The sequence below is a fragment of the Cellulomonas pakistanensis genome (genome assembly GCF_016862755.1).
Classification (GTDB): domain Bacteria; phylum Actinomycetota; class Actinomycetes; order Actinomycetales; family Cellulomonadaceae; genus Cellulomonas; species Cellulomonas pakistanensis.
In genome coordinates, this window is record NZ_BONO01000005.1 from 113,743 (window position 1) to 160,275 (window position 46,533).

49 protein-coding genes and 1 pseudogene (1 of these 50 only partly in view) are annotated in these 46,533 nt (G+C 76.1%); 21 read left to right on the forward strand and 29 right to left on the reverse strand.

The window, feature by feature from the left end; all coding sequences use genetic code 11:
- On the reverse strand, window positions 1–495 hold the 5' portion of the coding sequence (locus tag Cpa01nite_RS05070; protein ID WP_203667657.1) for an ABC transporter ATP-binding protein. 291 nt of this gene lie to the left of the window's left edge; the window shows 495 of its 786 coding nt (coding positions 1–495); the start codon lies at window positions 493–495; its stop codon lies beyond the left edge, outside the window.
- Window positions 496–550: 55 nt separating this feature from the next.
- On the opposite strand from Cpa01nite_RS05070, the gene Cpa01nite_RS05075 reads away from it, so the two are divergent.
- Window positions 551–1,375, forward strand: a complete 825-nt coding sequence (locus Cpa01nite_RS05075) for an Rv1486c family protein (protein ID WP_203667658.1) — start codon at window positions 551–553, stop codon at window positions 1,373–1,375.
- A gap of 35 nt (window positions 1,376–1,410) precedes the next feature.
- On the opposite strand, the gene glgA is transcribed toward Cpa01nite_RS05075, so the two are convergent.
- Window positions 1,411–2,640: a glycogen synthase gene (glgA, locus tag Cpa01nite_RS05080; protein WP_203667659.1), complete on the reverse strand. Its 1,230-nt coding sequence runs from the start codon at window positions 2,638–2,640 to the stop codon at window positions 1,411–1,413.
- Between the two features lie 70 nt (window positions 2,641–2,710).
- Here glgA and Cpa01nite_RS05085 point away from each other — a divergent pair, with 70 nt between their 5' ends.
- A complete protein-coding gene (locus Cpa01nite_RS05085) occupies window positions 2,711–3,952 on the forward strand; it encodes a glucose-1-phosphate adenylyltransferase (RefSeq protein ID WP_203667660.1) in 1,242 nt (413 codons plus the stop codon).
- A gap of 49 nt (window positions 3,953–4,001) precedes the next feature.
- Window positions 4,002–4,646: a phosphoserine phosphatase SerB gene (serB, locus tag Cpa01nite_RS05090; RefSeq protein ID WP_373307327.1), complete on the forward strand. Its 645-nt coding sequence runs from the start codon at window positions 4,002–4,004 to the stop codon at window positions 4,644–4,646.
- A 111-nt stretch (window positions 4,647–4,757) separates the two neighbouring features.
- Here serB and Cpa01nite_RS05095 read toward each other — a convergent pair whose 3' ends face one another.
- The 4 genes from Cpa01nite_RS05095 to Cpa01nite_RS05110 form a co-directional block, all read right to left on the reverse strand.
- Entirely contained in the window at window positions 4,758–5,279 is a 522-nt protein-coding gene (locus Cpa01nite_RS05095) for a SixA phosphatase family protein (RefSeq protein WP_203667661.1), read from the reverse strand.
- 19 nt (window positions 5,280–5,298) lie between these two features.
- Entirely contained in the window at window positions 5,299–6,066 is a 768-nt protein-coding gene (gene fabI, locus Cpa01nite_RS05100) for an enoyl-ACP reductase FabI (RefSeq protein WP_203667662.1), read from the reverse strand.
- A 35-nt stretch (window positions 6,067–6,101) separates the two neighbouring features.
- Window positions 6,102–6,836: a beta-ketoacyl-ACP reductase gene (locus Cpa01nite_RS05105; protein WP_203667663.1), complete on the reverse strand. Its 735-nt coding sequence runs from the start codon at window positions 6,834–6,836 to the stop codon at window positions 6,102–6,104.
- Window positions 6,837–7,005: 169 nt separating this feature from the next.
- Window positions 7,006–7,467 carry a GNAT family N-acetyltransferase gene (locus tag Cpa01nite_RS05110; protein WP_203667664.1) on the reverse strand — a complete coding sequence of 154 codons (462 nt, stop codon included), beginning with the start codon at window positions 7,465–7,467 and terminating at the stop codon, window positions 7,006–7,008.
- Between the two features lie 98 nt (window positions 7,468–7,565).
- On the opposite strand from Cpa01nite_RS05110, the gene Cpa01nite_RS05115 reads away from it, so the two are divergent.
- The 3 genes from Cpa01nite_RS05115 to Cpa01nite_RS05125 are packed head-to-tail and all read left to right on the forward strand — an operon-like array spanning window position 7,566 to window position 9,177.
- A complete protein-coding gene (locus tag Cpa01nite_RS05115; RefSeq protein ID WP_203667665.1) occupies window positions 7,566–8,033 on the forward strand; it encodes a DUF3099 domain-containing protein in 468 nt (155 codons plus the stop codon).
- Window positions 8,030–8,314, forward strand: coding sequence for a hypothetical protein (locus Cpa01nite_RS05120; protein WP_203667666.1), 285 nt, complete (start codon window positions 8,030–8,032; stop codon window positions 8,312–8,314). Before Cpa01nite_RS05115 ends, Cpa01nite_RS05120 begins: the two co-directional genes overlap by 4 nt.
- Complete coding sequence (locus Cpa01nite_RS05125) at window positions 8,311–9,177, forward strand: SURF1 family cytochrome oxidase biogenesis protein (RefSeq protein WP_239068537.1); 867 nt, start codon at window positions 8,311–8,313, stop codon at window positions 9,175–9,177. The genes Cpa01nite_RS05120 and Cpa01nite_RS05125 overlap by 4 nt, the downstream gene beginning before the upstream one ends.
- A gap of 101 nt (window positions 9,178–9,278) precedes the next feature.
- Here Cpa01nite_RS05125 and abc-f read toward each other — a convergent pair whose 3' ends face one another.
- On the reverse strand, window positions 9,279–10,877 hold the full coding sequence (gene abc-f / locus Cpa01nite_RS05130) for a ribosomal protection-like ABC-F family protein (RefSeq protein ID WP_203667667.1): 1,599 nt from the start codon (window positions 10,875–10,877) through the stop codon (window positions 9,279–9,281).
- A 397-nt stretch (window positions 10,878–11,274) separates the two neighbouring features.
- Here abc-f and Cpa01nite_RS05135 point away from each other — a divergent pair, with 397 nt between their 5' ends.
- The 4 genes from Cpa01nite_RS05135 (at window position 11,275) to ypfJ (ending at window position 14,458) form a co-directional block, all read left to right on the forward strand.
- The gene (locus tag Cpa01nite_RS05135) at window positions 11,275–11,943 is read left to right on the forward strand and encodes a biotin transporter BioY (RefSeq protein ID WP_203667668.1); all 669 of its coding nucleotides are present in this window, start codon (window positions 11,275–11,277) and stop codon (window positions 11,941–11,943) included.
- The gene (locus tag Cpa01nite_RS05140) at window positions 11,940–12,731 is read left to right on the forward strand and encodes an energy-coupling factor ABC transporter ATP-binding protein (protein WP_203667669.1); all 792 of its coding nucleotides are present in this window, start codon (window positions 11,940–11,942) and stop codon (window positions 12,729–12,731) included. The genes Cpa01nite_RS05135 and Cpa01nite_RS05140 overlap by 4 nt, the downstream gene beginning before the upstream one ends.
- Window positions 12,728–13,330: an energy-coupling factor transporter transmembrane component T family protein gene (locus tag Cpa01nite_RS05145; RefSeq protein ID WP_239068538.1), complete on the forward strand. Its 603-nt coding sequence runs from the start codon at window positions 12,728–12,730 to the stop codon at window positions 13,328–13,330. Before Cpa01nite_RS05140 ends, Cpa01nite_RS05145 begins: the two co-directional genes overlap by 4 nt.
- Before the next feature lie 234 nt (window positions 13,331–13,564).
- Entirely contained in the window at window positions 13,565–14,458 is an 894-nt protein-coding gene (ypfJ, locus tag Cpa01nite_RS05150) for a KPN_02809 family neutral zinc metallopeptidase (RefSeq protein WP_203667670.1), read from the forward strand.
- 61 nt (window positions 14,459–14,519) lie between these two features.
- Here ypfJ and Cpa01nite_RS05155 read toward each other — a convergent pair whose 3' ends face one another.
- The 8 genes from Cpa01nite_RS05155 to Cpa01nite_RS05190 form a co-directional block, all read right to left on the reverse strand.
- On the reverse strand, window positions 14,520–14,876 hold the full coding sequence (locus tag Cpa01nite_RS05155; RefSeq protein ID WP_203667671.1) for a metal-sulfur cluster assembly factor: 357 nt from the start codon (window positions 14,874–14,876) through the stop codon (window positions 14,520–14,522).
- Window positions 14,873–15,373, reverse strand: a complete 501-nt coding sequence (sufU, locus tag Cpa01nite_RS05160) for a Fe-S cluster assembly sulfur transfer protein SufU (protein ID WP_203667672.1) — start codon at window positions 15,371–15,373, stop codon at window positions 14,873–14,875. The genes Cpa01nite_RS05155 and sufU overlap by 4 nt, the downstream gene beginning before the upstream one ends.
- 44 nt (window positions 15,374–15,417) lie before the next feature.
- Window positions 15,418–16,740 carry a SufS family cysteine desulfurase gene (locus Cpa01nite_RS05165; RefSeq protein WP_203667673.1) on the reverse strand — a complete coding sequence of 441 codons (1,323 nt, stop codon included), beginning with the start codon at window positions 16,738–16,740 and terminating at the stop codon, window positions 15,418–15,420.
- Between the two features lie 110 nt (window positions 16,741–16,850).
- The gene (gene sufC, locus Cpa01nite_RS05170) at window positions 16,851–17,615 is read right to left on the reverse strand and encodes a Fe-S cluster assembly ATPase SufC (RefSeq protein ID WP_203667674.1); all 765 of its coding nucleotides are present in this window, start codon (window positions 17,613–17,615) and stop codon (window positions 16,851–16,853) included.
- A 21-nt stretch (window positions 17,616–17,636) separates the two neighbouring features.
- The gene (locus Cpa01nite_RS05175; protein ID WP_203667675.1) at window positions 17,637–17,969 is read right to left on the reverse strand and encodes a non-heme iron oxygenase ferredoxin subunit; all 333 of its coding nucleotides are present in this window, start codon (window positions 17,967–17,969) and stop codon (window positions 17,637–17,639) included.
- Window positions 17,966–19,309, reverse strand: a complete 1,344-nt coding sequence (sufD, locus tag Cpa01nite_RS05180) for a Fe-S cluster assembly protein SufD (protein ID WP_203667676.1) — start codon at window positions 19,307–19,309, stop codon at window positions 17,966–17,968. The genes Cpa01nite_RS05175 and sufD overlap by 4 nt, the downstream gene beginning before the upstream one ends.
- A complete protein-coding gene (sufB, locus tag Cpa01nite_RS05185) occupies window positions 19,309–20,757 on the reverse strand; it encodes a Fe-S cluster assembly protein SufB (protein WP_203667677.1) in 1,449 nt (482 codons plus the stop codon). Before sufB ends, sufD begins: the two co-directional genes overlap by 1 nt.
- Window positions 20,758–20,805: 48 nt before the next feature.
- Window positions 20,806–21,579, reverse strand: coding sequence for a helix-turn-helix transcriptional regulator (locus Cpa01nite_RS05190; protein ID WP_203667678.1), 774 nt, complete (start codon window positions 21,577–21,579; stop codon window positions 20,806–20,808).
- 191 nt (window positions 21,580–21,770) lie between these two features.
- On the opposite strand from Cpa01nite_RS05190, the gene Cpa01nite_RS05195 reads away from it, so the two are divergent.
- The 4 genes from Cpa01nite_RS05195 to Cpa01nite_RS05210 all read left to right on the forward strand — a co-directional run bounded on the left by Cpa01nite_RS05195 (window position 21,771) and on the right by Cpa01nite_RS05210 (window position 25,430).
- Window positions 21,771–22,721, forward strand: a complete 951-nt coding sequence (locus Cpa01nite_RS05195) for an ABC transporter ATP-binding protein (RefSeq protein ID WP_203667679.1) — start codon at window positions 21,771–21,773, stop codon at window positions 22,719–22,721.
- Entirely contained in the window at window positions 22,718–23,497 is a 780-nt protein-coding gene (locus tag Cpa01nite_RS05200; RefSeq protein WP_203667680.1) for an ABC transporter permease, read from the forward strand. The genes Cpa01nite_RS05195 and Cpa01nite_RS05200 overlap by 4 nt, the downstream gene beginning before the upstream one ends.
- An 86-nt stretch (window positions 23,498–23,583) precedes the next feature.
- The gene (locus Cpa01nite_RS05205; protein WP_203667681.1) at window positions 23,584–24,510 is read left to right on the forward strand and encodes a COX15/CtaA family protein; all 927 of its coding nucleotides are present in this window, start codon (window positions 23,584–23,586) and stop codon (window positions 24,508–24,510) included.
- An 80-nt stretch (window positions 24,511–24,590) separates the two neighbouring features.
- The gene (locus tag Cpa01nite_RS05210; RefSeq protein WP_203667682.1) at window positions 24,591–25,430 is read left to right on the forward strand and encodes an alpha/beta fold hydrolase; all 840 of its coding nucleotides are present in this window, start codon (window positions 24,591–24,593) and stop codon (window positions 25,428–25,430) included.
- A 4-nt stretch (window positions 25,431–25,434) separates the two neighbouring features.
- On the opposite strand, the gene Cpa01nite_RS05215 is transcribed toward Cpa01nite_RS05210, so the two are convergent.
- Window positions 25,435–26,256, reverse strand: coding sequence for a DeoR/GlpR family DNA-binding transcription regulator (locus Cpa01nite_RS05215; RefSeq protein ID WP_308439348.1), 822 nt, complete (start codon window positions 26,254–26,256; stop codon window positions 25,435–25,437).
- Between the two features lie 15 nt (window positions 26,257–26,271).
- Between Cpa01nite_RS05215 and Cpa01nite_RS05220 the strand changes: the two genes are divergently transcribed.
- The 6 genes from Cpa01nite_RS05220 (at window position 26,272) to Cpa01nite_RS05245 (ending at window position 31,002) form a co-directional block, all read left to right on the forward strand.
- Window positions 26,272–26,637 (forward strand): DUF4406 domain-containing protein, encoded by a 366-nt coding sequence (locus Cpa01nite_RS05220; protein ID WP_203667683.1) that lies wholly within the window; start codon window positions 26,272–26,274, stop codon window positions 26,635–26,637.
- Window positions 26,638–26,897: 260 nt separating this feature from the next.
- On the forward strand, window positions 26,898–27,776 hold the full coding sequence (locus tag Cpa01nite_RS05225) for an EamA family transporter (protein ID WP_203667684.1): 879 nt from the start codon (window positions 26,898–26,900) through the stop codon (window positions 27,774–27,776).
- 354 nt (window positions 27,777–28,130) lie between these two features.
- Complete coding sequence (locus tag Cpa01nite_RS05230; protein ID WP_203667685.1) at window positions 28,131–28,370, forward strand: helix-turn-helix domain-containing protein; 240 nt, start codon at window positions 28,131–28,133, stop codon at window positions 28,368–28,370.
- 120 nt (window positions 28,371–28,490) lie between these two features.
- Window positions 28,491–29,465: an ATP-binding cassette domain-containing protein gene (locus tag Cpa01nite_RS05235; RefSeq protein ID WP_203667686.1), complete on the forward strand. Its 975-nt coding sequence runs from the start codon at window positions 28,491–28,493 to the stop codon at window positions 29,463–29,465.
- Window positions 29,465–30,271, forward strand: a complete 807-nt coding sequence (locus Cpa01nite_RS05240; RefSeq protein ID WP_203667687.1) for an ABC transporter permease — start codon at window positions 29,465–29,467, stop codon at window positions 30,269–30,271. Before Cpa01nite_RS05235 ends, Cpa01nite_RS05240 begins: the two co-directional genes overlap by 1 nt.
- A 131-nt stretch (window positions 30,272–30,402) precedes the next feature.
- Entirely contained in the window at window positions 30,403–31,002 is a 600-nt protein-coding gene (locus Cpa01nite_RS05245) for a VanZ family protein (protein ID WP_203667688.1), read from the forward strand.
- 92 nt (window positions 31,003–31,094) lie between these two features.
- On the opposite strand, the gene Cpa01nite_RS05250 is transcribed toward Cpa01nite_RS05245, so the two are convergent.
- From Cpa01nite_RS05250 to Cpa01nite_RS05310, 13 genes are all read right to left on the reverse strand, one after another.
- Window positions 31,095–31,706 (reverse strand): NUDIX domain-containing protein, encoded by a 612-nt coding sequence (locus tag Cpa01nite_RS05250; RefSeq protein WP_203667689.1) that lies wholly within the window; start codon window positions 31,704–31,706, stop codon window positions 31,095–31,097.
- On the reverse strand, window positions 31,703–33,391 hold the full coding sequence (pyrG, locus tag Cpa01nite_RS05255; protein WP_203667690.1) for a CTP synthase: 1,689 nt from the start codon (window positions 33,389–33,391) through the stop codon (window positions 31,703–31,705). The genes Cpa01nite_RS05250 and pyrG overlap by 4 nt, the downstream gene beginning before the upstream one ends.
- Before the next feature lie 161 nt (window positions 33,392–33,552).
- The gene (locus tag Cpa01nite_RS05260; RefSeq protein WP_203667691.1) at window positions 33,553–34,638 is read right to left on the reverse strand and encodes a glycosyltransferase family 4 protein; all 1,086 of its coding nucleotides are present in this window, start codon (window positions 34,636–34,638) and stop codon (window positions 33,553–33,555) included.
- Complete coding sequence (gene murJ, locus Cpa01nite_RS05265; protein WP_203667692.1) at window positions 34,635–36,506, reverse strand: murein biosynthesis integral membrane protein MurJ; 1,872 nt, start codon at window positions 36,504–36,506, stop codon at window positions 34,635–34,637. The genes Cpa01nite_RS05260 and murJ overlap by 4 nt, the downstream gene beginning before the upstream one ends.
- Window positions 36,503–37,483, reverse strand: coding sequence for a hypothetical protein (locus Cpa01nite_RS05270; protein WP_239068539.1), 981 nt, complete (start codon window positions 37,481–37,483; stop codon window positions 36,503–36,505). The genes murJ and Cpa01nite_RS05270 overlap by 4 nt, the downstream gene beginning before the upstream one ends.
- Window positions 37,480–38,535 (reverse strand): copper transporter, encoded by a 1,056-nt coding sequence (locus Cpa01nite_RS05275; RefSeq protein ID WP_203667693.1) that lies wholly within the window; start codon window positions 38,533–38,535, stop codon window positions 37,480–37,482. Before Cpa01nite_RS05275 ends, Cpa01nite_RS05270 begins: the two co-directional genes overlap by 4 nt.
- Window positions 38,536–38,608: 73 nt before the next feature.
- Window positions 38,609–39,799 carry a putative cytokinetic ring protein SteA gene (steA, locus tag Cpa01nite_RS05280; RefSeq protein ID WP_203667694.1) on the reverse strand — a complete coding sequence of 397 codons (1,191 nt, stop codon included), beginning with the start codon at window positions 39,797–39,799 and terminating at the stop codon, window positions 38,609–38,611.
- A gap of 6 nt (window positions 39,800–39,805) precedes the next feature.
- Window positions 39,806–41,536, reverse strand: a complete 1,731-nt coding sequence (gene recN, locus Cpa01nite_RS05285) for a DNA repair protein RecN (protein ID WP_203667695.1) — start codon at window positions 41,534–41,536, stop codon at window positions 39,806–39,808.
- A gap of 16 nt (window positions 41,537–41,552) precedes the next feature.
- Window positions 41,553–42,467, reverse strand: coding sequence for an NAD kinase (locus Cpa01nite_RS05290; protein ID WP_203667696.1), 915 nt, complete (start codon window positions 42,465–42,467; stop codon window positions 41,553–41,555).
- Window positions 42,464–43,297: a TlyA family RNA methyltransferase gene (locus Cpa01nite_RS05295; protein WP_203667697.1), complete on the reverse strand. Its 834-nt coding sequence runs from the start codon at window positions 43,295–43,297 to the stop codon at window positions 42,464–42,466. Before Cpa01nite_RS05295 ends, Cpa01nite_RS05290 begins: the two co-directional genes overlap by 4 nt.
- 3 nt (window positions 43,298–43,300) lie before the next feature.
- Complete coding sequence (locus Cpa01nite_RS05300) at window positions 43,301–43,444, reverse strand: hypothetical protein (RefSeq protein ID WP_203667722.1); 144 nt, start codon at window positions 43,442–43,444, stop codon at window positions 43,301–43,303.
- A 126-nt stretch (window positions 43,445–43,570) separates the two neighbouring features.
- Window positions 43,571–44,623, reverse strand: coding sequence for an HAD-IIA family hydrolase (locus Cpa01nite_RS05305; protein ID WP_203667698.1), 1,053 nt, complete (start codon window positions 44,621–44,623; stop codon window positions 43,571–43,573).
- The gene (locus Cpa01nite_RS05310; protein ID WP_203667699.1) at window positions 44,620–45,516 is read right to left on the reverse strand and encodes a hypothetical protein; all 897 of its coding nucleotides are present in this window, start codon (window positions 45,514–45,516) and stop codon (window positions 44,620–44,622) included. The genes Cpa01nite_RS05305 and Cpa01nite_RS05310 overlap by 4 nt, the downstream gene beginning before the upstream one ends.
- On the opposite strand from Cpa01nite_RS05310, the pseudogene Cpa01nite_RS05315 reads away from it, so the two are divergent.
- Window positions 45,445–46,533: pseudogene (locus Cpa01nite_RS05315) on the forward strand (hypothetical protein); the annotation flags it as partial. The gene Cpa01nite_RS05310 and the pseudogene Cpa01nite_RS05315 sit on opposite strands and share 72 nt — an antisense overlap.

Below are 46,533 nucleotides of genomic sequence, written 5' to 3' on the forward strand. Positions count from 1 at the left end.
CAGCAGCTCCGGGTCGCTCATCAGCGCGCGGGCGATCTGCACCCGCTTCCGCTCGCCCTCGCTCAGCGTGCCGTACCGCCGGTCCGCGAACCGCTCGACGCCGAACGCCGCCATGAGGTCCGCGGCCCGCGCCTCGTCGACCGACTCGTAGGCCTCGCGCCAGCGCCCGGTCACCCCGTACGCCGCCGTCAGCACCACGTCCTTGACGATCTCGCCGCCCGGGATCCGCTCCGCGAGCGCCGCGCTGGCCAGGCCGATCCGCGGGCGCAGCTCGAACACGTCGACCCGCCCGAGGCGCGAGCCCAGCAGGTCCGCCGTGCCGGACGTCGGGTGCATGCGGCCGGAGGCCACCTGGAGCACCGTCGTCTTGCCCGCGCCGTTGCGGCCCAGCACCACCCAGCGCTCGCCCTCGCGGACCGTCCAGGACAGCCCGTCGAGGATCGTCGTGGTGCCGCGGCGGATGGTCACGTCCTGCAGGTCGAGCACGTCGGTCATGGACACCAGACCCTAGCCGCCCGGAGCGCCCCCGACGTGGACGTACGTTGGTGGCGTGGACCGCACCGCCCTCGCCCTCCCCCGCTCCGTCCGCCTCGCCCTGTGGCTCGACCGGGCGGGCGCGGGCGCCGACCCCGTCCAGCGCACCCTGGCGGCCGTGCAGGGCGACGACGAGCCGCACCGCGTCGCCGTGCCGGACGCCGACGTGCCCGGGCTGGACGACGGCGCGCGCGGCTCGGTCACGCTCGCCGACCTGGTCGCCGCCTGGGCCAGCGGGCCGCGGGTCGTCGCCGCCGTGCTCCCGGCACCCGGCGACCCCGCGGGCGCGCCGGCCCGGGTGGCAGGGGCCGCGCAGGCCGCCGGCGAGGCCGTGCTGGTCAGCACGCCCGACGGCGACTACGCCGCGGTGCCGCGCGTCGAGGTGTTCGGCAGCGTGTACGAGGCCGGCCACCTGGTGACGTGGGAGGTGCGCGCGGTCGCCCCGTGGCGGACCGCCCTGGTCGGGCACGTCGGCACGCTCGCGGAGGCGGAGCGCGAGCTCACCACCGCGCTGACCCGGGCCACCGAGGCGCTGACCGCGCTGGACGTCGCGCGCTGGCGCCCGGACGCGGCCGAGCGGATCGCCGCGCTGCGGGACACCCCGGACGCCCGCGGGGTCCTCCCGCCGGGGCTCGACCCGCGCCGGGTGCGGGTCATCGGGTCGGCGCTTCGGCTGCGCGCGATCGTCGACCTCGCGACCGCCGACGACGGCGCCGCGGTCAACCTGTGGCAGGCCGACCAGCGCACGACGGCGCTGCGGGACGTCGACCGGGCCGCGCGCCGCGCGCTGGCGGTCGCGACGCACCCGGCCCACGACGCGCCGGACCCCCGCCGGGCCTGACGGCCCCCGGCCCTGCCCGCCCCGCGGGCGCCCCGTCAGCGCAGGACGGAGCGGTACACCTCGAGCGTGCGGTCGGCGATCGCGTCCCAGGAGAAGTGGTCCTCGACCCGCCGCCGCGCCGCGACGCCCCAGGCGCGGGCGCGCTCGGCGTCGGACACGGCCTCCGCGAGCGCCGCCCCCAGGTCGGCGACGAACCGGTCCGGGTCGACGGGCGTCCCGGTGCCGTCCTGCACCTGCTCGATCGGCACCAGCCAGCCGGTCGTCCCCGCGTCGACGACCTCGGGGATCCCGCCGGTCGCGGTGCCGACGACGGGCAGCCCGACGGCCATCGCCTCGAGGTTGACGATGCCCAGCGGCTCGTACACCGACGGGCAGGCGAATACGGTGCCGGTCGCGAGCACAGCCACGAGCTCGTCGCGCGGCAGCATCCGGTCGATCCACACCACGCCGTCGCGCCTCGCGCGCAGCTGCTCGACCAGGCCGGTCACCTCGGCGAGGATCTCGGGGGTGTCCGGCGCGCCGGCGCAGAGCACGAGCTGCACCTCGGGGGGCAGCTGCTCGGCGGCGCGCAGCAGGTACGGCAGGCCCTTCTGCCGGGTGATCCGCCCGACGAACACGACCGCCGGCCGGTCCGGGTCGATCCCAATGACCCGCGCGACGTCGCGCGCCGCGGCCCACTCGTCGTCCGTCTCCGGGCGGCGCCAGCCCGCGAGGTCGATGCCGTTGTGCACGACCCGGACCTTCTCCGGGTCGATGCCCGGGTAGCAGCGCAGGATGTCCGCGCGCATGCCCGCGCTCACGGCGATCACCGCGGCGGCCGACTCGAACGCGGTCTTCTCCGCCCAGGACGACAGCGCGTAGCCGCCGCCGAGCTGCTCCGCCTTCCAGGGGCGCAGCGGCTCGAGGCTGTGCGCGGACACCACGTGCGGGACGCCGTGCAGCAGCGACGCCAGGTGGCCGGCGAGGTTCGCGTACCAGGTGTGCGAGTGCACGAGGTCGGTCGCCGGGCCGTCGCCGTGCCCGTGCCGGCCCACGCCGTCGACGATCGCCAGGTCGACCCCGAAGGTGGCCAGCGCGGGGTTCGCGTCCCCGAGCGCGCCGGGCACGTCGTAACCGGTGACGCCGGGCTCGTCGCGGGGCCCGTCGAAGCAGTGCACGCGCACGTCGACGCTGCGCTGCAGCACCGCGGCGAGCTCCGCCACGTGGACCCCCGCGCCTCCGTAGACGTGCGGCGGGTACTCCCGGGTCAGCAGGTCGACTCTCACGCGCGACACGCTAGCGCGTGCCGGGCAGTTCGCCTCGCCGAGTGGCAGGTCGTGGCACTACGGTCGGGGCATGGCAGCGCCGCGCATCCTGGCAATCGTCCTCGCAGGTGGAGAGGGCAAGCGGCTCATGCCGCTGACCGCCGCCCGCGCCAAGCCGGCCGTGCCGTTCGGGGGCATCTACCGCCTCGTCGACTTCGCCCTGTCGAACCTCGTCAACTCGCGGTACCTGCACATCATCGTGCTGACCCAGTACAAGTCGCACAGCCTCGACCGGCACGTCTCGAAGACCTGGCGCATGTCCACCCTGCTGGGCAACTACGTCTCCCCCGTCCCCGCGCAGCAGCGGGTCGGCAAGCACTGGTACCTCGGCAGCGCCGACGCGATCTACCAGTGCCTCAACATCCTGGACGACGAGCGGCCCGACATCGTCGTCGTGGTCGGCGCCGACCACGTGTACCGCATGGACTTCTCGCAGATGGTCGACCAGCACATCGCGACCGGCGCCGAGATGACCGTGGCCGGCATCCGGCAGCCGATCGCGATGGCCGACCAGTTCGGCGTCATCGAGACCGCGCCGGACGACCCGACGAAGATCACCGCGTTCCGGGAGAAGCCGTCCGACCCGGTCGGGCTGCCCGACTCCCCCGGCGAGATCCTCGCGTCGATGGGCAACTACGTCGTCAACACCGACGCGCTCATCCGCGCGGTCACCGAGGACGCCGAGAACCCGAACAGCCGGCACGACATGGGCGGCGACCTGGTCCCCGCGTTCGTCGAGCGCGGCACGGCGTCGGTCTACGACTTCATCCACAACGACGTGCCGGGGTCGACCGACCGGGACCGCCAGTACTGGCGCGACGTCGGGACGCTCGACTCGTACTACGACGCGAACCAGGACCTCATCTCGATCGAGCCGGTGTTCAACCTCTACAACGACGCCTGGCCGCTCTACACCGGGTACACCGGGCTGCCGCCGGCCAAGTTCGTGCACGCCGGCGCGGGGCGCCTGGGCCACGCGGCCGACTCCATCGTGTCGCCCGGCGTGATCGTGTCCGGCGCGACGGTGTCGGGGTCCGTGCTGTCGCCGGGCGTCTACCTGCACTCCTGGGCACAGGTGACCGACTCGGTGCTGATGGACGGCGTCATCGTCAACCGGTACGCCCAGGTGCACCGCGCGATCCTCGACAAGAACGTCGTCGTGCACGAGCGGGCCCGGGTCGGCATCGACCGGGAGCAGGACCTCGAGCGCGGGTTCACCGTGACGGAGTCCGGTATCACGGTCGTGCCGAAGGGCGCCGTCGTCGAGCTGTGAGCGTGGACACGCCCCGCACCGCCGGGGCGCGTCCCGCTAGCCTGCCCGGGTGAGCCAGCCGCGACCGACCCGCCTCGTCGTCATGGACGTCGACTCCACGCTCATCACCCAGGAGGTGGTCGAGCTGCTGGCCGACCACGCCGGGTCGCGGGCCGAGGTCGCCGAGATCACCGAGCGCGCGATGCGCGGCGAGCTCGACTTCACGGAGTCGCTGCGCGCGCGGGTCGCGACGCTGGCCGGGCTGCCGGTGTCGGTGTTCGACACGGTGCTCGCCGAGGTCGTCGTCACGCCCGGTGCGGCCGAGCTGCTGGCCGAGCTGGACCGGCGCGGGTGGCCGGTCGGGCTGGTGTCGGGCGGGTTCGTCGAGGTCGTCGGGCCGCTCGCCGCCCGGCTCGGCATCCCGCGGTTCCACGCGAACGCGCTCGAGGTCGAGCACGGGGCGCTGACCGGGCGCGTCGCCGGCGAGGTGGTGGACCGCGCCGTGAAGGCCCGCACGCTGCGCGAGTACGCCGCCGAGTCCGGGGTGCCGCTGGAGCGCACGATCGCGATCGGCGACGGGGCGAACGACCTCGACATGCTGGCGACCGCGGGCTTCGGCATCGCGTTCAACGCGAAGCCGGTGGTGTGCGAGCAGGCCGACGCGGTCGTGCGCGACCGGCTGGACGCGGTGCTGGACCTGCCGCCGTTCGCCTGAGGCGACCCGGCCCCGGGGCGCGAGGTCGTCAGAAGACGACGAGGTCGTCAGTCACGAATGACGACCTCGCGCGGATGTGACGACCTCGCCGAGCCGAGACCCGGTCACGGGTCAGGCCGGGTCGACGACCCGGAGCAGGCGGGCGCCGTCCGGCTCCAGGTCCGCCCACGCCGTCGGCACCTCGAGCACCGAGTACGACGCGGTCGACACCCCGACCCGCACCCGCGCGAGCGCCGCGTCGTCCGACCCCGGGCCGGCGAGCGCGGCGGCAGTCTGCGAGACGGTCGGCTCGTGGCCGACGACCAGGACGGTGCCGGCAGACTCGTCGAGCGCGCGCAGCAGGCCGAGCAGCTGCCGGATGCCGGCGGCGTACAGCTCGTCGGACAGGCGCGCGGTCTCGGCCGGCAGCTCGAGGCCGGCGCGCACCAGGTCCCAGGTCTGCCGGGTGCGCAGCGCCGACGACACCAGCGCGAGGTCCGGGACCAGGCCCGCCGCCCGCAGCCCGACGCCGACCTCGGCCGCCTGCTTCCGCCCGGTCAGGGCGAGGGGGCGGAGCTGGTCGTCGAGGGAGCCCGGGTGCTCCGCCTTCGCGTGGCGGAGCAGGACGAGCTGGTGCGCGGAGCCGTGGGTCACGCGCACCAGCGTCCCACGACTACTGGCCCATGGCGTGCACGCCGCCGTCGACGTGCACCATCTCCCCGGTCGTCTTCGGGAACCAGTCCGACAGCAGCGCCGCGACCGCGCGGGCGGTCGGCTCCGGGTCGTGCACGTCCCAGCCGAGCGGCGCGCGGCCGTCCCAGCCGCCCTCCATCGACTCGAAGCCCGGGATCGACTTCGCGGCCGTGGTGCGGATCGGGCCGGCGGACACCACGTTGACGCGGATGCCCTGCGGGCCGAGGTCGCGGGCCAGGTAGCGGGAGGTCGACTCGAAGGCCGCCTTGGCGACGCCCATCCAGTCGTAGACCGGCCAGGCGAACCGCGCGTCGAAGGTGAGGCCGACGATCGAGCCGCCGTTCGTGAGCAGTGGCTGCGTCGCGGTGGCCAGCGACTTCAGCGAGAAGGCGGACACCTCGAGCGCGGTGGCCACGTCGGCCCACTCGGCGGCGAGGAAGTTGCCGCCCATGACGGACTGCGGCGCGAAGCCGATCGAGTGCACGACGCCGTCGAGGTGGTCGACGTGCTCGCGCACGCGCTCCGGCAGGGCGGCCAGGTCGTCGGCGTCGGTGACGTCGAGCTGCACGACCGGCGCCTCCTTCGGCAGCCGGCGGGCGATCGCCTGGGTCAGGCGGAACTGGCGGCCGAACGAGCTCAGCACGACCTCCGCACCCTCCTCCTGCGCGAGGCGGGCGACGTGGAAGGCGATGGAGCCGTCGGTGAGGACGCCGGTGACGAGGAGCTTCTTGCCGTCGAGCAGGCCCATGGTGTGTCCGATCGTTCGTTGCGGAAGGAGGGAGGTCAGTGGCCCATGCCGAGGCCGCCGTCGACCGGCAGCACGGCGCCGGAGATGTACCCGGCGGCGGGCGAGGCGAGGAACTCGACGGCGGCGGCGATCTCGTCGACCGCGCCGAACCGGCCCGCGGGGATGGACGACAGGTAGGCGTCCTGGCGGTCCTGCGGCAGCTCCGCGGTCATCTGGGTCTCGATGAACCCGGGGGCGACGACGTTCGCGGTGATGCCGCGGCCGCCGAGCTCGCGGGTGACGGAGCGGGCCATGCCGACCAGGCCGGCCTTCGTCGCGGTGTAGTTGACCTGGCCGGCGTTGCCGTACAGGCCGACGACCGAGCCGATCATGACGATGCGCCCGCGGCGCAGCCGGATCATGCCCTTGGAGGCGCGGCGCACGCAGCGGAACACGCCCGTCAGGTTCACGTCGAGCACCTGCTGGAAGTCGTCGTCGCTCATCCGCATGAGCAGGCCGTCGCGGGTCACGCCGGCGTTCGCCACCAGGACCTCGACCGGGCCGTGCTGGGCCTCGACCTCGGCGAACGCGGCGTCGACCGACGCGGTGTCCGTGACGTCGCCGGTCAGCGCCAGCACGCCGTCCGGGGCGCCGCCGCTGCGGACGATCGTCGCGACCTTGTCGCCGTTGGCGACGAACCGCTCGGCGATGGCGCGGCCGATGCCGCGGTTGGCCCCGGTCACGAGCACGCTGCGCGGCTCCGGGCTGGTGGGCTGGGGGTTCTCCGACACGGGAGTCGACGCTAGCCGACGCCCCGCGGGCCGCGGGGCACCGCCGCGGCACAGGATGGCGGGCCGGTGTTGTCCGGTTCGCACAATCGCCGGCGGCCCGGGTGGAGCGTCCTGCCCGACACACCGGTGCGTGTCGGGCAGGACGCTCCACCCCGCCCCAGGCGGGCGGTCAGAGGGGCCGGCGCATCCGGTAGTTCGTCAGCTCGACCCCGCGGCGCACGGGGTGCTGCTCGGCGACGACCTCGAAGCCGTGGGCCTCGAAGAACGGGCGGGCGGTGACGCTCGCGTGCGTGGTGAGCTCGGCCGCCCCGTCGGCGACGGCGGTCTCCACGGCCCAGGCCAGCAGGGCCCGGGCGACCCCCTGCCGGGCCGCGTCCGGGTCGACGAACAGCATGTCGACGTACCCGGCCGGGTCGACGTCGGTGAAGCCGACGACCGCGCCGTCCCGCTCGGCGACGCGGGTGCGGGCGGCGGCGCGGCGGGCCGCCCACGCGGCGGCGTCGAGGTCGTCGGGCGCCCAGGCCTCGACCTGCTCGGGGGTGTAGTCACGCGCTGCCGTCACGCGGACCGCGCGGCGGAACACGTCGAGGGTCGGGCCGGCGTCGTCGGGGCGGTAGGGGCGCAGGTGCATCGCCCGACGGTAGCGGGCGGCCCGCCGGGTGCTCGGCGTCACGGCCGCACCGCGCCCCCGGACGGGACCGAAGTCCCCCGCGGCGCCTAGAATCAGGTGTGAGCAGGCGGAACCCCGAACCGGCGCAGAGCATCACCAGCGCCCCCGAGCCCCTGGGCGCCGACCAGGCGCGCCGGGCCCGCCGCTACCTGATCCAGATGGGGATCCGGGTGGTGTGCTTCGTGGTCGCCGTCCTGACCTGGACGCGCGTGCCGGGGTGGGTCAGCCTCGTGCTGATCGTCGGGGCGGTCGTCCTGCCGTACATCGCCGTGCTGTTCGCCAACGCCGGCCGCGAGCGCCGCGACGTCGGCCCGGTCGGGTACGTCCCGCACCAGCTGGACGCGGCGCCGCCGACTCGCCCGGTCGCCGCCGCCCCGCCGGGGTCGCGCGCCGCCGGCGACGACGACCAGCGGGGCGAAGGCACTTGGACGGACGAGCCGTGGGGCGACGACCCCGACCCCGACGCGCCGGACCGGCCGACCCCGCCCGGCGCGCCCGGCGACGACACCCCCGGAGGCACCCGATGACCGCGCCCACGCCCGACCCCGTCGGCGAGGACCTCGTCTGCAGCGCCCGCGGGTGCCGGTCGGACGCGTCCTGGGGCGTGCTCTGGAACAACCCCCGGCTGCACACGCCCGAGCGCCGCAAGGTGTGGCTGGCGTGCGACGAGCACCGCGAGCACCTCGAGGAGTACCTGCGGGTGCGGGCGTTCTACCAGGACACGGTCCCGGTCGCCGACCTGCCGCGGATGGAGCTCGGCGAGCGACCCGGGCTGCCCGGGCTCGGCGGCCTGCCGGGGCTGCGGTGAGGCTGCTGCGCGGCAACCCGGCCGCCCGGCGCGCGATCGGCCTGGTGCTGCTCGCGGTGGTCGTCTCGGTGGCGTGCGTGTTCCTCGGCCGCTGGCAGTGGCACCGGCACGTGAACCGGGACGCGGCGATCCGGCTGGTCGAGCAGAACTACTCCGCAGAGCCGGTCCCGCTCGCGGAGCTGCTGCCCGCGCCGGGCGCGGCGCTCGACCCCGGCGACGTCTGGCGCCAGGCGACGGTCACCGGCGTCTACGACGCCGAGGCGACCGTGCTGCTGCGCAACCGCCCGGTGAACAGCCAGCCGGGCTTCCACGTGATCACGCCGCTGGAGCTCGAGGACGGGTCCGTGCTGGTCGTCGACCGCGGCTGGGTCGCCTGGGACGACGACGCGAGCGGCGAGCTGGACGTCCCCGCCCCGCCGCCGGGCGAGGTCGCCGTCACCGTGCACCTGCGCCCCGACGAGCCCGCCGACCGCCGGTCCGCGCCCGCCGGCCAGGTGCAGGCGATCAACGTCGGGCAGGTGCTCGCCGCGGGCGGGTCGTCCGCGGCGTCGTTCGGCGGCTACGGCGGGCTCGTCGAGGAGACGCCCGCGCCCGCCGTCGCGCTCGGCGGCCTGCCGGCGCCCAGCACCGACCCCGGGTCGCACCTGTCGTACGCGTTCCAGTGGTGGACGTTCTCGGCGGGGTCGCTCGTCGCGTTCGCCTGGCTGGCCCGGCGCGAGCTGCTGGAGGGCGCCGCCGAGGCGGCGGACCCGGGCGACGGGGACGCCCCGCGCCCGCCGCGGCCCGCGACGCCCCCGTCGCGCCGCCGGCGCACCTCCGACGAGGAGACCGAGGACGCGCTGATCGACTCGCAGCTCGGCTGACGCCGGGCGACTCGGCCGACAAGTGGAAGATCCGGCCCGACACGCCGAAGCGTGTCGGGCCGGATCTTCCACTCGGGGGGTGCGCGCGCGCCGCGCGGACGTCAGGCCAGCGTGACCAGGTCCAGGTAGGACGGGTTCCACAGGTCCTCGTCGCCGTCCGGCAGCAGCACGACCCGCTCCGGGTTCAGCGCCTCGACGGCCCCCTCGTCGTGGCTCACCAGCACCACGGCCCCGGTGTACCCGCGCAGCGCGGCGAGGATCTCCTCGCGGCTGGCCGGGTCGAGGTTGTTGGTGGGCTCGTCGAGCAGCAGCACGTTCGCCGCCGACACGACCAGCGAGGCGAGCGCCAGGCGGGTCTTCTCGCCGCCGGACAGCACCTTGGCGGGCTTGTCGGCGTCGTCGCCCGAGAACAGGAACGAGCCGAGCACCGACCGCACCTGGGTGTCCGTGAGGTCCGGCGCCGACGACCGCAGGTTCTCGACGACCGTGCGGTCCATGTCGAGCGTCTCGTGCTCCTGGGCGTAGTACCCGAGCTTGAGGCCGTGGCCCGGCTTCACCTCGCCGGTGTCCGACTCCTGCAGGCCGGCGAGCATCCGCAGCAGCGTGGTCTTGCCGGCGCCGTTGAGACCCAGCACGACGACGCGCGAGCCGCGGTCGATCGCCAGGTCGACGCCCGCGAACACCTCCTGCGAGCCGTACGACTTCGACAGGTCGGACGCGGTGAGCGGCGTGCGGCCGCACGGGGCGGGCTCGGGGAACCGCAGCTTGGCGACCTTGTCGGACGCGCGGACCTCGTCGAGCCCGGACAGCATCCGCTCGGCGCGGCGCGCCATGTTCTGCGCGGCGACCGCCTTGGTGGCCTTGGCGCGCATCTTGTCGGCCTGGGCGAGCAGGGCGCCGGCCTTCTTCTCGGCGTTGGCCCGCTCCCGCCGGCGGCGCTTCTCGTCCGTCTCGCGCTGCAGCACGTAGCCGTCCCAGCCGAGGTTGTACTGGTCGAGCTCGCCGCGGTTCGCGTCCAGGTGGAACACCTTGTTCACGGTGGCGCGCAGCAGGTCGACGTCGTGGCTGATGACCACGAAGCCGCCCGGGTACGTCTTGAGGTAGTCCCGCAGCCAGGCGATCGAGTCGGCGTCGAGGTGGTTCGTCGGCTCGTCGAGCAGCAGCGTGTCGTTGCCGGAGAACAGGATGCGCGCGAGCTCGACGCGGCGGCGCTGGCCGCCGGACAGGGTGCTGAGCGGCTGGCCGAGCACGCGGTCGTCCAGGCCGAGGTTGGCCGTGATCCGGTGCGCCTCGCTCTCGGCCGCGTACCCGCCGCCGGCGGTGAACCGGGCCTCGAGCTTCGGGTACCGCTCCATGGCGGCCTCGCGCGTCGCGTCGTCCGTCGAGGCCATGAGGCCCTCGGTCTCGCGCATCTGCTCGATGATCCGGTCCAGGCCGCGCGCGGACAGCACGCGCGACATTGCCAGGTCGGACAGGTCGCCGGAGCGCGGGTCCTGCGGCAGGTAGCCGATGTCGCCGCTGCGGCTGATCTGCCCGGCCGTCGGCTGCGTCTCCCCCGCCAGCGTCTTGGTCAGCGTGGTCTTGCCGGCGCCGTTCCGGCCGACGAGGCCGATCCGGTCGCCCGCGGCGACGCGGAACGTCGCCTCGGACAGCAGCACGCGCGCGCCCACGCGCAGCTCGACACCCTGGACGGTGATCACTCGGTCTTCCCTGCTCCCTGTCGCCGTGCACGCGGGTCGATGCCGCGCGCCCCGTCGTCGCGGGCCGGCACAAACGCACCCATCCTACGAGTCCCAGCGCCCGCACCGGGACGGGAATTCCGTGCGCTCGCCCACTCCCGCCGCGTGCGTCCCGCCGAGGTCGGCACTCCGCTGCCGGTCTCGGCAGCCCGAGATGCCGAGCTCGGCACGCACCTGCCGAAGTCGGCAGGGCTGCGCGCGGGCGCGGTGGACGCCGAGGTGCGGAAGTCGACAGGGGCGCTCGCCGAGCGTTGGCCAGCCCGGCAGGGTCCGCCGGGCGCGCGGCGCACTAGCGTGGCGTCCGGCGACCGCCCCCGCGCGCGCCGCTCCCCCAGCCGCCCGTACCCCGCGAGGTCCGATGTCCGAGCACCGCCCCGACGCCGCCCCCGCGGCCGACGCCGCCGTCGCCCCGTCGCCCGCAGCCGCGCACGTCGCGCCGGGCGCGTCCGCCCCGGCCCCCGTCGCCCGCGCCTCGGTCGCCACCGACGTCGCCCTGGTCGCCACGTTCGCCGCGTTCGTCGCCGTGTGCGCCGTCCTGCCCGCGATCCCGACCGGCGGCGCGGTGCCGATCACCCTGCAGACGTTCGGCGTCGTGCTGACCGGCCTGGTGCTCGGGCCGCGCCGCGGCGCTCTCGCGCTGCTGCTGTACGTCGCGGTGGGGCTGGCCGGGGTACCCGTGTTCTCGGGCGCGGTCGGCGGCCTCGGCGTGCTGGCGTCGCCGTCGGCCGGCTACCTGCTGGCGTTCCCCGCCGCGGCCGCGATCGCCGGCGGGTTCGGCCTGCTGGCCCGCCGCGCGCCCGGCCGGTGGCGGGTGCCCGCGCTGTTCGGCGCCGCGACCGCCGCCTCGCTGCTGGTCGTGCACCCGCTGGGCATCGCGGTCTTGGGCTGGCGCCTGGGGCTGTCCGCGTCCGAGGCCGTCGCCGCCGGAGCCGTGTTCCTGCCCGGCGACGTGATCAAGAACGCGCTCGCCGCCGTGGTCGCCGCCGCCGCGCTGCGCGCCTTCCCGGACCTGCTGCGCGGCCGGTGATCGAGCTCGACGGCGCCGTCGTCACCGCGTACGCCCCGGGCGAGACCCGCCGGGGCGCCGAGCGGGTCGTGACCCTGCTCGGCCCGGTGACCGCCACGCTGACCGAGCGCCGGGTCGCCGTCGTCGGCGCGAACGGCTCGGGCAAGTCGACGCTCGCCCGCCTGCTGAACGGGCTCACGCTGCCGTCGGCGGGCGCCGTGCGGGTCGACGGCCTGGACACCGCGCGCGACGGGGCGGCCGTGCGGCGCCGGGTCGGGTTCCTGTTCACCGACCCCGACGCGCAGGTCGTCATGCCGACCCCCGTGGAGGACGTCGCGCTGTCGCTGCGCCGGCTCGGCGTCCCGGCCCGGGAGCGCGACGCGCGCGCCCGCGAGGCCCTCGCGCGCGTCGGCCTGGAGTCGCGCGCCGACCTGCCCGTGCGCGCGCTGTCCGGCGGCCAGCGGCAGCTGCTCGCGCTCGCCGCCGTGCTCGCCACCGAGCCGGCGGTGCTGGTCTGCGACGAGCCGACGACGCTGCTCGACCTGCGCTGGCGCCGCGTCGTCGACGCCCTGCTCGCCGACCTGCCGCAGCAGGTGGTCCAGGTGACGCACGACCTCGACGCCGCCGCGCGCGCCGACCGCGTGCTGGTGGTCGACGGCGGCCTCGTCGTCCACGACGGCGCTCCCGGCCCGGCGCTCGAGGCCTACCGCGCGCTGATGGCCGTCGACGACGCTGCCGAGGTCGTCACTCCCGCGCGAGGTCGTCACACAGGTGTGACGACCTCGCGCGCAGAGGACGACCTCGCGTGACGCTGCTCGGTGCGCACCGCACCGCCCGCACGCCGCTGGACCGCGTGCCGGTCGGCGCGAAGCTCGCGGGCCTGGCGCTGCTCGGCATCGCGGTCGTGGCGACCCGGGGCGTACCGGCGTCGCTGGCGCTGCTCGGGCTCGCGGTCGTGACGGCCGCCGTCGCCGCGCTGCCGCCCCGGCCCACGGCGCGCGGGATGCTGCCCGTGCTCGTCACGGCGGTGCTCGCCGGGGCGTACCAGGCCTGGGCGCGCGGCTGGGGACCCGCGGTCGAGGTGGTCGCCGACCTGCTGACCCTGGTCCTGGCCGCGGCCGTCGTCACCGCCACGACCCCCGCCGACCGGCTGCTCGACGCCCTCGCCCGCGCCGCGCGCCCGCTGCGCCGGGTCGGTGTCCCGCCGGACCTGGTGGCCCTCGCGGTGGCGCTGGTGCTCCGGACCGTGCCGGAGATCGCCCGCACCGTGCACGAGGTCCGGGACGCCGCCCGCGCGCGCGGTGCCGAGCGGGACCCGCGGGTGTGGCTGACGCCGGCGGTGCTGCGGCTCGTCGGCCGGGCGCGGGACCTCGGCGAGGCGCTGGCCGCGCGCGGCATCGTCGACTGACGCCCGCCGCCGCCCCCGCCTCGCCCCCCGCTCTCGCCTCGCCCTGCCCACTTCCCGCCGAGATTGCAGCAGATGCGGGGTTCCCGGCGCTGAAGCGCGCATCTTCTGCAAGCTCGACGCAGCGGGCGGCGGCGCAGCGGAGCGGCGCCGGAGCAGCCCGCGTCGGGGCGCCGCGCGGCGCTGCTGCTCGCGCTCGGCGGGCGGGGCGTCGCGCCCCGGGCTAGCGTCCCCGGCATGACGTTCCAGGACGGCGGCCGGTTCGAGGGCGGGCGCGTGCAGTCCCGCAGCGGTGGTGGGCGCGGGCGCGGCATCGCGGTCGGCGGCGGGCTCGGCACGCTGGTGCTCGTGGTGGTCGTGACGCTGCTCGGCGGCAACCCCGCGCAGCTGCTCGGCGGCGGCGACGGCGGCGGTGCCGGGGCCCCGGAGCAGGTCGCGCAGATCGGCGAGTGCACCGCGGCGCAGGCCAACGCCGAGCGGGAGTGCCGGCTGTCGGCGACCGTCCAGGCGCTCGACGCCTACTGGGAGCGCACGCTCCCGGACCTGAGCAGCGACCCGGACGTCGAGCCCGCCGTCGTGTCCTTCCAGGACGCCACCGAGACCGGCTGCGGCGCCGCGTCGTCGTCGACGGGGCCGTTCTACTGCCCGCCGGACCGGACGATCTACCTGGACCTGTCGTTCTACGACCTGCTGGCGTCGCAGTACGGCGCGCAGGGCGGGCCGCTCGCCGAGATGTACGTGGTCGCGCACGAGTACGGGCACCACATCCAGCAGCTGACCGGCGTGTTCGACCGCGCGGACCGGTCCGGCACCGGCGACGACTCCGACTCGGTGCGGGTCGAGCTCCAGGCCGACTGCTACGCCGGGATGTGGGCGGGCGACGCGGCGACGACGGTCGACCCGGACACCGGCGTGACGTTCCTGGAGCCGATCACCCAGGACGAGCTCGCCCAGGCGCTGTCCGCCGCGGCCGCGGTCGGCGACGACCACATCCAGCAGCAGTCCTCGGGCGGGGTGGACCCGGACACCTGGACGCACGGCTCGAGCGAGCAGCGCCAGCGCTGGTTCACCACCGGGTACGACGGCGGCACGGTCGAGTCCTGCGACACCTTCGCCGCGGCGTCGCTCTGACCCCGGACGCAGGGACGCCGGGACAGGATGACCCTGTCCCGGCGTCCTGACGACCCAGGGCTCAGATGTTGAAGCCCAGCGCCCGCATCATCTGGCGGCCGTCGTCGGTGATCTTCTCCGGGCCCCACGGCGGCATCCAGACCCAGTTGATCCGCACCGAGTCGACGAGCCCCTCCAGGGAGGTGCCGGCCTGGTCCTCGATGACGTCCGTCAGCGGGCACGCCGCCGAGGTCAGCGTCATGTCGATGACGACGTTGCGGCCCTGCTCGATCGCGATGCCGTAGACCAGCCCGAGGTCGACGACGTTGACGCCGAGCTCCGGGTCGATGACGTCGCGCAGCGCCTCCTCGACGTCGGCGACGTTCACGGGCGCCGGCGAGGCGCCCTCCTGCTGCGGGGACACGGTGGTGTCGCTCATCGCCCGTCCTCTCCGGTGGTGGTCGTCGCGGCGGCCTGCGCCACCGCGTCCTTCATGGCGGCCCAGCCGAGCAGGGCGCACTTGATGCGGGCCGGGTAGCGGGCGACGCCGACGAACGCGACGGCGTCCTCCATCTCCTCGGCCAGCCCGTCGCCCTCGAACTTCTCCGGCAGCACGCCGCGGGAGTCCATGAGCTCGCGGAAGTCGTCGGACAGGGCGAGCGCGTGCTCGACGGACCCGCCGGCGACGGCCTGGGACATGACCGAGGCGGACGCCTGCGAGATCGAGCAGCCCTGGCCCGTCCAGGTGAGCTCGCCGATGACCGGCCCGCCCGCCGCGCCGGCGTCCAGGCGCACGCGCAGCGTCACCTCGTCCCCGCAGGTGGGGTTCACGTGGTGGACCTCGACGTCGTACGCCTCCTGCGCGCCCCGGTGGGCGGGGTGCTTGGCGTGGTCGAGGATCAGCTGCTGGTACAGCTGCTCCATGCCGGTGCTCATGCGGTGCAGCTCTCGTTCTCTCGTTTCAACCCAGTATCCGTCGGTCAGTCGTCCAGTCCGAAGAACGTCCGGACCCCCGCCAGTGCTTCCCGGAACACCGCGATCTCCTCGTCCGTCGTGTAGACGGCCGCGGAGGCGCGGGCGGTCGCGGCGACGCCGAACCGGCGGTGCAGCGGCTGCGCGCAGTGGTGCCCGACCCGCACGGCCACGCCGGCGTCGTCGAGGACCTGGCCCACGTCGTGCGCGTGCACGCCGTCGACGACGAACGAGACGGTCGCGAGCCGGTCGACGTTCTCGGTGGGCCCGAGGACGCGGACGCCCGGCACGGAGGCCACCGCGTCGAGCAGCAGCCCGGCGAGGTGCCGCTCGTGCGCGGCGACGGCGTCCATGCCGAGCTCCGCCAGGTAGGTCGCGGCGGCGCCCATGCCGACGGCCTGGGACACCATCTGGGTCCCGGCCTCGAACCGGCGCGGCGGCGGGGCGTAGGTGGTCTGCTCCATCGTGACGACCTCGACCATCGACCCGCCGGTGGTGACCGGGGGCATGGCCTCGAGCAGCTCGCTGCGGCCGTACAGCGCGCCCACGCCGGTCGGGCCGAGCATCTTGTGCCCGGAGAACGCGGCGAAGTCGACGCCCAGCGCCGCCAGGTCGACCGGCAGGTGCGGCACGCTCTGGCACGCGTCCAGGACCGTGAGGGCCCCGACCTCGCGGGCGCGGGCGACGAACCGCTCGACCGGCGTGATCGCGCCGGTGACGTTCGACGCGTGCGTGAACGCGAGCACCTTGGTCCGCTCGGTGACGACGGTGTCGAGCTCGTCGGCCCGGATCCGCCCGTCGTCGTCGACGCCCAGCCAGCGCAGCGTGGCGCCGGTGCGGGCCGCGAGCTCCTGCCACGGCACGAGGTTCGCGTGGTGCTCGGCCTCGGTCACCACGAGCTCGTCGCCGGGGGCGAGCGCGAACCGGCGCGCACCCTCGCCGCCGCGGCCCAGCGTCGCGTTCTGCATCGCGTACGCGACGAGGTTGAGCCCGGCGGTGGCGTTCGACGTCCAGACCAGCTCGTCGTCGGCGACGCCCACGAACGAGGCGACCTGGGTCCGCGCGGACTCGAAGGCCTCGGTGGCCTCCTCGGCGAGCTGGTGGGCGCCGCGGTGCACGGCGGCGTTGCGCTGCGCGTAGAAGTCCTGCTCGGCGTCGAGGACGACCTCGGGCTTCTGCGAGGTCGCGCCGGAGTCGAGGTAGACCAGCGGCCGGCCGTCGCGCACGGTCCGCTGCAGCAGCGGGAAGTCGGCGCGCACCGCGGCCAGCTCGGCGGCGTCCAGCGTCCGCCCGTGCCCGTCCTGGGCGGCCCGGTCCAGCGTGTCGGTCATGTCGTCCTCGTCTTCCGTCGCAGTCGTGCCGGTCGCCCGCCGCCGGTGTGCGGTCCGGCGGGGCGGTGGTGGTCGGACCACCGCCGCCCCGTCGGCCGCGGGTCAGCCCGTCAGGCGGAGGCGCCGGAGGTCAGGAACCGGTCGTAGCCCTCGTTCTCGAGGCGCTCGGCGAGCTCGGGCCCGCCCTCCTCGGCGATCCGGCCGTCGACGAACACGTGCACGAAGTCCGGCTGGATGTACCGGAGGATGCGCGTGTAGTGCGTGATGAGCAGGACACCGACGTCGGTCGACTCCTTGGCGCGGTTCACGCCCTCGGAGACGATGCGCAGCGCGTCGACGTCGAGGCCGGAGTCGGTCTCGTCGAGGATCGCGAACTGGGGACGCAGCAGCTCCATCTGCAGGATCTCGTGGCGCTTCTTCTCGCCGCCGGAGAAGCCCTCGTTGACCGAGCGCTCGGCGAACGAGGCGTCCATGCGCAGGCGCTCCATGGCGCCGTTGACGTCCTTGATCCAGGTGCGGAGCGCGGGCGCCTCGCCGTCGATCGCGGTCTTGGCGGTGCGCAGGAAGTTCGACACCGAGACGCCGGGCACCTCGACCGGGTACTGCATGGCGAGGAACAGGCCCGCGCGGGCGCGCTCGTCCGCCGACATGGCGACGATGTCCTCGCCGTCCAGCGTGACGGTGCCGGAGGTGATCTCGTACTTCGGGTGGCCGGCGAGCGAGTAGGCCAGCGTGGACTTGCCGGAGCCGTTCGGGCCCATGATGGCGTGGGTCTCGCCGCTGTTGATGGTCAGGTCGACGCCGCGGAGGATCGGCTTCGGACCCTCCTTCGTCTCGACGCTGACGTGCAGGTCGCGGATCTCCAGGGTGGGCATGCGGGTTCTCCTCGGGAAAGCTCAGGCAGCGCCGTCGACGTCGACGAGCACGCGCTCGCCGTCGACGGTCAGGGGGTAGACGGGGACGGGGCGGACGGCCGGGGGGCCCAGCGGCTCGCCGGTGCGCAGGTCGAACCGCGACCCGTGCAGCCAGCACTCCACCGTGCAGCCCTCGACCTCGCCGTCGGACAGCGACACCGCGCCGTGCGAGCAGATGTCGCTGATGGCGTGCAGCGCGCCGTCCTCGTCGCGGACGACCGCGACCTCGACGGGACCGTTCTCGCCCTCGAGCTCGACACGGAGCGTGCCGGCCTCGGGGACGTCGGACGTCAGGCAGGCGAGCTGTGCGGTCATGCGGGCTCGTCCGCGCTGGCGACGGAGGCCGGCTCGGCCAGGATCGCGCGCTCGGCATCCGTCTCGGGCGTGATGTCGCTGGCCAGGTCACCGCCGGCGACGGCCGTCGCGCCCTGGAACTCCGTCATCGACTGCGCCAGCTCGGCCTCGATCGCGGTGATGAGCCGCTCCTCGACCTCCGGCACGCCGATCTGGTGGATCAGCTCGGCGAAGAAGCCGCGGACCACCAGGCGGCGGGCGTCCGTCTCCGGGATGCCGCGCGAGCGCAGGTAGAACAGCTGCTCGTCGTCGAACCGGCCGGTGGCGCTGGCGTGGCCCGCGCCCTCGATCAGGCCCGTCTCGATCTCGAGGTTCGGCACCGAGTCCGCGCGCGCGCCGTCCGTGAGGACCAGGTTGCGGTTGAGCTCGTAGGTGTCCGTGCCCTCGGCCTCCTTGCGGATCAGCACGTCGCCGACCCACACGGTGTGCGCGCCCTCGCCCTGCAGCGCGCCCTTGTACGTCACGCGGCTCTTGCAGTTCGGGACCGCGTGGTCGACGAACAGCCGCTGCTCCTGGTGCTGGCCGGCGTCGGCGTAGTACACGCCGAGCATCTCGACCGAGCCGCCCTCGCCGACGAACTCCGCGTCCGGGGTGATCCGGACGACGTCGCCGCCCAGGGTGACGACGATGTGCTTGACGGTCGCGTCGCGGCCGAGCCGCACGCGGTGCGCCGCGTTGTGCACGGCGCCCTCCGACCAGTCCTGCACGGAGACCACGGTGAGGTGCGCGCCGTCCTCCGCCACGACCTCGACGGTCTCGGTGAGCTGCGCCGACCCGACGTGGTCGATGAGGACCGTGGCCTGCGACAGCGGCTGGGCGTGCACGAGCAGGTGCGAGCCGGTCGGCTCGAGGGTGCCCTCGACGCCCTCGACCCGCACGGAGGTCACCGTCGACGCGACGGCCTCCCGCGGGATCGTCACGACCGTGGCGCGCGGGAACGACGCCCACGCGACGGCCGCGGCGCGGTCGCCGGGCTTGCCGGCCTGGCCGAGGCGGGCGTCGTCGCGGTCCACGATCTCGACCTCGACCTCGGGCGCGTTCACGACCGTGGTGAGGACGCCGTGGCCCGTGAGCCGGCCCGTCCCGGGGGCGAACAGCGGGGCCAGCCGGTCGACCGGCGAGAACCGCCACTCCTCCTCGCGCCCGGTCGGCACCGCGAAGTCCGCGACCTCGAACGAGGTGGCGCGGGCCGCGCGGGACGACTCGGGGACGGTGCCGACGCCGTGGCTGTGCGCCTCGTCGGCCGTCGCGCGGGAGTGGTCGGTGGAGAGACCGGGGGTCTCGGGTGTGGTGGTCGACATCAGCCGACGGCCCCTTCCATCTGCAGCTCGATCAGGCGGTTCAGCTCGAGGGCGTACTCCATGGGGAGCTCGCGCGCGATGGGCTCGACGAACCCGCGCACGATCATCGCCATGGCCTCGGTCTCGGTCATGCCGCGGGACATCAGGTAGAACAGCTGGTCCTCGCTGACGCGGGACACCGTGGCCTCGTGGCCCATCGACACGTCGTCCTCGCGGACGTCGACGTACGGGTAGGTGTCCGAGCGCGAGATCTGGTCGACCAGCAGGGCGTCGCACAGCACGTTGGACGCCGAGTGCGACGCGCCCTCGAGCACCTGCACCAGGCCGCGGTAGGAGGTCCGGCCGCCGCCGCGAGCCACCGACTTCGACACGATCGACGACGAGGTGTGCGGCGCGGCGTGCACCATCTTGCAGCCGGCGTCCTGGTGCTGGCCCTCGCCCGCGAAGGCGATGGACAGCGTCTCGCCGCGGGCGTGCTCGCCCAGCAGGTAGATCGCCGGGTACTTCATGGTGACCTTGGAGCCGATGTTGCCGTCGACCCACTCCATCGTCGCGCCCTCTGCCGCGGTCGCCCGCTTGGTCACGAGGTTGTAGACGTTGTTCGACCAGTTCTGGATGGTCGTGTAGCGCACGCGGGCGTTCTTCTTCACGACGATCTCGACGACCGCGGAGTGCAGCGAGTCGGACTGGTAGATCGGCGCGGTGCAGCCCTCGACGTAGTGCACGTACGAGCCCTCGTCCGCGATGATCAGCGTCCGCTCGAACTGGCCCATGTTCTCGGTGTTGATCCGGAAGTAGGCCTGCAGCGGGATCTCGACGTGCACGCCCGGCGGCACGTAGACGAACGAGCCGCCCGACCACACGGCGGTGTTCAGCGACGCGAACTTGTTGTCGCCCGGCGGGATGACCGAGCCGAAGTACTGCTCGAACAGCTCCGGGTACTCCCGCAGGCCGGTGTCGGTGTCGACGAAGATGACGCCCTGCGCCTCCAGGTCCTCGCGGATCTGGTGGTAGACGACCTCGGACTCGTACTGCGCGGCGACGCCGGCGACGAGGCGCTGCTTCTCGGCCTCCGGGATGCCCAGGCGGTCGTAGGTGTTCTTGATGTCCTCGGGGAGCTCCTCCCAGGACGTCGCCTGCTTCTCCGTCGACCGCACGAAGTACTTGATGTTGTCGAAGTCGATGCCCGACAGGTCCGCGCCCCACCAGGGCATCGGCTTCTTGTCGAACAGGCGCAGCGCCTTCAGGCGGGTCTTCAGCATCCACTCGGGCTCGTTCTTGAGCGCCGAGATGTTGCGCACGACGTCCTCCGACAGGCCGCGCTGCGCCGTGGCGCCCGCGTCGTCGGCGTCGTGCCAGCCATAGCCGTAGGTGCCGATCGAGGCGATGGCCTCGTCCTGGCTCATCGGCTCGGCCGCAACCGGGCGGCCGGGGTCCGTCGTCGTCATCTCATCGTCCTTCCGCGGGTGCACGGGGGGGGTTCGGGGGGCTCTGGGTCAGTCGGTCGGTGTCGCGGTCGGCCGGCGCACCGGCACGATCGGGATGTTGGTGGTGCAGACGTGGCCGCCGCGGGCCAGCGTCGCAAGGCGCTGCACGTGCACGCCGAGCATGCGGGAGAAGGCGTGCGCCTCGGCCTCGCACAGCTCCGGGAACTCGCGCGCGACGTCCTGCACGGGGCAGTGGCCCTGGCAGAGCTGGACGGCGTGGCCGCCGGGCACCGGGCGCGCCGTGGCGGCGAACCCGTCGACCGCCAGGCCGTCGGCGAGCACCTGCGCGCGGCGGGCCGGGTCGTCGCCCGCCTCCGCCAGCGCGTCGGCGTGCCGGACCTCGAGGTCGTGCACCCGCTTCTCGGCGAAGCTGCGCACGGCGTCCGCGCCGCCGATCTCGGCCACGAAGCGCAGGGCCTGGGACGCGAGCTCGGAGTACTGCTGGCTCAACGCCGCCTGCCCGGCGGCGGTCACGACGTAGCGCTTGGCCGGGCGCCCGCGGCGCGCGGGGCCCACCGCGCCGCCGTCGTGCACGGCGATCTGCTGCTCGCCCTCCAGCACCGCGAGGTGCCGGCGGACCGCGGCGGCCGTCAGGACCAGCTCGGCGGCCAGCTCGGCCGCGGACACCGGGCCGTCGGCCGTGATGAGGTCGAGCACCCGGCGCCGGGTGCCGGCCTCGGACTCGTGCTCGGCGGGGCGAGTCCGCCCGGTCGCGTCGGTGGCCGGGGTCGTCGGGCAGTCGGCCTCCGGCGCGGCGGCGGTGCCCGGCGTGGTCGCACTCATGTGGCACACCTCCGGTTCGCTGCTGCGTGGCTGGTCGCGGGGTGGTCGTGCGCGTGCTCCCCGCGCCGGCCCCGCGGAGCCCCGACGGGGGCTCCCGATATCGGCAACATCCTTGTTGCCGAAATAAGTCCTGGCAAGCAAGGCGACCCTCACCACACCCGGCCCGACCCGCCGCCCCCTACACTCGCGGGGTGCTCGGCCAGTCCTCCTCCCTGCCCGCCGTCGAGGTGCGCGGGCTCGTCAAGCGGTACGACGGCCGCGCCGTCGTCGACGGGCTCGACCTGCACGCGTCCCCCGGGCGGGTGACCGCGGTGCTCGGGCCGAACGGCGCGGGCAAGACCACCACCGTGGAGTGCTGCGAGGGCCTGCGCACCCCGGACGCCGGCACCGTGCGCGTGCTCGGCCTCGACCCCGTCGCCGACGCCGGGTCGCTGCGCCCGCGGGTGGGCGTGATGCTGCAGGACGCCGGCCTGCCCACCGGCGTGCCCGCGCTGGGCGTGCTGCGGCACGTCGCGCAGATGTACGCCCGGCCCCGCGACGTCGGGGAGCTCGCCGAGCGGCTCGGGCTGACCCCGTTCGCCCGCACCACCGTGCGCCGGCTGTCCGGCGGGCAGCGGCAGCGGCTCGCGCTCGCCACCGCGGTCGTCGGGCGGCCGGACGTCGTGTTCCTGGACGAGCCGTCGGCCGGCATGGACCCGCAGGCCCGGCGCGCCGTCTGGTCGCTGGTCGAGGAGCTGCGCGCCGACGGCGTCGCCGTCCTGCTCACCACGCACCTCATGGACGAGGCCGAGGCGCTGGCGGACGAGGTCGCGGTGGTCGACCACGGCCGGGTCATCGCGCACGGCACCGTGCCGGCGCTGCTGGCCGGGGCCGACTCGTCGACGCTGACCTTCCGCGCGGAGCCCAGCCTGGACCTCGCCGCGCTGGGCGCCGCGCTGACGCCCGCCGGGGCCGCGGCGCGCGCCGCGGTCACCGAGACCGGGCCGGGCGCGTACGCCGTCGACTCCCCCGCCACGCCCGCGCTGGTCGCGGCGCTGGCCGCCTGGTGCGCCGACCGCGACGTGCTGCTCGCGCGGGTCGACGTCGGGCGCCGCACCCTCGAGGACGTGTTCCTCGACCTGACCGGACGGAACCTGCGATGACCGCGCCCGCCACCGCCGTCGGCGCCGACCGCGCCGCCCCCGCCGGGCGCCGGGTGCTCGCCCAGGCCCGGTTCGAGACGCTGGCCGTCCTGCGCAACGGCGAGCAGCTGCTCGTCACGCTGATCATCCCCGGGGTGGCGCTGATCGCCCTCGGCCGGGGGTCGTTCGTCGACGTCGGCGTGGGCGACGCCGAGCGGATCGACGTCGTGACGCCCGGGATCCTCGGTCTGGCGGTCATGGCCGGCTCGCTGACCTCGCAGGCGATCGCCACGGCGTTCGACCGGCGCAACGGCGTGCTGCGGCTGCTGGCGACGACGCCGCTCGGCCGCGGCGGGCTGCTCGCGGGCAAGGCGCTGGCGGTGCTCGCGGTCGCGGCGCTGCAGGTGGTCGTCGTCGGGGCCACGGGGCTCGTGCTCGGCTGGCGGCCGGGGCCTGCCGGCCTCCCCGGGGCGGTCCTCGCGCTGCTGCTCGGGGTCGCGGCGTTCACCGCGCTCGCGCTGCTGCTGGCCGGGACGCTGCGCGCCGAGGCGGTGCTGGCCGTGGCGAACCTCCTGCTCGTGGTCCTCGCCGTGGTCGGCGGCGTCGTGCTGCCGGTGGCGGACCTGCCCGGCGCCTGGGCGTCGGTGGCCGAGTGGCTGCCGCCGGGCGCGCTCGGCGAGGCGCTGCGCGGGGCGCTGGTCGACGGGGCGTTCCCGGCGGCGCACCTGGCGGCGCTGGCGGCGTGGGCGCTGGTGCTCGGCGCGGCCGTCCGGCGCTGGTTCCGCTGGTCGTCCTGACGCCGGCCACGGGCCTCCTCCGCGCGTGAGCAAGGCCATGTGCGCGGAGGCACGAGGGCGCGCCGGCGGACCGTAGGCTGGTCGCCGTGAGCTCCGACGTCGCCGCCGCCCCCGCACGCCCCGCGCCCAGCCGGTCCGAGGCCTGGCGCGCGCGGTTCGCCTACCCGGTCCTGGTGGCGAACCTGATCGGGCAGATCGGCATCGTCGTGACCGGCGGCGCGGTCCGGCTCACCGGCTCCGGCCTCGGCTGCTCCACCTGGCCGCAGTGCGAGCCGGGGCAGTTCGCGCCCGTCCTGCACGAGGCGATGACCTACCACCCGGTCGTCGAGTTCGGAAACCGCACGCTGACCGGCGTGCTCGGCGTCCTCGCGGTCGCCACGGCCCTGGTGGTCTGGTTCGACCGCGACCGGTCGCGCTCGTACCGCTGGCTCGGGTTCGCCCCGCTCGCCGGGGTCGTGCTGCAGGCGCTCATCGGCGGCGTCGTGGTGCTGCTGCACCTGCACCCGGCGTGGGTGAGCCTGCACTTCCTCGTGTCGATGGCGCTGGTCGCCGTGTCGACGCTGCTGGTGCACCGCAGCCGCGAGGGCGACGGGCCGCGGATCCCGGTCGTCGGGCCGTGGTCCCGGCGGCTCGCGCCGGTGCTCGGCGCGCTGCTCGTCGTCGTGCTCGCGCTCGGCGTCATCACCACGGGCGCCGGCCCGCACTCGGGCGACGAGGAGGTCGGCTACCGGATCGCCGTCGACCCGTACCTGATGGCCCGCGTGCACGCCGCGTCCGTGTGGCTGTTCGTCGCCGCGCTCGCCGTGCTGCTCTGGCTGAACCGGCGCGGGCCGCGCCTGCTGCGCCGCCGCGGCTGGGTGCTGGTCGGGCTCGTCGCGCTGCAGGGCGCGATCGGGTACGTCCAGGTCGCCACCGACCTGCCGATCCTGCTCGTCATGCTGCACATGCTCGGCGCGGCGCTGCTCGCGGCCGGGGCCACCCGCTACCTGCTGACCTTCCGCACCCGCGCCTGACGGGCGCGTCCGGCGGCGGCCGGTCGCACCCGGCCGCGCCCCGGTCGCCGGACGCCCCGCCCCGTGCTGTGCTGCGGGGCGTGGACGCCTACACGCGCGACGGCCTGACGTTCGACGTCCGGGACCACGTCCCGGAGGAGCCCGCGCCCGGCGGCCCGGTCGCGGTGCTGCTGCACGGATTCCCGCAGGACGGCTCGGCGTACGACGACGTGGCCGCGCTGCTCACCGCCCGCGGCGTCCGCGCGCTCGCGCCGGACCAGCGCGGCTACTCCCCCGGCGCCCGCCCGGCGGGGCGCCGGCCGTACGCCGTGCCCGAGCTCGTGGCGGACGTGCTCGCGCTGCTGGACGCCGCGGGCGTCGCGCGGGCGCACGTCGTCGGGCACGACTGGGGCGGCAGCGTCGCGTGGGCGTTCGCGCACCGGCACCCGGGCCGGACCGCGTCGCTGACCGCCCTGGGCACGCCGCACCCCGCCGCGCTGCGGCACGGCCTGCGCCGCGGCGCGCAGGCGCTGCGCTCGTCGTACGTGCTGGGGTTCCAGGTCCCGTGGCTGCCCGAGCGCGCGCTGCTCGCCGGGGGCGGCGCCGGGCTGCGGCGCTCGCTGACCGGGTCGGGCCTCGAACCCGCGCGCGCGGACCGCTCCGTGGCGCGGATGCGGGAGCCCGGCGCGCTGGGCGCCGCCCTCGCCTGGTACCGCGCGCTGCCGACCGGCCGCGGCGACGGCACCGGCACCGTGCGGGTGCCGACCACCTACCTCAGCGGGCGGCGGGACCCGTTCTTCGCCGCGGCGTCGGTGGCCGCGACCCGCGACCACGTCGACGCCCCGTACGCGCACGAGGACCTGGACGCGGACCACTGGCTGCCCGAGCACCGGGCCGGCGACGTCGCCACGGCGGTGCTCGCGCACGTCGACGCCGGCTGAGGCCTCAGCCCGCCGCGACCAGCGGCACCCCGGCGTCCGCGAGCGCCCGCGCCGCCGGGTCGCCGGGGTCGACGTCGGTCACCACGCCCGCGACCTCGTCCAGCGGCAGCACCCGGAACGGCGACGCCGCGCCGATCTTCTCGGCGCTCGCGAGGACGTAGGTGTCCCCGGCGCGCCGGGCGAGGGCCCGCTTCGTGGCGGCCTCCTCGGCGTCGCCGGTCGTGAGCCCCGCCTCCGCGTGCACGCCGGTGACCCCGAGCAGGAACACGTCCGCCCACACCCCGGCGGCGGCCTCGGCCAGCAGCGCGCCGGACGTGACGACGGAGTGCTTGAACAGCCGGCCCCCGAGCACGAGCACCTCGACGGTCGGGTGCTCGGCCAGCGCGGCGGCGACCGTCGGGCTGTGCGTGACGACCGTCGCCCGCAGGTCGGCGGGCAGCGCGCGGGCGACGGCGAGCGCCGTGGTGCCGCCGTCGAGGATCGCCGTGGTGCCGGGCCGGACCAGCTCGGCCGCCCGGCGGGCGACGCGGTCCTTGTTCTCGACGGCGACCGAGCGGCGGCCCGCGTAGTCGGCGACGGCGGGCGACACCGGCAGCGCGCCGCCGTAGACCCGCTGGCAGAGCCCCGCCGCCGCCATCTCGCGCAGGTCCCGCCGCACGGTGTCCTCGGACAGGCCGAGCCGCTCGGCCGCGTCCTTGGCGACCACGCGCCCCTCCGTGCGCAGCACGTGCAGCAGCTCGTCCCGTCGCTGTGCCGGCAGCATCCGCGTCTCCTCGTCGTCGGCTTGGCTGTTCTTGTTATTGCCTAGTCTTGCACGGTTCTGCACGTTATGGTCGGAGCCATGACTGCGCAGCTGATCCTCATCGCCGGCCCCTACCAGTCCGGGACCGATGGCGACCCCGCCGCCATGGCCGCCAACCTCCGCCGCCTCGAGGAGGCCGCCTGGCCGGTCTTCGAGCGCGGGCACGTCCCCATGATCGGCGAGTGGGTCGCGCTGCCCGTCCTCGCGAGCATGGGCGCCGACGGCCCGACCGACCCGCGGGCCCAGGACGTCCTCTACCCCACCGCCGAGCGGCTGCTCGAGCACTGCGACGCCGTGCTGCGGCTGCCGGGCGCGTCCGCGGGGGCGGACAACGACGTCGCGATCGCGCGGCGCCGGGGCATCCCGGTCTACACGTCGGTCGACGAGATCCCGCCCGCGGCCTGACGCCGGGCCGGGACGCGGCCCCGCCGGCAGCCCGCCCGCCGGCCGGTCGCCCGCTGGCCGCCCGCCATGCGGACGGCCGGCGGGACCGCCGCCACCAGGACGTACGCTCGCGCCATGGATCCGATGAGCAACCGGGGCTGCGCCCCGCGCCGGGGGCCCGGGGCCTGACCCCGGCACGCCCGACGCTCGCGTCGGCGTGCCGCGCAGGCACCCCGACCACCGCCCGCCGCACCGGCGGGCCGTCCCGCTGAGGACTCCCCATGCTCTCGTTCCCCCTCGGCGCGCGCCCGCGCGCCCTGACCGCCGCCGCCCTCGTCCTGGTCGGCTCCGCGTCCGTCCAGCTGTCCGCCGCGCTCGCGTCGTCCGCCTTCGGCTCGCTCGGCACCCTGGCCGTCTCGGGCTTCCGCATGACCGCCGCGGCGCTCGTGCTGCTCGCGCTCACCCGGCCCGCCCTGCGCGGGCGCGGTCGGGCCGCGTGGGCCGGCATCCTGCTCTACGGGGCGGCGATGGCCGCCATGAACGTGCTGTTCTACGCGGCGCTCGACCGCATCCCGCTCGGCGTCGCCGTGACGCTCGAGTTCTGCGGGCCGCTCGCGGTCGCGGCGGTGGCGTCCGCCGGGCGGGCGCGGCTCCTGCCGTTCGTCGCGCTGGCCGGAGTGGTGCTCGTCGTCGGCACGCCGGCGGGCGGGCTGGACCCGCTCGGCGTCGCGCTGGCCCTGGGCGCCGCGGCGGCGTTCGGCGGGTACACCGTGCTCGCCGGGCGCGTCGGCGCGGAGTCCGGCGGGCTGGGCGACCTCGCCCTGTCGGTGGCCGTCGGCGCGCTGCTGCTGTCCCCGTTCCAGGCCACGCAGGCCGGCGCGCTCGAGGCGGGCCACCTTGCGCCGCTGGTGCTGTCCGGCCTGGTCGGCGTCGCGCTGGCGTTCTCGCTCGACTTCCAGGCCGTGCGGCTGGCGGGCACCCGCGTGGTCGGCACGCTGTTCGCGGTCGACCCGGCGATGGGCGCGCTCGTCGGCGCGGTGGCGCTCGGCGACCGGCTGCCGCCCGCGGCGCTGGGCGGCATCGCGCTGGTCGTGCTCGCCGGCGCGGGCGCGGTCTGGTCCGCCGGGCGCCGCGCCCCGGCCGCACCCCCGCTGGACTGACCCCGCGCGGGTGCACGAGACACGTCCGCGGTGCCCGCAGCGAGGGAACCGCGGGCATGTCTCGTGCACCCCGCCGGGCGGGGCGGGGCGTCGGGGCGCCGGGGCGAGGGCCGTGGGTCTCGCGGGGCGACGGCGTTGCTCCATCCGGGTAGACCTGGCGCGCCGCCGGATGGCGCTTGCCGTGGCGCTGACCTGCGGCGCGACCCGCCGCCGGCCGGAGGGGCGCCCGACGCCGCCGGATGATTGAGGATTCATCTACCCATCCGGATCGTTGTCGGTGCCGAACGTACGGGTGAACGTCCGCTGCAGCAGCGCGGTGGACGACCACCCGTCGCCACGCCACCGGAGCCCCCCATGACCGCCCTCGCCACCCCCGACCGAGCCGTGACCGAGCTGTTCGGCGAGCCCCTCAGCCCCCGCGAGCGCATCGTCCTCGCCGAGCTCGCCGAGGACGTCACGCTCGACGACATCGCCCGCAAGCTGTTCGTCTCCCGGAACACGGTCAAGACGCAGGTGCGGTCGATCTACCGCAAGATCGGCGCCTCGACCCGCGCCGAGGCCGCCGCCTGGGCGGAGGCCGCCGGGCTCCGCTGACGCCCGGCGGCGCGCGCCCACGCGCGCCGCGACGCGCTTCATCGGTATCGCCCCGCAGGTCGCGGCCGCTCGGCCGAAAACCCCGTCGGATGTGTCATACGTCACATCTAGGCTCGCCCCATGGAACAGGCGATCGAGGCCCGCGGGCTCGTCAAGCGCTACAAGGGCGTCACCGCCCTGGACGGCGTCGACCTCACCGTGCCGACGGGCACGGTGCTCGGTCTGCTCGGCCCCAACGGGGCGGGCAAGACCACCATCGTCCGCGTCCTGTCGACGCTGCTGCGGCCCGACGGCGGCAGCGCGCGCGTCATGGGCGTGGACGTCCTCGGCCGGCCGGCGGACGTCCGCCGGCGCATCGGCCTGTCCGGCCAGTACGCCGCCGTGGACGAGTACCTGTCCGGGTACGAGAACCTCGACATGATCGGCCGGCTCTACCACCTCGGGGCCCGGCGGTCCCGGGAGCGGGCGCGCGAGCTGCTCGCGGCCTTCCGGCTGGAGGACGCGGCGGACCGGCCGACCAAGACCTACTCGGGCGGCATGCGGCGCCGGCTGGACCTGGCCGGCGCGCTGGTCGCCGACCCGCCCGTGATCTTCCTGGACGAGCCGACGACCGGCCTCGACCCGCGCGGGCGCACCGAGATGTGGGACGTCATCCAGACGCTGGTCGCCGGCGGCACCACGCTGCTGCTGACGACGCAGTACCTGGAGGAGGCCGACGTCCTCGCCGACGAGATCGTCGTCATCGACCACGGCCGGATCATCGCCCAGGGCACCGCAGACCAGCTCAAGCGGCAGGTCGGCGGCGAGCGCCTGGAGCTCACCGTCGCCGACGTCGCGTTCCTGGCGCACGTCGAGGAGGTGCTCGCGCCGCTCGGCGTCGGGCGGCCCGCGGTGGACGACGGGCGGCGGTCGTTCGTCATGCCGGTGTCCGGCGGGCCCGAGGTGCTCAGCGAGGCGCTGCGCCGGCTGGACGAGCGCCAGGTCCGCCTCGAGGACGTCGGCCTGCGGCGCCCCACGCTCGACGACGTGTTCCTCGCGCTCACCGGCAAGGCCACCGAGTCCGACGGGGCGACCGACCCGAAGGGGGGTGCGTGATGCCGGTCCCGAACGTGATCGCCGACGCGTCCGTCGTCGCGAAGCGGAACATCATCAAGATCAAGCGGGTGCCCGACCTGCTGGTCTTCACCACGCTCTCCCCCATCATGTTCGTCCTGCTGTTCTCCTACGTGTTCGGCGGGGCGATCGACCAAGAAGGCGGCGGGCAGGCCTACCGGGAGTTCCTCATCGCGGGGATCTTCGCCCAGACGGTGATCTTCGGGGCCACCGTCACCGGCGCCGCGCTGGCCGAGGACCTGAAGAAGGGCATCCTCGACCGGTTCCGGTCGCTGCCGATGGCGCCGTCCGCCGTGCTGACCGGGCGGACGTTCTCCGACGTGGTGAACAACGTCATCGTGCTCGTCGTCATGGGCCTGACCGGGCTGGTGGTCGGCTGGCGGATCCGGTCGTCGGTGCTCGACGCGCTGGCGGGCTTCGCGCTGCTGCTCGTGTTCGCCTACGCGATCAGCTGGATCATGGCGTGGATCGGGATGCTGGTCCCCAGCCCCGAGGTGGTGAACAACGCGTCGTTCATCGTGATCTTCCCGCTGACGTTCGTCGCGAACACGTTCGTCCCGCTCGACACCCTGCCCGCCCCGCTGCAGACGTTCGCCGAGTGGAACCCCGTGTCGGCGGTGACGCAGGCGGCGCGGGAGCTGTTCGGCAACATCCCGCCCGGGGTGCCCGAGCCGACCGCGTGGCCGCTGCAGAACCCGGAGCTCTACACGCTGATCTGGTCGGCGCTGTTCCTCGTCGTGTTCGTGCCGCTCGCCAACGCGCAGTACCGGGTGTCGACGAGCCGCTGAGCCCACGGGAGGACCCGGCGCGCTCCAGGTCCTCCCGCAGGTGGACGCCGACGTCCCGCCGCGCTGGCACCGTGGTGCGGGGTCGCCGGGCAGGCCGGCGACCCCGCCCTCCCGAGAGAAGCAGATCGCGCGTGTTCGACCAGGTCCCCGTCCTCCCCGTCGTCGTCCCCGCGGCCGCGGCCGCCCTCGCGGTGCTGCTGACGGTCCTGCTCCGCCGGGGGCGGCTCACCGCGCCCCGGGCCGCCGTCGCCGTCGCCCTCTGCGTCTACGGGGCGGGGATCGTGGCGAACACGGTGTTCCCGATCTTCCTGGACAAGCCCGCCGCCGACGTGCCGTGGCACGCCCACCTCGCGCTCGCACCGCTCGTCGGCTACGAGGCGGCCGACGCGCTCAAGAACGTCGCCGTGTTCGTGCCGCTCGGGGTGCTGACCGCGCTGCTGGGCGCCCGGGCGTCGGGGCGGCGCGCGGTGCTGGTGGCGGTCTCCGTCAGCCTCGGGATCGAGGTCAGCCAGCTGGTCGCCGCCCACCTCCTGGGCGGCGGGCACCTCGCCGACGTGAACGACCTGCTGTTCAACGTCCTCGGCGGCGCGCTCGGGTACGGCCTGCTCCGCGCCGGTACGCGGGTCCCCCGGGTCGCGGCCGTCGTCGACCGATTCCGCTGGACCGGCCCGGCACCCGACGGCGCCCGCGCCGCGGGTCCGGCCGTCGTGGGCGCCGCGTATCGCGGCTGACCGCGCGGGCAGGCACCACCGCGACCCCGTGCGGGCGGGTGCGCGGGGCGCCGGGCCACGGGTCGTGCCCGCCCGCCCGGCGCCGCACCACGTCAGTCGACCGGGCGGAGCGTGCGCCAGCCGCGGTCGCGCGACGCGGCGGCCGCGAGGATGCCCACCGAGGCGCTGGGGCTGCGCAGCCGGCCGGCCAGGACGGCCTCGACGGCCTCGTCCAGGGGCAGCCACAGCGGCACCATGCCGGCCTCCTCGTCCTCCCGGGTGAACCGGTCGGCCTCGGGCACCTCGGACAGCCCGCGGGCCAGGTACACGAGGATGTGCTCGTTCGACCCGCCCGGGGAGTTCGCGAACTCCGCGAGCAGGTGCCAGGTGTCGGCCCGGAGGTCGGCCTCCTCGCCCAGCTCGCGCGCCGCGGTGACGTGCGGCAGCTCGCCGTCGACGTCGCGCAGCCCGGCCGGGGGCTCCCACAGCTCGGCGCGCACCGGGTGCCGGTACTGCTGCAGCAGCAGCACGCGGTCGTCCTCGTCGAGCGCGATGACCGCGACGGCGCCCGGGTGGTCGACGAACTCCCGGACCACCTGCGAGTCGCCCAGGTCCACGGTCTCGGACACGAGGTCCCAGATCTTCCCGTGGTGCAGGTCGGTGTGCTCGAGGACGGGGCGCTCGGCGGGCCGGTCGGCCGGCCCGCCGGGCGCGTCCGTCGTCACGCCTTGGCCTTCGCCGAGACCGTCGCGCCCCGCGCCTCGAGGGCCGCGCGGACCAGCCCCGCGAACAGCGGGTGCGACCGGGTCGGCCGTGACTTGAACTCCGGGTGCGCCTGCGTGGAGACGTAGTACGGGTGCACCTCGCGCGGCAGCTCGACGAACTCGACGAGCGACGAGTCCGGCGACGTGCCCGAGATGACCAGGCCGGCCTCCTCGAGCTTGTCGCGGTACGCGTTGTTCACCTCGTACCGGTGCCGGTGCCGCTCCGTGACCCGCGTCGATCCGTAGGCCTCCGCCGCGACCGAGCCCTCGGCCAGCACGGCCTCGTACGAGCCGAGCCGCATCGTGCCGCCGAGGTCGCCCTCGCCGCCGACGATCGCCAGCTGCTCCGCCATCGTCGCCACGACCGGGTGCGCCGGGTCGGCGTCGAACTCGGACGACGACGCGCCGGCCAGGCCGAGCACGTTGCGGGCGTACTCGATGACCATCGTCTGCAGGCCGAGGCAGATGCCGAGCGTCGGCACCTTGCTCTCGCGGGCCCAGCGCAGCGCGCCGAGCTTGCCCTCGATGCCGCGCACGCCGAACCCGCCCGGGACCAGGACCGCGTCCACGCCGCCGAGCGCGCGCTGCGCGCCCTCGGGCGTCTGGCAGTCGTCCGACGGCACCCAGCGGATCTTCACCTTGGCGTCGTTGTGGAAGCCGCCGGCGCGCAGCGCCTCGGTCACCGACAGGTACGCGTCCGGCAGGTCGATGTACTTGCCGACCAGCGCCACCTCGACGTGGTGCGCGGGCTGGTGCACGCGCTGCAGCAGCTCGTCCCAGCCGCTCCAGTCGACGTCGCGGAACTGCATGCCGAGCCGCTGCACCACGTAGGCGTCCAGGCCCTCGGCGTGGATGACCCGCGGGATGTCGTAGATGCTCGGCGCGTCCACGCAGGAGATGACGCCCTGGGTGTCGACGTCGCACATCAGGCCGATCTTGGCCTTGATCGACTGCGGGATCTCCCGGTCCGACCGGAGCACGATGGCGTCCGGCTGGATGCCGATGCTGCGCAGGGCGGCGACCGAGTGCTGCGTCGGCTTGGTCTTCAGCTCGCCCGACGGGCCGATGTACGGCACCAGCGACACGTGCAGGAAGAACACGTTGTCCCGGCCGAGCTCGTGCCGGACCTGGCGGGCCGCCTCGAGGAACGGCTGCGACTCGATGTCGCCGACCGTGCCGCCGATCTCCGTGATGATGATGTCGACGTCGTCCGCGGCCTGCGACCGCATCCGCGTCTTGATCTCGTCGGTGATGTGCGGGATGACCTGGACCGTGTCGCCGAGGTACTCGCCGCGCCGCTCCTTCGCGATGACGTGCGAGTAGACCTGGCCGGTCGTCACGTTCGCGGAGCCGACCAGGTCGACGTCGAGGAACCGCTCGTAGTGGCCGACGTCGAGGTCCGTCTCGGCCCCGTCCTCGGTGACGAAGACCTCGCCGTGCTGGAACGGGTTCATCGTCCCGGGGTCGACGTTGAGGTAGGGGTCGAGCTTCTGCATCGTGACCCGCAGGCCGCGGGAACGGAGAAGTCGCCCGAGGCTCGAGGCGGTCAGGCCCTTGCCCAGTGAGGAGGCGACGCCTCCCGTGACGAAGATGTGCCGGGTCGTGGTGTCCGACCGCCCGGAGAGTCGATTTGCGCGCTCTGCCACGGGCTTCCACTGTACCCGAGTCGGCGCGGGTCCGTGCGCCCCGCGCCGGGTGACCCCCACCACGGCGCGCGCTCGCGAGCCTCGGGAGGTTCGGCACGAGTGGAAGATCCGGCCCGACACACCCCGGCGTGTCGGGCCGGATCTTCCACTCGACCCGGCGGTCAGGCCGTGTAGGCCGCGGCCAGCTGGGTCAGCACGTCCGCCTCCGTCGGGAGGGTCGCCGCACGGGCCCGGGCCGCGTCGCGGAGCGCCGCCCGGCGCGCGTCGTCGCCCAGCACCGCCGTCAGCGCGGCCGCGAACGCCTCCGCGTCGCCGACGGGGACCAGCACCGCCGCGTCGCCGGTGACCTCGCGGGTGCCGCCGGCGTCCGTGACGACGAGGGCCGCGCCCAGCGCCAGCGCCTCCTGCACGGCGAGCGGCTGCCCCTCCCACACGGCCGTCGACGCGACCACGTCGGCCGCCGCCAGCAGGTCGGCCACGTCCTCGCGGCGGCCCAGCAGGTCGACCGGCGCGCCCGCGGCGTCCGCCCGGGCCCGCAGGTCGGCGAGCAGCGGCCCGTCCCCGGCGACGACCCAGCGCAGCGCCGGCCGGGTGCGCCCCGCGGCGGCCGCGGCGGCCACGAGGGTGTCGAGGCCCTTCTGCGGGGCCAGCCGCGCCACGGTGACGACCAGGTCCTCCCCCGGCGCGACGCCGAGGGCCGCCCGCACGGCGTCCCGGTCCCGGCCCGGCGCCCGGCGCGCGGGGGCGGGCACGAGGGCGCGCTCGGCGCGGCGGGCTCCCTGGGCGCGGGCGAGGTCGACCAGGTCGCCCGACACCCCGAGCACGACGTCGGCGCCCCGCGCGACGACCCGGCCGAGCCCCGCGGACACCGTCCGGATCGCCCGGCCGCCGACCGGCAGGTTGTGCAGCGTCACCACGACGCGCGGCCGACCGCGCCGGGGCGCGCCCCGGACCGCCAGCACCGCGAGGGCGCCCGCGCGCAGGCCGTGGGCGTGCACGGCGTCGGCGTCCCGCGCGAGCGCCGCGAGCCGGGCCACGGCCCGCGCGTCGGAGGCGTGCGGGCGGTCGGCGATCTCGACGGCCGCGAACCCGACGGCCGGGTCCGCGGCGACGGCCGGCTCCAGCGCGGCCGGGCCGGCGACGAGCACCCGGTCCCCCGCCGCGGCCAGCGCCGCCGACACCTGCGCCACGTGCCGGGCGACGCCGCCCGCGCTCGAGCCCAGCACCTGCAGCACGCGTCGGGTCATCGGCCCGCCTCCCGGGGGTCGTCCGGCCCGGGGGCCGGGGTGCCGGCGCCGGGCGCCGGGGTGGTGGTGGTCGGGGTCGCGGCCGCCGGCGCCGCGGTCGCGGCGGCGGTCGTGGCGGTCGCGGTGGTCGTCGGCGTCGCCGGCTCCGGGTCGGTGCCCGGCACGAGCGCGTCGGCCGCCGCACCCGCGTCGGCCGCCCCGGCCCCAGGCTCCGCGGCGGCGACCGTCGTCGCGCCCGCCGACCCGCCCCGTCGCAGCAGCCCCGTCACCGTCGACCGGTCGAGCACCGCCACCGCGCCCACGACGAGCACGACGACGACCGCCGCCCCGCCCGCCGCCGCGGCGACCGCGCCGGGGATCCCGTCGGTCAGCGCCTGCACCGCGTCCACGACCCAGCGGCCCGCGACCGCGGCCACGGCACCGGCGCCCAGCAGCACGGCGAGCGTCCGGGCCAGCCCCGCGACCGCCGACGCGCCGGCCGCGGCCCGCAGGACCGCGAGCAGCGCCACCCCGGCGACGACCATGCCGGCCGTGTTGCCGAGCGCCAGCGCGTGTAGGGTCGCGGCGGCGTCCCGCGCGCCGGGCACGAGCACGAGGCACGCGACCCAGGACGCGGCCGCCACGACCACCCAGCCGGCGCTGGCGGCCAGGACGGCGAGCCGCCCGCGCTCGAGCGCGTACAGCGCCCGGGAAACGTGGAAGACGAGCGCGAAGCCGAGCAGGCCCGGCGCGACGAGCGTGAGCGCGTCGGCGACGGACGCGATCAGCGCCGTGTTGCCGCGGCCGATCGCCTCGAACACCGCCGTCGCGGCGGGCGCCACGGCCGCGAGCATCGCCGCCCCGGCCGCGCCGGCGACGAGCACGCCACGGGTCGTCACCGCGGCGAGCGGGGCGTAGCCCGCGCGGCCCTCGCGCTGCGCGGCCGCGGCGAGGCGCGGGAACGTGCTGGTCGCGAGCGGCACCGCGAGCACGGCGTACGGCAGCAGGTAGGTGGGCTGCACCATCGTCTGCCACGCCGACAGCGCACCGTCGCCGCCGTAGGTCTGCGCGAGCGTGATGGTCACGAGGACCGCGAGCTGCTGCGCGACGAGCGCGCCGACGCCGGCCAGCGCCAGACCCCGCGCCCGGGCGGCGACGCCGTCGGGGAACCGCAGCGCGAGCCGCAGCCGCACGCCGGAGCGCCACACCGGCACGACCTGGCACAGGCCCATGGCCGCGACGCCGGCCGTCGTGCCCCATGCCAGCAGGGCCGCGGCGCCGTCCGGCAGCACGTCGGCCTCGCCGGCCCCGCCCGCGACGCCCGCGTCGGCGAGCAGCCAGCCGTAGCCGGCGTACGTGCCGATGACGACGAGGCTCGACAGCACCGGGGCGAACGCCGGCCAGAAGAACCGCCGCTGCGCCTGGAGGACGCCGGACAGCACGACGGCGAGCCCGTACAGGGGCAGCTGCACGGCGAACACGCGGATGAAGAACGCGACGAGGTCGCGCTCCGCGGCGCTGTCGACCCGCGACAGCGCGGACAGCGGCTCCGCGGCCAGCGCCAGCGCCGCGCCGAGGACCACGAGCACGCCGAGCGTCCAGCCGAGCATCCCCGACGCGATCCGGGACACGTCGTCGCGCATCCCGCGGGCCAGCGGCCCGGCGATCACCGGGATCAGGGCGCCGGCGAGCGCCCCGCCCGCGGCCACCTCGAACAGCACGTTGGGCAGGGTGTTCGCCCAGTTGTAGGCGTCGCCGACGTCGGTCAGGCCGACGGCGTTGTTGAAGACCAGGTTCCGCGCGAACCCCAGCAGCCGGCTGACGACCGTCACGGCTGAGATCAGGGCCGCGGCGCCCGCCAGACCGGACAGGACGGCCCGGCGGCTCACCGCCCGGGCACCCCGCCCGCGGCGTCGCCGGCGCCCGGCGACCCGGCGCCCGGCGACCCGGCGCCCGCCGACCCGGCGCTCGAAGTCCCCGCTCCCGGCGAGCCCGGCACGTGCGCCGGCCGCCGGCCCCACGCGTCGAGCTCGCGCAGCACCGGCGTGCGCGCGATCACCTGGGTGAACGACACCTTCTCCGACGCGACGGTCAGCGCGACCACGCCGGCGAGCAGCCCGAGCCGCACCGGCCGGGGGCAGCCCTGGACGGCGACCGTGCCGAGCACCGCGCCGACCGCGTTGGCCCCCGAGTCACCGAGCATGTCCCGCTCCGCGAGGTCGTCGGGCAGCTCGGCGGCGGCGGCGCCCAGCACCGCGGCCGCCGCACCCCCACCGCGCCCGCCCAGCAGGCCCGCCGGGGCGGCCGCGATCGCCGCGGCCTTCAGCGCGCGCCCCGGGCGCAGGTCGAGCAGGTTGACCAGGTTGGCGCTGGCGGCGATCAGCGCGCCGTCGACGGCCACGTCCGCGAGCCGGGTCGCGATCGCCGCGCCGCGGCCCGCGGGCAGCCGGTCGTGCGGGCGGCTCAGCGCGGCGGCGAGCAGCGCGCCCGCGCCGATGCCCAGCACCTTGAGGCCGCCGGTGGTCACCTCGCCGCGGGCGAGCGCACCCAGGTGGCCGCGCAGGCCCTTGCGCACGGTGCCCTCGCGGTCCTCGGTCAGGTCGTCGACCAGGCCGAAGCCGGTGGCGCTCGTCGTGGCCACGGCCAGGGCGGCGCCGTCGCGCACGGACGGCGCGCCGACCAGCCCGCCGGCCAGCACGCCGGCGGCGACCGCCGGGCCACCCAGCAGGCTCACGGGCTCGCCGCGGTGGTTGGTGCGCTCCCAGAGGCGCGCGCCGCCCGGCGGCTCGTCGTCGAGCAGGCCGCGGACGACGCTCGTGCCCAGCCGCGCCGCGACGGCGGCGGCGATCCGGCGGCCGACGCTCACCCCTGCGCCCCGGCGTCGCCCTCGCCGGCCCCGGCGTCGGCACCCGCGTCGCCCGTCGCGACCGGCGTGCGGTCCGGCGGGGTCAGCGTGGTCGCGGTCGGCACCGTCGTGAGGTCCTCGCCGCGGCCGTAGTGGCCGTTCGTGCCGCCGATCCGCGCGTTCAGGGCCAGCGGCACGGACACCCGGCCCGCGGCGGTGTCGCCGTCGCTGACGGTGGTCAGCGCCTCGGCGGCGGAGTCGTCCCCGAGGATCGTCGCGACCAGCGTGCCGTCGGTGACCGGGCCGTCGACGACGACCGCGCCCTCGGACCGGGTCTGCGCGACGCGGGCCAGCGCGATCTGCGAGGACAGCACCGCCTGCGCCTCCTCCTCGTCCGGCGCGGTCTCGGTGGCGACCGCGTCGGGCGCGACGGTCGGGGCGACCAGCACCACGGCGTCCGCGGGCTGGGTCACCTCGCCCTCGAACGCGACGAGCGGCTCGTCGCCGGACGTCATGAACTCGAGCAGCGTCGCCGCGTCCGAGCTGAGGGCGTCGGGGTTCGCGGGGTCCGCGCCGGTGAGCCCCTGCACCAGCGCCTCGGACAGCGAGGTGTCGGCGGAGGCGTCGTCGGCGGGCTGCGGGTCGAGGTAGCTGGCGATGTTGCCGACGAGCGCCTGGCGGAACGACCGCCGGTCGGTGGACGACCACGCCTCGTTCAGGACCACGTCCGCGCTGACGGTCGCGCCCGCGTCGGTCAGCTGGCTCTCGACGGCGGCGAGCGCGTCGCCGTCGACCGTGCCGAGCTGGATGACCGCGACGCGGCGGTCGGCGAGCGTGCCGTCGACGAGCTCGGCGCCGGCGGCCTCGGCGAACGCCTCGCTCGCGGCGAGGTCGGAGCCCGCCGCGTCCAGGTCGGCGCGCAGCTGGTCCCGCTCGCTGCGCAGCTGGTCCACCTGCCCCGTGAGCGTGTTGCCGATCGTCTGCTCGAGCGGGCCCGCGCCGAGGGCGATGCCCACCGCGAGCGCGAGGAACACCGAGATCAGCGAGACGAGGTGGTACCGGAAGTCGATCACAGCGGGAGCTCTCGATCAGGTGCCGGCGCGTGCGCGGCACGGGAGGGAACGGGTTGGGGCGTGCAGCCGGGCGTCATGACGACCCGCCGAACAGCGACCCGAACCAGTAGACGACGTCGTCCCAGCGCGCCGCGGCGAGACCGATGAGGGTCTGGCCCGCGGTGGTCGACGCCAGGGCGACGCCCAGCGCGAGCAGGCCGGCGAGCACGAGGAGCGTCAGCTGGAGGTTGGAGATGCGGTTCCGGTACAGCCGGGACACGCCCTTGGCGTCGACCAGCTTGCTGCCGACCCGCAGCCGGGTGAGGAACGTCGACGCCATGCCCGCGCGGCCCTTGTCCAGGAACTCGACCAGCGTGGCGTGCGTGCCGACGGCCACGATGAGCTCGGCGCCCTTGTCGTCGGCCAGCAGCATCGCGACGTCCTCGCTGGTGCCGGTCGCCGGGAACACGATGTGCGGCACGCCGAGCTGGTCGACGCGGGCCAGGCCCGGCGCGCGGCCGTCGCGGTAGGCGTGCACGACGATCTCGGCGCCGCAGCGCAGCGCGCGGTCGGACACGGAGTCCATGTCGCCGACGATCATGTCCGGCGTCCAGCCGGCCTCGAGGATCGCGTCCGCGCCGCCGTCCACGCCGACGAGCACCGGGCGGTACTCGCGGATGTACGGCCGCAGCGTGACGAGGTCCTCCTTGTAGTGGTACCCGCGCACCACGATGAGCACCTGCCGGCCCTCGATCTCGGTGGTGATGTCCGGGACGCCCACGCCGTCGAGCAGCAGGTCGCGCTCCCGGCGCAGGTAGTCCATGGTGTTGGCGGCGAACGACTCGAGCTGGACCGACAGGCCCTCGCGCGCGGCCGCCTGGTCCGTGGCCACGGTCTGCTCGGTCTGCACCGTGCCCTCGGCGACGAGGGTGTCGCCGTCGTACACGGAGCCCTTCTCGACGCGCAGCGTCCGGCCCTCGCGCAGGGTCATGACGTCGGGGCCGAGGTCGTCGACGAGCGGGATGCCGGCGGACACCAGGATGTCCGGGCCGAGGTTCGGGTAGCGGCCCGACGTCGAGCGCGCGGCGTTGAGCACCGCGGCGGGCTTGCAGGCGGCGAGCGCCTCGGCCGACACCCGGTCGATGTCGACGTGGTCGATCACGGCGATCTCGCCCGGGCGCAGGCGCTTGGTCAGCGCCTTCGTCCGAGGGTCGACCCGGGCGGGGCCGACGAGCTCGCCCCCGGGCGTCGTGGCGGAGCGCTTACGCGAGGGCAGGAGTTTCATCGCCGTTCATGGTGCCAGATCCGCCAGCTCCAGGAGCTCGGCTGCGTGTGCGCGCGCCGTGTCGGACTCCTCCTGGCCGGAGAGCATCCGCGCGAGCTCGCGCACCCGGTCCTCCCCCGTCACCTCGCCGACGCCGGACGCGGTGATCGCGCCGTCGCGGGACTTGGTGACCACGAGGTGCCGGTCGGCGAACGCGGCGACCTGCGCCAGGTGCGTCACCACCAGGACCTGCGAACCCCGTGCCAGCGCGGCCAGACGGCGCCCGACCTCGGTCGCGGCACGCCCGCCGACCCCGGCGTCGACCTCGTCGAAGACGAACGTCCCGGGGGTGTGCTCCCCCCGGTCGGGCGACGTCGCGAGGGCCACCTCGAGGGCCAGCATCACCCGGGACAGCTCGCCGCCGGAGGCCCCCTTGCCCAGCGGGCGGGCCGGCGCGCCCGCGTGCGGGACCAGGAGCATCTCCACGACATCTCCACCGTGCGGGCCGAGCTCGGGCGCGTCGTCGACCCGCACGGTGAGGCTGGCCCCGCCCATCGCGAGCCCGGCCAGCTCCGCGGAGACGGTCGCGGCGAGCCGCTCGGCGGCCTCGCGCCGTGCCGCGCCGACCCGGCCGGCCAGGTCGGCGAGCCGAGCGTCGAGGGCGTCCCGCTCGGCCGTGAGCTCCGCGACCTTCTCGTCGCCGTCGCCGATGTCGAGCAGCCGGCGGCCGCTCTCCTCGGCCCAGCGCAGCACCGCGGCGACGTCCTCGCCGTACGACCGGGTCAGCGACGCGAGCTCCGCGCGCCGGGTCTGCGCGGCGTCGAGCCGCAGCGGGTCGGCCTGCAGGTCCTGCAGGTACGAGGACAGCTCGGTGGCGGCGTCCGCGAGCAGGTAGCCGGCCTCGGCGACCCGGCCGCGCAGCTCGGCGAGCCGCGCGTCGTGCTCGCCCGCCGCGTCCAGCAGCCGCCGGGCGTGCTCGACGAGCGCGGCGGCGTTCGCGCCCGCGTCGGGGGCGTCCTCGTCGCCGAGCAGGGCGGCGTGCGCCCCCGTGGCGGCGGCGCGCAGGTCCTCGGCGTGCTCCAGCCGGACGATCTCCTGCGCGAGGTCGTCGTCCTCCCCCGGCTGCGGGTCGACCCGCTCGACCTCGGCCAGGCCCAGGCGCAGCAGCTCGGCCTCGCGGGCGAGGTCCTGCCGGCGGGCGGTCAGGTCGTCGATGGTCGCCTGCAGGCGGCCGCGCTCCGCCCAGGCCTGCCGGTACTCGGCCAGCAGGGCGCCGTGCGCCGCCCCCGCGAACGCGTCGAGCGCCTCGCGCTGGTGCTGCGGCGACCGCAGCCGGGCCTGGTCCTGCTGCCCGTGCACCGTGATGAGCTGCTCCGCGAGCTCGCCGAGCACCGCCTGCGGCACCGAGCGGCCGCCCAGGTGCGCGCGGGACCGCCCGGGGCTGCCGTCGGTCGACGCGGACACCGTGCGGACCAGCAGCAGGCCGCCGTCGTCGTCGACCGCCGCGCCCGCCTCCTCCGCCCGCGCGAGCACCGGCGAGCCGTCCGGCACGACGACCCGGCCCTCGACCACCGCGGTCGAGGCGCCGGTCCGCACCGTCGCCGGGTCGGCCTTGCCACCGAGCAGCAGGTTCAGCCCGGTCAGCACCATCGTCTTGCCGGCGCCGGTCTCGCCCGTCAGGACGGTCAGGCCCGGGTGCAGCCGGATCTGGGCGCCGGTGATGACGCCCAGGTCGCTGATCGTGATCTCCTCGAACACGGCCGCGTCCGCCCCCTCAGTCCTCGTCGGCCGGCGCGCGGGTGGCGCCGATCCCCCGGTCGCGCGCCGGGGTCTCCGTCGCGCGCCCGCGCCAGCCGACCACGGGCAGCGCGAACTTGTTCACCAGCCGGTCCGTGAACGGCGCCGGCGTGAGCCGGGCCAGCCTGACCGGCACCGGCGACCGGCGCACCTCGACGCGCGAGCCGGCGGGCACCTCGATGCGGCGGCGGCCGTCGCAGACCAGCACCGCCGGGGACGGCGACCGGGTCAGCACCTCGACCGCGATCACGCTGCGCGGCCCCACGACCAGCGGGCGTGCGAACAGCGCGTGCGCGGACAGCGGCACCACGATGAGGCTGTCGACCTCGGGCCACACGACCGGGCCGCCCGCGGAGAACGCGTGCGCGGTGGATCCCGTGGACGTCGCCAGCACCACGCCGTCGCAGCCGAAGCTGGACAGCGGGCGGTCGTCGACCTCGAGCACGACCTCGACCATGCGCGCCGGCTCGGCCTTCTCCAGCGCGGCCTCGTTCAGCGCCCAGCCGGTCACCGGGTCCCGCCGGCCGGGCACCTGGACCTGCACCTGGAGCGTCGTGCGCTCCTCGACGGTGTAGTCGCCCGCCGCGATCCGGCGCACGGCCTCCTTGATGTCGTCCCGCTCGCTCTCCGCGAGGAACCCGACGTGCCCGAGGTTGATGCCGAGCAGCGGGACGCCCGCGGCGCGCGCGAGCTCCGCGGCGCGCAGGATCGTGCCGTCGCCGCCGAGGATCATCGCCAGCTCGATGTCGTGGAACGCCATGCCGGGGACGTCCTCGCCCGCGAGCACGGGCGTGAACCCGGCCGCGGACAGCGCCGCGGCGGCCTCCTCGGTCGCCGTCACCGCCTCCGGACGCCCGCTGTGCGTGACGACCAGGACCCGCCTGCTGCTCATGCGCTCTCCTCCTGCTCCGTGACCACGGCCTCGACCCGGGCCACCAGCGCGGCGCCCGCCAGGGCGCCGCCGGCCCGACCCGCCCCGCGGCGCAGCCACAGGAAGTACTCCACGTTCCCGCTCGGACCGGGCAGCGGGCTGCGCGCCACGCCGCCGACCTCGAGCCCCTGCTCCTCCGCCGCCGCGGCGACCGCCAGCACCGCCTCGACCCGCTGCGCGGCGCTGCGCACCACGCCGCCCGAGCCCAGCCGCTCCCGGCCGACCTCGAACTGCGGTTTCACCATCAGCACGAGGTCCGCGGCCGGGGCCGCGACGGCCGCCAGCGCGGGCACGACCAGGGTGAGCGAGATGAACGACAGGTCCGCGACGACGAGCCCCGGCGCCGGGTCCACGTCGCCCTGAGCGAGGTACCGGACGTTCACGCCCTCGCGGAGGTCGACCCGGGGGTCGGCGCGCAGCCGCTCGACGAGCTGGTCGTGGCCGACGTCCACCGCGACCACGCGGCGCGCCCCGCGGCGCAGCAGCACGTCGGTGAACCCGCCGGTGCTCGCGCCCGCGTCCAGGCACTCGCGGCCCTCGACCACGACACCCGGGAACGCGTCCAGGGCGCCGAGCAGCTTGTGCGCGCCGCGCGAGGCCCAGTCGTCGCCCGCCGTCCCGTCCGGGCCCGGCTCGACGCGCGCGTGCTGGCCGTCGCCGAGCGGGGCGGCGGCCCGCCGCACGGGCGCTCCGTCCACCGTCACCCGGCCGGCCGCGATGAGCTCGGCGGCGTGCTTCCGCGACCGGGCGAGCCCGTCGCGGACGAGGGCGGCGTCGACGCGCGTCGGCACCCGCTAGCCCTCCGCGTCGGCGAGCCGGTCCTGCAGGGCCGCGTGCACGGCGTCGAACACGGCGAGCTGCTCGCGCAGGCTGAGCTCGGTGACCTCGGTCAGGCGGAGGACCGCCTGGTCCACCGCCTGGTCGCCCGTCGGCTCCACGGCTCCACTCCCCACTCCGCTCGTCGCGGCTGACCCAGCCCGCGCCGGTCGGCCTGTCGGCCCCGTCGCGTCCCCCTGGCTGGCTGATCGTCGTCCTGTCGCTGCACCCCTGCGCTGCCGGCCAGGTTACCGGCCGGCACCCACGCCCGCGGCGTCCTCGGGGGTGACACGCAGGTCGGGCACGCTCGTCTCGTCCAGGTCCGCCCCGGCGTCCACCGCGGCCCACGCCGCCGCGCACGCCACGCGGACCAGGTCGACGCCCTGCGGCGCGGCGCCGCCGAGCTCCAGCCGCCCGCCGGCCACCCGGGCCGCGGCGTCCCCGCAGGTCCACCAGCCCTCGGCCGCCGGCACCGGCTCCGGGTGCGGGACCAGCAGGCCGCCGAGGTCCGCCGCGATGTAGTGCGGCCGCAGCGCCGGCGGCGCCAGGACGTCGTCGCGCGCCGTGCTCACGCCCGTCAGGACGTGCAGCCCGGCGAACCCGCCCGAGCGCGCGCCCGCCAGGTCCGTGTCCAGGCGGTCGCCGACCACCAGCGCCTCGCGGGCGCCGTGCCGCTCGACCGCGATCTCGTACATCGTCGACGCGGGCTTGCCCGCGCTGTCCGGAACCACGCCGGTCGCCGCCTGCACGGCCCCGACCAGCGCGCCGTTGCCCGGCGCGAAGCCCCGGGCGGTCGGCAGGCTCTTGTCCAGGTTGCTCGCGACGAACCACGCGCCGCCCGCCACCGCGTACGCGGCCTCGGCCAGCTGCGGCCAGGCGAGCTCCGGGGAGAACCCCTGCGCCACCGCCTCCGGCCGGTCGTCCGCCGACGTGACGACCTCGAAGCCCTGCTGCCGCACGGCGGTCACGAGGCCGGCGCCGCCGACGACGAGCACCTTCGCGCCCGGCTGCAGGCGGGTCGCCAGCAGCGCCGCGCAGGCCTGGGCGGCGGTCAGCACGTCGCCCGGCTCCGTCGGGATGTCGAGCGACGTGAGCTGGCCGGCGACCGACTCCGGCTCGCGGGAGGCGTTGTTCGTGACGAACACGAGGCGCATCCCCGCCGCCCGCGCGCCCGCCAGGCCGGCCGCCGCGCCCTCGATGGGCTCGTGGCCGCGGTACGCGACGCCGTCGAGGTCGACGAGGGCCAGGTCGTAGCGCTCGGCCAGCGGGGTGGCGCTGCCGAGGAGCCGGGCGTCGGTCACGCGTCCTCCTGCTCGCCCGCCGGGGCGGGGGTGGTGTCGGTGTCGTCGGGCTCGGCGTCGGTCGCGGGCTCGGCGTCGGTCGCGGGGTCGGTGCCCAGGTCGTCCGCGTCGGGCTCGGCGGCCGCGTCGGCCGTCTCCGGCTCGTCGTCCGCGTCGTCCGCCTCGGGCTCGGCGCCGGCGAGCTCGTCCGTCTCGTCGTCCGCGTCGTCGGTCTCGTCCGCGTCCGCGGCGGGCGTGTCGTCGTCGTGCCCGCCCTCGTCCTCGGCCAGGTCGAAGACGACCACGTCCTCGTCGTCCTCCGCACCCTGCACCTGCGCGAGCAGGGCCGCGGGCACGGTTGCCTCGGCGTCGTCGGCCTCCTGGGTCCGGCCGGCCGCGCGCAGCGCCTCCGCCCGGGCCTGCACCACGCGCGCCGCGAGCAGCGTGCGGACGGGCCCGGAGCCGATCCCGGCGAGCGCGGCGATCGCCGCGTCCGGGTCACCCATGTCGAGGCGCGCCCCGCTGACGACCATCGCGAGCTCGACCCGCGTCGTCGTGTCGAGGCCCTCGGCCTCCGGGGACGACGCCAGCGCGATAGCCCGCTCCGGCCGCCCGAGGCCGCGCTCGCAGTCGGCCATCACCGCGAGGTGCTCCGACGACCCGTTCAGCCGCCGCACGGTGCGCAGCTCGCGCAGCGCCTCGGCGAACCGACCCGTCCGGTACGCGGCCAGGCCGGCGGCCTCGCGCACCACGTCCACCCGCCCGCCGTGCCGCACCGCCGCCTGGGCGTGCTCGTAGGCGAGCTCCGGGTCCTCGTCGATCAGGCGCCCGGCCATCACCAGGTGCCGGCCGACGACGAAGGCGTTCTCCTTGCTCAGCGTGCGCAGGCGCGCCTTCACCTCGCGGTCGAGCATGCCGAACTCGACGTCCTCGGGGATCTCCGGGCCGTAGACGCGCACCGACTGCGGCGGCCGGCTCGCGCGGCGCTCGTCACCGTCCTGGCGCGGGCCGCGGTCGCCGCGCTCGAAGCCTCGGCCGCCGCGGTCCGGGCGGTCGCCGCGGTCGAACCCGCGCCCGCCCTCGCGGTCGCCGCGGTACCCGCCGCGGTCGCCCCGGTCGTCGCGTCGGTACCCACCGCGCTCGCCGCCGCCCTGGGCGCCCTCGCGCCCGCGGTAGCCGCCGCGCTCCTCGCGCTGGTACCCGCCGCGGTCGCCCCGGTCGTCGCGTCGGTACCCACCGCGCTCGTCGCCGCCCTGGGAGCCACCACGGTCGTCCCGGCGGAACCCGCCGCCCTGGCCACCCGCGGCACCCGCGCGCTCGTCCCGTCGGAAACCCGGCCGCTCGCCGCGACCCTGGGTCGCGCCGCGGTCGTCGCGACGGAACCCACCGCGCTCACCGCCGCCGTGCTGGCCGCCACGGTCGTCACGGCGGAAGCCACCGCGCTCACCGCCGCCCTGGTACCCGCCACGGTCGCCGCGCGGCGCACCCTGGCGGTCGGCGCGGTATCCGCCGCGGTCGTCCCGCCGCTCGCCGCCCGCGCCCGCACGGTCGCCACGCCCGGACCCGGTGCGGTCCGAGCGGTACGCGCGCTCGCCGCCGTCGGCGTCACGCCGGGGACCGCCGGTACGAGCGCCGGACTGGCCGTAGCCGCCGGAGCGCTCGCCGCCCTCGGCGCCACGGCGGTAGGCGCCCTCGCGCCGGTCGCGGAAGCCACCCCGCTCGCCGCCCCGCGCCTCCCCGCGCGGGCCGCCCCGGTCGTCGCGAGCCGGACCGCGCTCCGAGCGGTACCCACCCGAGCGCTCGCCACCCTGCGGACGTTCGGAACGGTACCCACCAGAACGCTCGCCACTCTGGGGGCGCTCAGGACGGTACCCACCAGAACGCTCGCCACCCTGGGGACGGGCGGAGCGGTCACCACCGGAGCGCTCGCG

What these genes read in the sequence shown, in the direction of transcription:
- Cpa01nite_RS05085 (WP_203667660.1), top strand. Translation starts at nt 2,711, where the DNA reads ATGGCAGCGCCGCGCATCCTGGCAATCGTCCTCGCAGGTGGAGAGGGC.
- fabI (WP_203667662.1), bottom strand. Translation starts at nt 6,066, where the DNA reads ATGGGCCTGCTCGACGGCAAGAAGCTCCTCGTCACCGGCGTCCTCACC.
- Cpa01nite_RS05110 (WP_203667664.1), bottom strand. Translation starts at nt 7,467, where the DNA reads ATGCACCTGCGCCCCTACCGCCCCGACGACGCCGGCCCGACCCTCGAC.
- Cpa01nite_RS05120 (WP_203667666.1), top strand. Translation starts at nt 8,030, where the DNA reads ATGACCGCGCCCACGCCCGACCCCGTCGGCGAGGACCTCGTCTGCAGC.
- Cpa01nite_RS05135 (WP_203667668.1), top strand. Translation starts at nt 11,275, where the DNA reads ATGTCCGAGCACCGCCCCGACGCCGCCCCCGCGGCCGACGCCGCCGTC.
- ypfJ (WP_203667670.1), top strand. Translation starts at nt 13,565, where the DNA reads ATGACGTTCCAGGACGGCGGCCGGTTCGAGGGCGGGCGCGTGCAGTCC.
- Cpa01nite_RS05155 (WP_203667671.1), bottom strand. Translation starts at nt 14,876, where the DNA reads ATGAGCGACACCACCGTGTCCCCGCAGCAGGAGGGCGCCTCGCCGGCG.
- sufU (WP_203667672.1), bottom strand. Translation starts at nt 15,373, where the DNA reads ATGAGCACCGGCATGGAGCAGCTGTACCAGCAGCTGATCCTCGACCAC.
- Cpa01nite_RS05165 (WP_203667673.1), bottom strand. Translation starts at nt 16,740, where the DNA reads ATGACCGACACGCTGGACCGGGCCGCCCAGGACGGGCACGGGCGGACG.
- sufC (WP_203667674.1), bottom strand. Translation starts at nt 17,615, where the DNA reads ATGCCCACCCTGGAGATCCGCGACCTGCACGTCAGCGTCGAGACGAAG.
- Cpa01nite_RS05175 (WP_203667675.1), bottom strand. Translation starts at nt 17,969, where the DNA reads ATGACCGCACAGCTCGCCTGCCTGACGTCCGACGTCCCCGAGGCCGGC.
- sufD (WP_203667676.1), bottom strand. Translation starts at nt 19,309, where the DNA reads ATGTCGACCACCACACCCGAGACCCCCGGTCTCTCCACCGACCACTCC.
- sufB (WP_203667677.1), bottom strand. Translation starts at nt 20,757, where the DNA reads ATGACGACGACGGACCCCGGCCGCCCGGTTGCGGCCGAGCCGATGAGC.
- Cpa01nite_RS05190 (WP_203667678.1), bottom strand. Translation starts at nt 21,579, where the DNA reads ATGAGTGCGACCACGCCGGGCACCGCCGCCGCGCCGGAGGCCGACTGC.
- Cpa01nite_RS05200 (WP_203667680.1), top strand. Translation starts at nt 22,718, where the DNA reads ATGACCGCGCCCGCCACCGCCGTCGGCGCCGACCGCGCCGCCCCCGCC.
- Cpa01nite_RS05220 (WP_203667683.1), top strand. Translation starts at nt 26,272, where the DNA reads ATGACTGCGCAGCTGATCCTCATCGCCGGCCCCTACCAGTCCGGGACC.
- Cpa01nite_RS05225 (WP_203667684.1), top strand. Translation starts at nt 26,898, where the DNA reads ATGCTCTCGTTCCCCCTCGGCGCGCGCCCGCGCGCCCTGACCGCCGCC.
- Cpa01nite_RS05230 (WP_203667685.1), top strand. Translation starts at nt 28,131, where the DNA reads ATGACCGCCCTCGCCACCCCCGACCGAGCCGTGACCGAGCTGTTCGGC.
- Cpa01nite_RS05235 (WP_203667686.1), top strand. Translation starts at nt 28,491, where the DNA reads ATGGAACAGGCGATCGAGGCCCGCGGGCTCGTCAAGCGCTACAAGGGC.
- Cpa01nite_RS05240 (WP_203667687.1), top strand. Translation starts at nt 29,465, where the DNA reads ATGCCGGTCCCGAACGTGATCGCCGACGCGTCCGTCGTCGCGAAGCGG.
- Cpa01nite_RS05260 (WP_203667691.1), bottom strand. Translation starts at nt 34,638, where the DNA reads ATGACCCGACGCGTGCTGCAGGTGCTGGGCTCGAGCGCGGGCGGCGTC.
- steA (WP_203667694.1), bottom strand. Translation starts at nt 39,799, where the DNA reads ATGAAACTCCTGCCCTCGCGTAAGCGCTCCGCCACGACGCCCGGGGGC.
- Cpa01nite_RS05290 (WP_203667696.1), bottom strand. Translation starts at nt 42,467, where the DNA reads ATGAGCAGCAGGCGGGTCCTGGTCGTCACGCACAGCGGGCGTCCGGAG.
- Cpa01nite_RS05310 (WP_203667699.1), bottom strand. Translation starts at nt 45,516, where the DNA reads ATGCTCGACCGCGAGGTGAAGGCGCGCCTGCGCACGCTGAGCAAGGAG.